Origin of the sequence: Thauera sp. JM12B12 (genome assembly GCF_039614725.1) — a bacterium.
Lineage (GTDB): Bacteria > Pseudomonadota > Gammaproteobacteria > Burkholderiales > Rhodocyclaceae > Thauera.
The window spans coordinates 3864999-3920483 of record NZ_CP154859.1 but is presented as its reverse complement, the minus strand read 5'-3'; the positions used below and the strand labels follow the sequence as shown (position 1 = coordinate 3920483).

Genomic DNA, 55485 nt, shown 5'->3' with positions numbered 1-55485 from the left:
AGTGCAGCCCGTGCCGCGCTGACTGTTTGTTCGAAACGTGCGCTGCCGTCGAGCAGTGCGGTGGGCAGGCCGTGACGCAGGGCGACGAAGGGTATGTCCGCCAGGCTCAGGCGGGCGTCGCGGGTGTCCACGAGTTTCTTCGCGCTCGTCTCGATGATGTTCTCGTAGGGCGTGGGGTAGAAGAAGTCCCAGCTGTTCTCGAAGGGTTCGGACACCAGCACGTGCGACAGGCGGTCCTGCGGGCGGCCGAAGAGCGACAGCGCGTAGCCCAGGAAGAAACCCATGGTCTTGCGTCCGCCTGCGATGGATACATGCAGGGCGCTGTCGGGATCGGCGCTGAGTTCGCGCACCTTCTCCGTGATGAAGTCTGCACACGCGAGGTTGTCCGCCGGGCTGCGGATATCGGCGAGGCTGTGCCCACCGACGTCGCGCAACACGTGGACGTGCTCGGCATCGAAGGTGATCTCCGGCAGGTCGAAGTCCTTGCGCAGGCGGTGGAACCAGCCGGGCTTGTCCGACAGCAGGGCGAGGCGGGCACGCTCCGCACCTTCGCCGGTGGTGATGAGGTGAATCTCGGTGGGCACGAAAGGATCGTCGTTGCCGACCGCGAGCGCATGCAGGGTCTCGGTCACGACCTGTGGCGACAGACCGGTAACGGCAAGAAGAATGCGACGTGGGTAGGAGGATGGACGGCAGTTATCCATGATGGCGGCGTTTCTTTCGGCGTATTCCGGCTTTATAGAGGACCGGATGCGATGCGTGGCTCATGGCAAGCTTGCCGGACGGAGTCAGTCCGTGACAACCGCTATTCTGGCGCCCTGTTGCCGATTCGAAGCACCGGGCAAACTTCGGTCAATCTTTGCAGGGATTCGATCCTGCGTCCCGTTCTGCCGACCGTCACGGTCGGCGGGGTTCGAAGAATGCATCCCGTCATGCCTTGCGGGAGTGAGCCTTCTCTTCGAGCATCTTGTACCTCAGTGGAGCAACGTTGCGGGTTCGAGCGATGGGGCGTGTTTTGGACTTTCCGTGAAGATCGTCAACCAATTGAATGGAAAGAGGAAATGAGGAGAAATGAGCTTGGCGTTGAATGCGTAAAGGATATTTTTCCGGATCGCTCGGAAACTGCCTCCTAAGTCATTGACAGGACGCAAGTTTATCGTGGTAGAGTCGGACTGCCCCGAGCTTCAGAAGGGGATTGAGACATTTTGCGGGTGACGGAAGAGCGGGTTCCCGTTGTCGGACTGCCCCGAGCTTCAGAAGGGGATTGAGACCCCCTCCATGTACTGCTCGCCCGTCATAGGGCAGTCGGACTGCCCCGAGCTTCAGAAGGGGATTGAGACGCTTCACCGCCGTCGATGCACATGTCACTATCGTCGGACTGCCCCGAGCTTCAGAAGGGGATTGAGACGAGATGGGGCGTCGCGGGGGTGTCGATGAAGACGTCGGACTGCCCCGAGCTTCAGAAGGGGATTGAGACGCCATCGATGCCAAGATCAACACTGCCGTCAACCGTCGGACTGCCCCGAGCTTCAGAAGGGGATTGAGACAGCTCACCCATGGTTTCCTCCTTGGGTGGTGAAGGTCGGACTGCCCCGAGCTTCAGAAGGGGATTGAGACGTTTCCGATTGTGCGGTACACCCTGTATGCGTGGTCGGACTGCCCCGAGCTTCAGAAGGGGATTGAGACCCGTTCGGGGAAATACTCGAGAACCTTGTCGGCTGTCGGACTGCCCCGAGCTTCAGAAGGGGATTGAGACTCCATGTGGCAAGTCCGGGGATAAGTCTAACAACGCCGGACTGCCCCGAGCTTCAGAAGGGGATTGAGACCTTGCCGTTGATGTTGACGGGAATGAACTTGCTGGTCGGACTGCCCCGAGCTTCAGAAGGGGATTGAGACTACCTTCCGAGATGTACCGCTTCCGGTAATTCGTCGGACTGCCCCGAGCTTCAGAAGGGGATTGAGACGACGAGCACCCCTGTCACCCTACCGGTTTGAAACGTCGGACTGCCCCGAGCTGCAGAAGGGGATTGAGACTCGCGGGTCATGGCTTGGCCTCCGGCGCTGCGGCAACTGCCCTCTCGCCGTCAGCGTCGGGAGGGATGATTTCTCACTCCAGGGGCCGGGGCTGCACGTTTCCAGACGCCAGATTTCCTCATGACGACCTTCGGCGCACCGCGCGCTACCGTGCAAGTCGGTGCCTGCCGGCGCAAGCTTGCCATCCGGGGCGATACTTTCGCGAGCAAGGCAGACTCGGCTCATCCACCCTGTGGGAGCCGATCTTGTCGCCTGCCAAACATCCTGCGGAAAAACAGACCTTGCTCTCGCAGGCGTGCGACGAGGGCGCACTGGCGGATGCGTGGGCGAGGGTGCACGCGAACGCAGGTTGCCCGGGAGTGGATGGCGTCTCGGTGGACCAATATCACCACGATGCGCTGTCTCGTCTGGCGGCACTGCGGGGCGAGGTTGCGGCCGGGCGGTACCGGCCGCAACCCTTGTTGAGCGTCGACATCCCGAAGCCCGACGGACGGCTGCGTTCACTGGCGATCCCGACCGTGAGCGACAGGGTGTTGCAGACTGCCGTGGCGCAGTTGCTGACGCGCCTGCTGGACCCGGATTTCGATGATGCGAGCTTTGCGTACCGCAGCGGTCGCTCGGTGCAGCAGGCGACTGCGCGCATCGTGGACTGTCGTGATCAGGGATTGCGGTGGGTGGTGGATGCGGACATCGAACGCTATTTCGACAGTGTTCATCACGCGACCTTGCTGTCGATGCTGCGACGGCGCCTGCCCGATGACAGCCTGACGGCGCTGCTCGCACAATGGCTCGCAGCGCCGGCGTCGAAGGACAAGATCCTGCACCCCCGCCGCGCGGGCGTGCCCCAGGGCTCGCCGATCTCGCCCTTGTTGTCGAATCTGTACCTGCACACGCTCGATAACGCGCTTGCCCGAGCCGATCACACCTTGGTGCGGTACGCAGATGATTTTCTGGTGCTGTGCCGAAGCCGGGCGGAAGCGGAGGCCGCGCTGGTCCTCATACGTGGGGTGCTGGACCAGTTGCATCTGAAGCTGAACGAAGAGAAATCCCGCATCACCCATTTTCAGGCGGGCTTTCGCTTCCTCGGTGTGCGCTTCGAGGGGGAGCGCGTGACTGCGGTTGACCCGGATGCCGCCAGCTGGGTGTTGCCGGTGAATTCGTTGCCAGTCGCCGCGCTGAGCGGTGAGCCACGCCCAGGTCAGGTGTCCGAGACCGGGCTGGTCGAGCCCGCGAAGGTGGGCGAGCAAACCGATGTGCCGCTCACCGAGGCCGCAGAACTCGGCGATCCTGATGCAGTTCGCCTTGATGACGAGAGCGACGGGCTGGCTCTGCCGCGAAGTGTGTACATCACTAGTCAGGGGGTGCGCCTGGCCCGACAAGATCAGCGACTGGTGGTCAGCCGTGGGCAGGATGTCATCGGTCGAATCCCGCTTCGTTTGCTCGACCAGGTTGTGGTGCATGGCAATGCGATGGTGAGCACGGCCATCATCCGACACTGTCGCGATCACGGGGTGATGATGGCTTTCGCCGATGCGAACGGGATCAACCCGGTAGTGCTCGACGGAGCGCCGGAGGCGAGCATGGCGCTGATCGCAAGGCAGGTCAAACGTCAGGACGACGCGGTGTTCGGGCTCGATGTGGCGCGGGCCTGCATCATGGGCAAGCTGCACAATTGCCGCGCAGTGCTGCGCAGCTTTTCGCGCCGCGATGGGTCGGAGCGGGTTGCGAAGGGTATCGGGGTGCTTGATCGGGTGCTGCACCGCCTCGATCGGGTCGGTGATCTGGATGAATTACGCGGGCACGAAGGGCGTGCTGCGCGCGCTTACTTCGCTGCCCTGTCTGCATTGCTGCCGGAGAGCTGGGCATTCAAGGGACGAAATCGCATGCCACCGCATGATCCGATGAATGCCATGCTGTCCTATGGCTATGCCGTGCTGTCGCACACGCTGGAGGCTATCGTTCGTGTTGCCCGACTGCATGCGGGCTTCGGTCACCTGCATGCGGTTACGAGTGGTCGCCCCGCGCTTGTCCTCGATCTGATGGAGGAGTTTCGGCCGCTCGCCGTCGATGCGGTGGTGCTGGCGATTGCACGCAAACACAGTTTGAGCCCCGTCGATGACTTTGTGGTGCCTGACGCGAATCAACCCAACTGCAAGATGCTCCCGGCTGCGAGGCAGTTGCTCATCGCCCGGCTCGAGGCCAAGCTGGCGGCGCCGCTGGCGTGTTCCGAAGGCATGGGCAAGGCCTGTCTGTTCCGTGTAATGCGTGCCCAAGTGGCGCGTTACGCGAGCTCGCTGGGCGCAGGCGCCTCCTACCGACCCTATCTCGCGAAGTGACCATGGAGCGGCGGCTCTGGATGGTGAGCTACGACGTCGCCGATGCGCGCAGGCGACGACGGATCGAGCACGCGCTGCACGCTCTTGGTGACCGGGTTCAATACTCGGTGTTCGAGTGCTTTCTGACCCTCCCCGAAGCCCGCTTCCACTTGGCGCGGTTGGCCGAGGCGCTGGATCTGCGCACGGATTCGCTGCGGGCCTATCCGCTGTGTGCCTGGTGCGCTGCGGCAGTCGAATGGCGCGGGCCGGGGCGACGAAGCGAGGACAAACGGGTGGTGGTGGTGTGAGACGTATCATCGTCGCCTACGATATTTCCGACCACCGACGCCGACGGCGCGTCGCGATGCTGCTCGAGGGATATGGAGAGCGCGTCCAGAAAAGTGTCTTCGAGTGCGAACTGGACTCCAGTCGCGAGAACGCTCTGTCGGCGGCGTTGCGCAGTGTGCTCGATCCCGTCGAGGACAAGCTTCGCTTATATCCCTTGTGCGAGAAGGATCATGCGCTGTCCCTCGCCTGGGATGCCAAGGGAAGACTCCGGCATCGGGATGGATGGGTGTTTTGATTCGTAATTGAATGGATCTTTTGTGCGGGGATCTCATTCCGGTCGCAGCGGGAAAGCGATCGAATTCGCATGTGCTACAGCGTCATTAAGATCCTTCTTTTCCTTGAAGTGGATCTCCACACTCAGTGCCGATTCTTGCTCTGAGAAAGGCCTTGCCACGGTCAGCATGGCATGAAGCGCCGCCTTGACGGGTAATCGCCAGCCGCCTGACAGCACCGCTGAGGCAATGCTGCGAAGTCTGAACCTCCGGGCAAGAGCAATGGCCTCTGAATAGGCACTGGTGGTGACCGCGACTTTCTGTCGTTCGTCGAGGACATCAAGGTGGTGAAGGGTGGACGCAAGCACAATCACACGAAATGGGCTGTCGTCCTCGATACGTACCGCGACCGCTCTGCCCAGCGGAAGAGGATAAGGGATCTCATAACCAAGTTCTTCAAAGGAGTCTGGCCAGCGTCGAGCATAAGCGCGTGCAAGATTCCCTTCGAGGCCTTTTCGTGTGCCATCAATCGTGAGGATCAAGCCCTCGGTGGTGGCGTCAAGTACATCGCCATGTATCAGTCTTACCGTCATGATCGAAAAGGTCTTTCGAAACTGATTTCAGTTATGGTTGCGGTGAGAGAGCGCGTCGATGAAGAGGACGTTGATCGACTCGCTTGCGGGACTTTGTGCGGCGCATGTCGCACTGTATCGGAGACGTGTGTGGTGGCATGCGGGATAGCGTAGTTGTCCTCAGCCATGGCGGCAACATGGCAGCTGCCATGGCTCGCGACTGGCTTTGCGACACGGCTGGCGTTCGAGTCTGCATTGGCTTTGTCAGGGTGGGATCCGGCGTCGTTTGTGAAGCGCCGGATTCGATGCCGATTGACTGCGTTCGAGGCAGATAGCGATGGATCGATGCTATGGAATCGGTTGCACAGTCCGGAGTGAGATCTTTGCAGTTCATGCGGAAAGAATCTTTGAGGGGGCGCACCTGGGGAGCGTTGGATGTCGGAAAATTCCAATCGAAAAACGACCACTCAGGAGCCCATTTGATGACCCAGAAGTTCGACAGCGCTTTGTCGCTCGCGCTTCGCGCTCACGAAGGCCAGGTTCGCAAGGGGACCGAGAACGCCCTCGGCTTATCTTTGCCGTACATCACGCATCCCGTCGCGGTTGCGACCCTGGTGCAACGCTACGGAGGCAACGAGGATCAAGTAATCGCCGCGCTGCTGCATGACGTCCTCGAAGACGGTGGTCCGCAGTGGGCGGATCAGATCCGCGAAGCGTTTGGTGGCAAGGTCCTGGACCTCGTGCAGTTCTGCACCGATGGCCTGCCCGATGCCCAGGGGCAGAAAAGCCCCTGGCGCGAGCGGAAGGAGCGGTACCTTGCCCACCTGTACGCCGCAGAAGGCGACGGCGTTCTCGTCTCCGCTTGCGACAAGCTGGCCAACCTGCAGGCGATCCTGCTGGACTTGACGGAGATCGGTGAGTCGGTGTGGGCGCGTTTCACGGGAGGCAAGGACGGATCTCTGTGGTACTACATTGAGTTGGTCGAGGCCTTTGGCGGACGGGTACCTGCGGCGCTGGAAGCTGCATTGCGGCGCGATCTGGCGGCGGTGCTGGAGCTTGCCGAAGCGCGAAACCGGGTGCCGTGACCTATTCGGAAGTGCTGCTTGCTCGTGAGATGCCCTTTGGAAAGTACAAGGGCCGGACCATCGCTGACCTGTCCGGGAATTATGTTGCGTGGTTTGCAAGGCAGCGCTTTCCATCAGGGCAGCTCGGGCAGTTGCTGGCCTTGATGCATGAGCTTGACCACAACAATCTGGCCGGACTGCTTGAGCCACTGCGCAGGCGTGGTAAGGGCGCGAGTGACTAGATGGCTTAGCGCCAAATGTGTGCTGTGTTGTCCCCAGCCATCGGGGATAGAGGTGTGAGCGGGCTTGTGGATAAGTGCCGCGATCCGATGCCAGCCAAGGGGGTGCGAACCTTGCCTATTGATGAGGCAATGGACTGTTCGCTGCTAGGGCGTTAGTTCGCACGGTGTGCAGCGGGCGAGGCGCGGGGTTCCGTATGAGACAATCGCGGCCGCATACATCCTTTCAGAAACGCTACTCCTGATGACCACCCGCCAAGCCCCCGAAATCTTCCAGATCCCGCTCGACGACCTTGACCCGGCGGGCCTGCCGCCGCGCGGCACGGCCGAGTTCGAGCAGGCTGTGATCGGGCGCTACGCGCTCGACTACGCGGCGCGCGGCTGGCAGGCCGTGGTGGCGGTCGATGACGCGTTCGTGCGCGTGGTCGCGGTCCCCGAGCGCGGGGTCGAGCCTAAGGCCTACGTGCTGGGGCTGCTGCAAAACGGCTTCCTGGAGGATGCGCTGCCGGTGCTCGAGGCGCTCGACGGCATGCTGGACGACGCCGAGCTCGCCTACAGCCACGGGCTGTGTTTGTCCGAACTGGGGCGACCGGCAGAGGCGGTCGCCCCGCTGCAGCGGGCGGTCAAGCTCGACCCCACGCACGCGAACGCGTTCATCGCGCTCGGGGTAGCGTTCGCGCGCACCGGGCGCGCCGACGAGGCGGCCAACGCGTTGCGCGACGCGGTCAAGGTCGAGCCCGAGAACGCCTTCGCCAAGCGCAACCTGGCGGCGGTGCTGATGCGCTCCGGCCGGGCGGCCGAGGCGCTGCCGTTCTTCCGCCAGGCGGCGAGTCTGGCGCCGGCCGACCCGGGCGCGCAGCTCGGGCTCGCGCAGTGCCTGGAAGAGCTCGGGCCGTCGCACGTGAAGGAGGCGGCCGAGCAGTACAAGGCGGTACTCAAGCGCTTCCCCGAGCACCAGGCCGGCGAGATGGCCGAGGAGGCGCTCACGCGCATCGGTCACGAGGAGATGCGCGCGGCGGTCGACGGCGGCCTGCGCATGGACGCGGTGATGTACATGCAGGCGGCGTTCGATCGCTTCGCCAAGCTCGACCAGGCGAAGGTCGGGCAGATCGTGATGGAGATCGCGCTGCTCGGCCGCAACGGGCTCGAGATCAACAAGCCGGCGGTGCGCTACACGCTGCAGAACCTCGAAGGCGAGTTCTCCGGCCTGGCGCTGCTGGCGTACATGCACGTGGGCTTTCGGATGTTCGATCCGAAGGGCGACGCCGGGACCGGGCTCGATCGCGAGTACGAGGCGGCGGTGAAGATGCGCCGCGAGCGCTGAGCCCGGCGAGGACCCCGACATGAGCCAGCTCCCCGAACGCTACCGGGCGGCGATCGCGCCGCTGATCGACAAGGCGCGCGAACTCCTCGAGCAGGGCGAGGAGCTCGTGCCCATGGCCTTCGTCGGCAACTTCACCACCGGCGCCACGATCCCCACGGCGCTCGTCATGCGCTCGCCGGCCGACAAGGACGCAGCGGCGCGCACGGTGAAGCTGCTCGCCGAGCAGCTCGACGCCGACTTCGTCTTCGTGCTGATGGAGGCATACAGCCTGCGTGCCGACAAGGTCGCCCGCTATGAGGAGATCCTCGAGGAGTACGGCTCGCTGGCCGACTGCCCGGCGAGCTGGCGGATCGACGTGGTGAGCCTGTCGCTCGAGACCCGCCACGGCGTGTGGGTCGCCCAGGTGCCGGTCAAGCCGAAGGGGATCAGCAAGAAGAAGCGCACGATCGGCGCGCCGGAATTCCGGCATTACACCGACGTGCGGGGGCGGTTCACGGATCTGCTGCCGGTGAAGGAAGGCGAGGGCGGGCCTTCCGGCACGCTGCACTGAGGTAGCCGGGGAGGGCGCGAATATGTGCGGTCGTTACGCCCTCTACGGTCCGGTCTCGCGCCTGCGCGAGGCATTCGACGCGGTGCCCGAAGGCTTCGAGTTCGAGCCGCGCTGGAATGCGGCGCCGATGCAGTGGTTGCCGGTGATCCGGCAGCGGGCTACCGGCGAGCGGGTGATTCACCGCCTGCGCTGGGGCCTCGTGCCGTCGTGGGCGAAGGACGAGGCGATCGCCACCAGGTTGATCAACGCGCGCGGCGAGTCGGTCGCCGAGAAACCTTCGTTCCGGGCGGCGTTCCGCCGCCGGCGCTGCATCGTGCCGGCGAACGGCTTCTACGAGTGGCAGCAAGTCGCCGGGGGCAAGCAGCCGTTCTACATCCATCCGGTCGGGGGCGAGTTCTTCGCGCTGGCGGGGCTGTGGGAACGCTGGACGAGGCCGGCCGACGGTGAGGAGCTCGACACGTTCACGATCGTCACCACCGAGGCCAACGCGGCAATGCGACCGCTGCACGATCGCATGCCGGTGATCCTGGCGCCGGGGGATTGGTGGGCGTGGCTGAACGGGGCGACTGCAGCCGACCAAGTGCAGGCGCTGGTGAGGCCGTGTCCAGAAGCGGCGCTGGCGGCGTATCCGGTGAGCAGGGCGGTGGGGAACGTGAGGAACGAGGGGGCGGGGCTGATCGAGCCTGTCTGAGTCGCCATCCTCTTACGGCTTGTCGATCGGCACGGCCCACCATTCCTGCGCGTACTGGGTGGCTGCTCGCCCGTTCTTCGTGCTCACCTGGAACCCCCGCAGCAGGAGCCTGCGCGGCGTGATCCGCAGTACCAGGACGTCGAACAGCGGCGGCAGCAGGCCGCGCTTGGCCGAGGTTCCCCATCGTTCCCAAAGTTGTGCGGCGTGCAGAGGCCGCTTCTCGGCGGTTCCGAGCGGAATGTCGCCTATGCTCAGCGTGCCGATCGTGCCGGGGTCGGCCAGGCACTCCTCGCGCGTGCGGCGAACTCCGGCCACCATCAGCTCGACGACTCTAACGTGCATGGTTGGACTGGGAAAAAATACAGTCTTATTTTCACCCAATGCGGCCAGCTTGGGGTGGCAATCGATGCCGAAGCTTTGCGTACGATTTTTCCCGTTTCGTGAGCTGGCGCGATCGGCCGCCGATCCGAGGTGGCGGCTGGTGACACGACTGCTCGTTCTGCCCCGATCTGGAGGAAAACGGCAATGTGCGGACGCTATGCGCTTTACGGTCCGGTCTCGCGCCTGCGCGAGGCCTTCGACGCGGTGCCCGAAGGCGTCGAGTTCGAGCCGCGCTGGAACGCGGCGCCGATGCAGTGGCTGCCGGTCGTGCGCCAGCGGCCGAATGGCGAGCGGGTGATCCACCGCCTGCCCTGGTGCCTCGTGCCGTCGTGGTCGAAGGACGCGACGATCGCCACCAGGTTGATCAACGCGCGCGGCGAGTCGGTCGCCGAGGAACCTTCGTTTCGGGCGGCGTTCCTCCGCCGGCGCTGCATCGTGCCGGCGAACGGCTTCTACGAGTGGCAGTAAGTCGCCGGCGGCAAGCAGCCGTTTTACATCCATCCGGTCGGGGGCCAGTTTTTCGCGCTGGCGGGGTTGTGGGAGCGGTGGACGAGGCCGGCCGACGGCGAGGAGATCGACACCTTCACACTCGTCACCACAGAGGCCAACGCGGCGATGCGGCCGTTGCACGATCGCATGCCGGTGATCCTGGCGCCGGGGGATTACTGGGCGTGGCTGAACGGCGCGACTGCGGCCGACCAGGTGCAGGCGCTGGTGAGGCCGTGTGCCGAGGCGGTGCTCGCGGTGTATCCGGTGGGGAAGGCGGTCGGCAACGTGAGGAACGAGGGGGGCTGATTCAACCACTCGCTTATTGGCTCAGTCCCCTCGTTGCCACATCAGTCAGGGCCTGGCCTTCGAGGTCCTCTCCGTTCGACCCGCTTCCTCTCGGGACTGCTACCAGATAAGGAAACCGTCTTCGTGCGCCATGAGCCGCCGTTTATCCCCGTCGCCAGGAAGCTAAGGTCCTTTAGGTTTTAATTTGTTAGTATGGTTGTTTATTAGTTAGTTTCTTTGTGATAGGGTACGTCTTATATCGAGGAGATTCCATCATGCGTCCTGCCGAGTACACCGCTGAAGCCATCATCGCTGCTGGCGAGGCTATCGAAGCCACGGGCAGCAAGGTCACCGTTTTTGCACTTCGGAAGAAGGTCGGTGGCGGCAACGTGCAGCGTCTGCGCCAGGTTTGGGAGGATCACGTTGCTAGCAAGCGGATTGCAGAGGCAGAGCCGGTTGCTGAGTTGCCGGTCGAGGTCGCTGAGACTGTCGCTCAGGTCACTGAGGCGCTCAGCCGACGCATTTCCGAGCTGGCGATCGATCTCAACGACAGGGCGGTGAAGGCTGCCGAGCGCCGAGTGACGGAAGTGGTCCGTGCTGCGGACGCGCAGCGTGCCCAAGCCGAGCTCGAGCTCGCCGATGCGGCGCAGACCGTCGATGACCTGGAGGCCAGCCTTGAGCAGATGAGCGGCGAGCGCGATACGCTTAAAGCGCAGTTGGCTGAGAAGCAGGCCGAGGCGCAGCGCCAGGCAGTAGAGCTTGCGCAGCTTCGCGAGCGCTTGGTTGCCGCTGAGGGCTCCTTTCAAGAGTATCGAAAGGAAGTTGAGAGGGAGGTGCGGCGTAGCGCTGAGCGCGTGAGTGCTGCGGAGAAAGTGCGCGATGAGTCCGAGAAGGAAGCGAGGACCGCGCGTGAGACGATGGCCCGTCTTACCGGGCAGATTGAAGTGCTTCAGACGCAGAACGCCCACCTGCTTGAGTCGCTTGGCTCGAAGACGGTGGCAAAGGCGTAATCGAACTCAGGGCGGGCAGAATCGGCGCGGTGGCCGGCGACAATTAGCCTGACGCCGCGTGTTGCCTCACAGAAGGATGTTACTCCGGCGTAATCGTCGCCTTGGGATTGTTCTGCGGTGGCGGCTGGCGCCGCGTAGCGGCGGCAGCCGCCACCGCGTCGGCGCCGAGTGTTCGGGTCACGAGTTCCCTGGCCCGATTCGTCCGCCATGCTTTCACACGTCGCTGCAGGGTGCGCAGTTGAGCGCCGGAATAGAGCTCGGGCATCATCTCGGTGAGCCGTTTCTGCAGCTGTTGGGCGCTGACATCCGGTTCCGTCTCGAGCCACTGCTGTATTTTGGGCCATGTGTCCGCGAATGGATCCGGGCGCGTGCGCCAGTCATGTACCGAGGCAGCCTTCCGACCATGGGTCGGGCGTACCTCGCCAGCCTGCCACGCCGTACTCAAGCTGGTCAGGAATTCCTCAATCGGTACCTCACTGTCCGCCGCCTTGGTGGCTGTCACCCCGCTGCCCGCAGCCGAGCATTCGGCCACATGCCGCTGAGCCTCGCGCATACGGTGCAGGAGCTCGACCGGATCGAGCGCACGAAACTCTTCCTGCAGGCGCTGCCGGGTCGCCTGCGGCACGGACGTTGAACGCAGCACGCGCTCCAGCGGCGTCAGCGGCGCCTCGTAGTGCTTCGTTACCCGCGCCCCATCGCGTGTCTTCGACTTCAGCTTGAATGACGGCTGGAAGTAGTTGATGTACAGCCGCGAGACCCGATACAAGGACGCCAGCGTTTCCGTCGCTTTCAGTCCCCGCAGCTTGCCGTAGCCCACCAGGCGCCGCACGATCGAACCGTTCTTCTGCTCGACCCACGCCTGATCGTTCTTCTTGTAGGCCCGCGAGCGGGTCAGCTCGATTCCCGTGTTCCGGCAGAACTCGAACACGCCTTCGTTCATGAAGACCGTGTCGTTGTCGCTATCGAGACCACGCAGCGGAAAGGGCAGTGCGGCGCGGATGCGCTCGACGTGCTCGATGACGAATGCGTGATTGCGAAACGGCATCGCCAGACACTCGGTCCAGCCCGTCGCGATGTCCGTCATCACCAGACTGTGGACAAAGTCGCCGTCGATCTTGACGCCGCCGCAATGCTCGACGAGGTCGATCTCGAGATAGCCGGGCAGCGGATCGCCCCAGTCGGCAAACGTGCGGATCGGGACTGCGCGGCGAATCGCGTTGCCCACGCCTCCGGCACGCTTGCGTTGCCCGCCAAAGGCCTGTTGGCGGACGTCTCTGAGCAACCGGTCGATCGTCGCCGCGCTGATGCCCAGGAGCCTCTTGCGTAGTTCGTCGGCCAGCGACAGATGACCGTACCGGTTCATCGACTCGAGCAGCGTCGGTATCACCGCCTTCAGCCGCTTGCCGCAGATCCGGTCGGCCGCTTCCCACAGCGTGATCAGCGTGACACGAATCTCATCGTTATAGCGCCGGCGTGGCCCCGGCCTTGCCTTCGGGGACTGCGCTTCACGGCCCAGCACACGGATTGCGTGTTTGCGGTGGTAGCCGGTCAGTTTGAGAAATTCGTCGAGGATCTGCTGCTTCCCGCTGCGGCTGGATCGCCGATACCGCTCCCCGACTGCTGTGATCAATTCCCGTCGTGTCGTCATGCTGAGTCGCCTCGCCATAGGTTGCCCCTGTCAGGCCTCTGACAGGTAGCAAGATAGATGAGGCAACCGCTGCGGCTTGGTAACAATTAATTTGAGTCAATGCGCGCCGCCAAGGTAATTGACGCCGGGCAGCGCGGAGGCCTTGTGGTCCCCGGTCGCGCTAGCGGGCAGCGGTCGAGAGCCCGGGGTAGCTGCAACCCGAGCGTCGCTAGGGGCAGGGCTCGTCCTGGCGGTGCTGCGATTGGAGGACGACGACTCGCTGATCATGGCGATAGGGGCGGTACAGACGCTTCTTCTTTTTCGATTGGGGTTCTCGGGTGACCATAGGAAACTCGGCTGGCCTAAGCGTTGACTGGGAGACTCGACTTCAATCGAAAAGATGGGCGGGAGACGGTGCTGGAAAACGTGCAGCGTGACCTTCGCCGGCTTTGATGGGTCCTTCTCCTTCTTTGCCACGAAACAGCCCGATCGAGCGCGCCAACATGCGCGGACGATCGGGCGCATGAGTGCTAGTTAGTCATTCGAAGGCTTGGATCTCCTCGATTGCCTGCGGCCGCTTCGCGCTCCCGCCACACGGATAATTGCCGACTTGGCAGTACGCGTTTCAAGGCCCTCGTTTGCCTGCCGCAGGCACTCCTCCTCGTCGAGCGGAGGAAGGGAAAGGCTTGAATTCCTGAGCGCTTCCCTCAGGACATCCGAGAGCACAGAAGTGAAACCCACGACTTGGCCTCGAAGAGTGTTGAGTCGGCTTTCGGGGTCGAGGTCAGGCTCGACGCCCACCATGTCGAAGACATGGTGCATCCAGCCCATTGCGATCCACCCGAGCCAAGCGCCGGGGGTGGCTGCAGCCGACTGTTGGCGAAGCGTTTCGAGAAAGATTCTGGCGAGTGCATCGCCCGTCAGATTTCCGCCCACATAACCACCCGTGTTGGGTACATCCCAAAACTTGATCTCACCGTGATGCCAGCCGACGAAGGGCAGGCGGTGAAGGGCTTGCTCAGCCTCGGGATGGAAGCGAAGGGTGCTGCGGGGGTGCTCCGATGAGGAAGAGGCGGGCCTATCGGCGACTGAAACCGAAACTGGATCTGAGGTCGTTTTGCGCATGATCACTGCTCCTGTAACGCGGTGAGTGATCCGCTCCCGCTTTCCACGGCGGGTGGCGGACCGACGCGGGGGTGGAAACCGGCCTACAGGAACCGGCCCAGCCGAAGCTGGCCCCACGCGGCCCGCCATTGAAGGCGCAGCAGCGCGGCACGAGAAAAGCCGCACGAATGCGGACTTTCTCGTCTGTAGGCAAACGGGTTTCCACGCCCGGCCGCTATTGTTTGTAGCGGCCCAAAGATCATGCATTCGGTGGAAAGGTAGGTCAACTTGTCCTCGATCAGGCTCGCTCGGCATGCACTTGAGTGGGCCGTTTTTTTGGGATGTTGCCAACATCCGGGGCGAGCGTGACAGGAGCGAGTGTGGGCGTCCGCATTTGCCAGTGGGTGTAGGGCAAGTTCCCAGGCCCTTCGAATCCAGTCGATGCTGGTTGCCCTGAACTGGATGGCCTTTCCTTTGTGGCGACCGGACTGTTCGCCTAGCGGCCGCCGAACGGCAACCAAACGGCAACCAAAACGCCAAAAACAAAAAGGCCAACCCCGGAGGATCGGCCTAAGTGCTTGAATTCGTTGGTGGGGGCACTAGGACTCGAACCTAGGACCAATTGATTAAGAGTCAACTGCTCTACCAACTGAGCTATACCCCCGTTGCCTTGCGGCGGACCGGATTGGCGCCCGATCGAAGAGCAGAGATGATACGCGGCTTTCTGCTGCGCTGCAATAGCTCGTGCCAAAAATCCCGCGCGGGCCAGCATGGCGCGCGGCGTGTCACCGCTCAGCCCAATATCCGCCCTGCGCGGCGGCGACCGCCCATACCGGCGAGACCGCCGAGGCCGTGGGTGCCGTGGGCGTGGCAGATCGCGCAGGCGAGCGCGTCGGCCGCATCCGGGCCGGGGCTGGCATCGAGCGCGAGCAGACGCTGCACCATGTGCTGCACCTGTTCCTTGTGCGCCTTGCCGTAGCCCACCACCGATTGCTTGACCTGCAGCGCGGTATATTCCGCCACCGGCAGGTCGCAGGACACCGCGCCGCAGATCACGGCGCCGCGGGCCTGGCCGAGGAGCAGCGTGGACTGCGGGTTGACGTTGACGAAGACCTTCTCGACCGCGACGACGTCGGGGCGGTAGGTGTCGACGATCTCGCGCACTCCGTCGAGCAGGGTCTTGAGGCGGCCGGGGAGCTCGCCGTCCCGCGTCTTGATGCAGCCGCTGGCGACATAGCGCAACTGGGTGCCGAGCTGGTCCACCAGGCCGAAGCCGGTGATGCGCAGCCCGGGGTCGAGGCCGAGGATGCGGGTGGCGACGTGGGTGCTTGCGGCAGCGCTCAAACCTTCACCGCGGTGCCGCTGACGCACACCATCAGCATGCCGTTGTCGGCGCCGAGCACCTCGTAGTCGACGTCGATGCCGATCACCGCGTTGGCGCCGAGCTTCTGCGCCGCCTCTTCCATCTCCTCCATGGCGATGCGGCGGGCGTCGGCGAGCGTGCGCTCGTAGCTGCCGGCGCGGCCGCCGACGACGTTGCGGATCGAGGCGAACATGTCCTTGAACAGGTTGGCGCCGATGATGGCCTCGCCGTTGACCACGCCGAGATACTGGCGGATCGGCTGGCCGTCGAGGTTCGAGGTGGTGGTCATCAGCATGGCATGCTCCTGCGGGCGTTGGCTGGAGGCCCGATTCTAGCCCTTGCGCGCCAGCCACACACCCGACACGGCAACCGCCATGCCGGCGAGGGCGAGCGGCGACAGGGTCTCGCCGAACATCGCCCAGGCGATCAAGGCAGTGGTCGGCGGAGTGAGGTAGAACAGGCTCGCCACATTGACCGCGCTGCCGCTGCGGATCAGCAGGTTGAGCAGGCTGATCGCGCCGATCGACAGCACCAGCACCAGCCACAGCAGGGCGAAGACGAAGTCGCCGGTCCACTGGATGGCCATGCTTTCGGTCTGGCTCGCGACGAGCGCGGTGAGTGCGAGGCTGGGGAGGAACTGCAGGACCGAGCCTGTGCGCAGGTCGAAGCGCGGGCAGAAGCGCTTCTGGTACAGCGTGCCGGCGGTGATCCCGAGCAGCGCCGCCACCGCCGGGATCAGCATGTGCGCGAGCGCATCGGCGGCGGCGCCGTCCACGCTGGCCTTGCTGCCCACGACCAGCGCCACGCCGCCGAAGCCGAGCGCCAGCCCCGACCACTGGCGCGCGGACACGCGCTCGCCCAGCAGCAGGCCGGCGAGCGCGCCGGTGAGCAGCGGCTGCATGCCCACGACCAGGGCCGAGATGCCCGCCGGCAGCCCGCGATGGATGGACATGAACACCCCGCCCAGATACACCGCATGCACCAGCAGGCCGGTGACGCCGATGTGGAGCGCCTCGCGCGGCTTCGCCGGCCAGGGGGCGCGCATGGCGAGCGCGAGCAGCGTCATCAACCCGATGACCAGCACGTAGCGGATGGCCAGGAAGCTGAGCGGCTCTGCATAGGGCAGGCCGTACTTTGCGCCGATGAAACCGGTGCTCCACAGCAGCACGAAGAGCAGCGGCGTCAGGCGGGTGAGCATGGAGGGCAAAGGCATGAGCGTCCAAGGCGGCCGGTGACAGTTTTCAATGGGGTCTGACCCCATTGATCCCGTTGCCCGGCCCAAAAGAAAAAAGCGGCGCCGGGCGCCGCTTCCGTGGGGCAGGCCGGAGGGCTTACTCGGCGATCTCGGCCGAGGTATAGACCTCCTGCACGTCGTCCAGGCCCTCGAGCGCGTCGAGCAGCTTCTGCATGCGCGCGGCCTCGTCGCCGGCGAGCTCGATCACGTTGTCGGGCTTCATGGTCACCTCGCCGAACTCGGCGGTGAAGCCAGCCTTCTCGAGCGCTTCCTTCACCGCGGTGAATTCCCACGGACCGGTGATGACCTCGATCGAGCCGTCCTCGTTGGTGAGCACGTCCTCGGCGCCGGCCTCGAGCGCGGCTTCCATCAGCGCGTCCTCGCTGGTACCGGGCGCGAACAACAGCTGGCCGCAGTGCTTGAACTGGAAGGCCACGCAGCCGTCGGTGCCCATGTTGCCGCCGTACTTGGAGAAGGCGTGGCGCACGTCGGCCACGGTGCGCGTGCGGTTGTCGGTGAGGCAGTCGACGATGATCGCCGAGCCGCCGATGCCGTAGCCCTCGTAGCGCACTTCCTCGTAGCTCACGCCCTCGAGTTCGCCGGTGCCCTTCTTGACCGCGTTCTCGATCTTGTCCTTGGGCATGTTCACCGCCTTGGCCTTGTCCACCGCCAGGCGCAGGCGCGGGTTGAAGCCGGGGTCACCTCCGCCCATCTTGGCGGCGACGGTGATCTCCTTCGCCAGCTTGGAGAATGCCGCACCGCGCTTTTCGTCCTGACGACCCTTGCGGTGCTGGATGTTGGCCCATTTCGAGTGACCCGCCATAGAAACCTCTGTACTGCGTGCGCGTTGAAAGAGGCGCGCATTATAGCGCCGGGCCGGGCGGCGCTGTGGGCGCGGGTCTGGCTGTGGGAGCGGGTCTGGCTGCGGGAGCGGGCTTGCCCGCGAACGTTGCAGCCGTGAGCGCTGCATTCGCGGGCAAGCCCGCTCCCACGGTAATGGCGCGCGCGCTGTTAAACTCGCCGACATCATTTATCTGCCTGCAAGGAGCTGTTCATGGCCGACCCGATGCTGATCGCGCGCGCGCACGACAAGGACCAGTTCAAGGACATCTGCCTGCTGCCGCGGCTGGCAAACCGGCACGGTCTCATCACCGGCGCCACCGGCACCGGCAAGACGGTGACCCTGCAGAAGCTCGCCGAGTCCTTCGCCAACATCGGCGTGCCGGTTTTCGTGGCCGACATCAAGGGTGACCTCTCCGGCATCGGCGCTGCGGGCCGCCAATCCGACAAGCTGATGCAGCGCCTGGCCGCGATCGGCATCGGCGAATACACCCCGCGCGCCAACACCACCGTGTTCTGGGACGTGTACGGCGAGCAGGGCCACCCGGTGCGCGCCACCATCTCCGACATGGGGCCGCTGCTGATCGCGCGCCTGCTCAACCTCAACGACACCCAGACCGGCGTGCTGACGCTGGTGTTCAAGATCGCCGACGACAACGGCATGCTGCTGCTCGACCTCAAGGACCTGCGCGCGATGGTCCAGTACGCGGGCGAGAACGCGAAGAGCTTCACCACCGAGTACGGCAACATCTCCACCGCCTCGATCGGCGCCATCCAGCGCAACCTGCTGGCGCTCGAAGAGCAGGGTGGCGACGTCTTCTTCGGCGAGCCGATGCTCGACATCGCCGACCTGATGCAGACCGGCGCCGACGGCCGCGGCGTGATCAACGTGCTGGCGGCGGACAAGCTCTACCACTCGCCCAAGCTCTACTCCACCTTCCTGCTGTGGATGCTGTCCGAACTGTTCGAGCAGCTGCCCGAGGTGGGCGACCCCGACAAGCCGAAGATGGTGTTCTTCTTCGACGAGGCCCACCTGCTGTTCAACGACGCGCCCAAGGCGCTGATCGAGAAGATCGAGCAGGTGGTGCGCCTGATCCGTTCCAAGGGCGTGGGCGTGTATTTCGTCACCCAGAACCCGCTCGACGTGCCCGACACCGTGCTCGGCCAGCTCGGCAACCGTGTCCAGCACGCGCTGCGCGCCTTTACCCCGCGCGACCAGAAGGCGGTGAGGACCGCCGCCGACACCATGCGCCCCAACCCCGCCTTCGACGCCGCTGCCGCGATCACCGAGCTGGGCGTGGGCGAGGCGCTGATCTCCTTCCTCGACGACAAGGGGCGGCCGCAGATCACCGAGCGCTGCAACGTCATCGCGCCGGATTCCCGCCTCGGGCCGCTCGAGCCGGCCGAACGCAAGGCGGCGATCACCGGCTCGGTGATCTATGGCCACTACGAGCAGGCGGTGGACCGCGAGTCGGCCTACGAGATGCTGCGCGCGCAGGCGGCGGCCTCGGCCGCGGCCGCCGAGCAGCAGGCTGCGGCGCGCCAGCCGGCGCAGGGCGGCGGCGGAATCAACGACATCCTGTTCGGCTCCACCGGTCCGCGTGGCGGGCAGCGCGACGGCCTGGTGCAGATCGCCGCGAAGACGGTCACCCGCACGATCGGCAGCTCGCTCGGCCGTCAGATCGTGCGCGGCATCCTCGGCTCGCTGCTCGGCGGGCGGCGCTGAACCTGGCAAGGCGTTGTGGGAGCGGGCTTGTCCGCGAATGGCATGGTCTTCATTCGCGGGCAAGCCCGCTCCCACGGAAAGTCCTTCACGCGCGGGATCGCCGCGGCAGGTGGTTCAGGGCAGGCAGCGCAGCTTGTCCTGGACGATGATGCAGCTGCGGTTGCGGCCGGACTGCTTGGCGCGGTAAAGGGCCCGGTCGGCCGCATTGACGAGGGCGTCGGTCTCGCCCATGCGCGGCTCGCGGCTGGCGACGCCGATGCTCACGGTGGTGCGGATCGTCGCGCCCTCCGCCTCGATCGTCATCGCCTCGATCGTGCGCCGCAGGCGATCGGCCGCCAGCAGCGCCGACTTGAGGTCGGCGTTCTGGCAGATCATCAGGAATTCCTCGCCACCCAGCCGGCACACGCTGTCGTCGCGGCGCGCTGCGCGCTGTATCTGGTGGGCGACTTCGATCAGCACCTTGTCGCCGACCGCATGGCCGTGGGTGTCATTGACGTGCTTGAAGTGGTCGATGTCGAGCACCAGCACCGACAGCTGCTGCTGGAAGCGGTCGGCGGCGGCCCAGGCCTTGGTCAGCGCGCTCATCCCCGCTCGGCGGTTTGGCAGCCCGGTGAGCAGGTCGGTCATGGCCGCGTGCTCGAGCCTGCGGTTACTGATCGCCAACTCGGCGGCGAACTGCTTGAGCTGGGCGCGATCGCGCTCCCAGGCCTCGAGCAGCTGCACGTAATGCCAGGCCGCGCGCAGGCGGGCGCGCAGCGTGCGGATGTTCACCGGTTTGGTCAGGAAGTCATCCACCCCGGCCTCGAAGGCCTCGATGACCTCGTCCTCGTCCTCGACGCTGGTGAGCATGATCAGGTAGATGGTCTGCCCCCATTCGGTGGCGCGCAGCGCGCGGCAGAGCTCGAGGCCGTCCATGCCCGGCATCATCCAGTCGGTGATGACGATCTGCGGCATCGCCTCCAGTGCCAGCGCCATCGCCTCGCGGCCATTGCTGGCGCACATCACCGAATGTCCGAGCGTGCCGCCGAGCACGCCCTCCATCATGCAGCGCGTGGTGGCGTCGTCATCCACCAGCAGTACGCGCAGCGCCGCCGGGCTCGTGCTGTCGTCCGGGCGGGGGGCGTGCGGGCTGGACATCTGCGCGAAGGAGGGCAGCGCCGAGGCTGGAACGCGCAGCAGCTCGCCCCATTCCCGCCAGCGCATCACGAGGCTGTCGATGGCGGCGCCGAGCTCGTCGGCATTGAGGCCGATCTTGCCGCCGAGCAGCAGCAGCTCGGCGGTTCGGCCATTGCGCTCGCCATCGGGGGCGATGCCGAGGTCGGCCACGCATTTGGCGAGGTAGAACAGGTGCACGAGCTGGTAGGGCCGCGAACCCGGCGAGAAGGCGGACTTGTCCGGGGCTTCGTGGTGGTAGATCGGCTCGATCAGCGCGCTCGGGATGCCCCACTCGGCGAGCAGGGCAGCGGTGAGTTCGTTGTGGTCGGTCTCCAGGTGTTCCTGCTCGCGCTCGGCCAGCGTGCGCTCCCGATCCGGGTTCTGCAGCAGTCGCGCGTACTCGGTCGGATAGACGGTGGCGAGCGCGAGGCAGCCGATGCGCGCGAGCAGGCCGCAGGCGAACAGTTCCTCGGCCGACCCCGCTCCGGTCATGGTGCAGAACTGCTGCATCGCCAGCGCCATCAGCAGCGATTGCGACCAGAAGCGCTGGTAGTCGAACCCCTCGCACGGGCCGTTCTGGTACTGGTCCACCAGCGAGAAGCCCATCGCCAGGTTGCGCACCGTGCCCATGCCCAGGCGCAGGATGGCCTCGGTGACCGAGGCCACCGGCCGCGAGCCTGCGATCGCGGCCGAGTTGGCCTGGCGGATCAGGCGGCCGGCGAGCGCGGGGTCGGTCTGCGCGATGCGCGCGATGTCCGCAGCCGTCGTGTCGTCGCGCCGGCACATCTCAAGGATGGCCAGGGCAACGCCCTTCGGGCTCGGCAGTTCGCCGGTGAGCGGGATGTGTTCGAGCTTCTTCATGCGGGTAGTCGGCGGGAGCTGGGCGGGGTGTGCGGTCCGGTTGGGGACGTCTCCAGATGGCAGTCGTCCGAAGCTTAAACTAGAGCGTGACTCCGCAGCGTGCCGAATCTGGCGAAGCCGTGCGGATTTCCCAGCTGCGCTGCGCGAGCTCGGCGAGCGCGGCAACCTCGACCGGGGTGCTGAAGCAGTAGCCCTGCAGGCTGTCGCTGCCGAGTTCGGTCAGCAGGCGCGCCTGTTCCATGGTCTCGACCCCTTCTGCGGTGATGCTGAAGCCGAGGTGCCGGGCAAGCGAGACGATGGCCTGCACGATGGCGAGATTGTCGCGGTCGTCAGGCAGGCCGATCACGAAGCTCTTATCCACCTTTATCCGGCTCAGCGGCAGACGCTTGAGGTAGCTGAGCGAGGAGTAGCCGGTGCCGAAGTCGTCGAGCGCGATGTGGATGCCCTCGGCGCGCAAGGCCAGCAGGGTGTTCAGCGTGGTCTCGTTGTCGTCCATCAGCGCGCTCTCGGTCACCTCCAGTTCGAGCCAGCGCGGCGGCAGGCCGGTGTCCGCGAGCACGCCGCGGATGATCTCGAGGAGCTGCGGCTCGCGAAACTGCAGGGGCGACAGGTTAACCGCGACCTGCATCGGCTGTCCGGCGTGCAGCCAGGCGGCGGCATCGCGACAGGCCTGGTGCAGCACCCAGCGGCCGATCGCCACGATCATGCCGTTCTGCTCCGCGAAAGGGATGAAATCGAGCGGCGGCACGAGCCCACGCTCCGGATGGCGCCAACGCACCAGCGCCTCGACGCTCGTCACCCGGCCACTGTGTGCGTCGAGTTGCGGCTGGTACATGAGGAAGAACTCGTCGCGCTCGAGGGCCTGGCGCAGGCTGATCTCGAGGCGCATGCGTTCCACCGCTGCCTGGGTGAGCTCGGTGTTGTAGAAGCGCGCGCCGTTCCGGCCGCAGTCCTTGGCGTGGTACATCGCGGTGTCGGCATGCTTGAGCAGGCTGGCGGAGTCGTGCCCGTCCTCGGGGAACAGCGCGATGCCGATGCTCGTGCTCAGGCGAGGACTGCCGCCTTCGAGCGCGAACGGCTGCTGCATGGCATCACGGATGCGTTCGGCAATGTGGAGGGCGTCGTCGGGGTGCGCGATGTCGGGCAGCAGCACGGTGAACTCGTCGCCGCCGAGGCGCGCCAGCTCGACCGTGGCGCGCGCGACGAGGTCCGAAGGCCGCAGCGTGTTGCGCAGGCGCCGCGCGGCCTCCTGGAGCAGGGCGTCGCCGGCGCCGTGGCCCAGGGTGTCATTGACGCTCTTGAAGTGGTCCAGATCCATGAACAGCACCGCCAGCCTGCGCTCGTCCCGCTGCGCGCGCTGGATCTCGCGCTCGAGTCGCTCATGGAAGGCCTGGCGGTTGGCCAGCCCGGTCAGCGTGTCGAAATAGGCGAGGCGGAAGATGCGGTTCTCGTTGTCCTTGCGGTCGGTGATGTCGCGCACCAGGCACAGCGCCTCGTCGCCGTCGATTGGGACCAGCCGGGCCTCGAAGTGGCGCTGGCGCTCATCGGTGTCGACCAGGCTGAAATCGGCGCTCTGGGGCGTCCCGGTCGCGTGTGCGGCGTCCAGCGCCTTCGCGAGCTGCTGCGCGGCGGCCGGCGGGTAGGCGTCGGTCAGGCCGAGGCCGCTGCGCGGTAGCCGCTCCGCCGTGCCGGGTGCCGCGCCGCTGCGGACCTCGACGATGCGCGCCTTGCGGTCGAGGCGCAGCAAGGTGTCGGGGATTGCGCCGAGCATCGCCGCGTTGCGCGCGTTGGCGGTGCGCAGGGCATGGGCCGCGCGCGCAGCGCGCAGCAGGTAGCGCACGCGGTGGCCGATCAGCGCCCAGTTGAGCGGCTTGGACATGAAGTCGGTGGCGCCGGACTGGTAGGCGGTCTCGATCGAGCCGGTGTCGTCCATGCCGGTGACCATCACGATCGGGAAGGCGTCGCCGGCCTCGCGACGCAGCACGGCGCAGACCTCGAAGCCGTTGAGGCCCGGCATGTCGACGTCGAGCATCGCCATGTCGAATGCGCTGCGCGCGAATTCGCGCAGGGCCTGCGCACCGTCGCTCGCGGTGCATACCTCGAAGCCCGCCTTCTCGAGCGCAGCGCGCAGCAGCAGGCAGGCGGTCAGGTCGTCGTCGGCGACGAGGATCCGGCTCCCCTGCGTAGTCACGCCATCTCCCCCAGCAAGGCCTGCAGGCCCGCCACGGCGTCGCCGTAGCCCCTGCGAAAGCGCTCGCGCAGCGCAACCGCGTCTGCCAGCCGGCCGTCCTTGCCGAGCCCTTCCAGCTCCTTGAGCAGGCCGGCGAGCGACATGGCGCCGACGTTGGCCGAACTCGACTTCAGGCTGTGCGCGGCGCGGCGCAGCCCCTCGGCATCGCCGCTGTCCAGCGCGGCCTCGATCTGGCGGGCGACTTCGTTGCTGCTTTCCAGATACACCTTCATCACGCGCGACGCGAGCGCGAGGCCGCCGTCCGGGTCGAGCTCGCGGAATTGATCGAGGAACCTGAGGTCGATGGCCGTCGTCTGGGCGGGCGCCGCCGGGGCGGATGCAGCGACAGCCGCACGCTCTGCTGGCTGCGGCAGGGTGAGCCAGCGCTCGAGCGTGGCGCGCAACTGCGCGAGGCTGTAGGGCTTGGCCAGGAAGTCGTCCATGCCGGCGGCGAGGCAGAGGTGGTGGTTGCCCTCCATGACATTGGCGGTGAGCGCCACGATCGGGATGCGCTGCCCCTCGCGCTCGCTGCTGCGGATCGCCGCGCTCGCCTCGTAACCGTCCATGATCGGCATGTGGCAGTCCATCAGCACGAGGTCGAAGTGCGATGTCGCAGCCATGCGTACGGCTTGCTCGCCGTTGTCGGCGATGCTCACGCCGATGCCGAGCTTGGCGAGCATGGCCTGGGCCATCTGCTGGTTCACCGGATTGTCCTCGGCGAGCAGCACCTGCCGCCCGGCGCCGAAGGCCGGCCCCGTGCTGCGCGCCACATCCCGCGTGGCGGCCACCGGTGTGCCGCGCAGGGCGCTGCACACGACCTCGTGCAGCTCGGCACGGCGGATCGGCTTGTGGACGCAGCGCAGGATGCCGGCGCGCTCGCGCTCGTGGGCGCTGGCGCTGGAGTAGCTCGAAGTGAGCACGACGATGCGCGTGGCGGCCAGGATGGGGGCCTGCGTGATCGCATTGGCGACCTGCACGCCGTCCATCTGCGGCATGTGCATGTCGAGCACCGCGAGCGCGAAGGGCTCGCCGGCGAGGCTGGCCTGGCGCATGCGCGCGAGTCCCTCCATGCCGTTGGCGGCGGTGGTCACCTGCATCTGCCAGGCTTCGAGCTGGCGCTGCAGGATCTCGCAGTTGGTGGGGTTGTCATCGACCACGATCACCTTCACGCCGGCGAGCGCGATGTCGCCGGTGAGCAGGGCCGGCGAGCTGCTGCCACGGGGCAGCGCGAGCTCGATCCAGAAGCGTGCGCCTTCTCCGGGCTGGCTGATCACGCCCACCCGGCCGCCCATCAGCTCCACCAGCCGGCGACAGATCGCCAGGCCGAGGCCGGTGCCGCCGTACTGGCGCGTGGTCGAGCCGTCGAGCTGGGCGAACTGTTCGAAGATCTTTTCCTGCGCCTCGAGCGGGATGCCGATCCCGGTGTCCTCGACCTCGATGCGCAGCCGGCAGGTGTTGGCATTCTGCTCGAGCGTGCGCAAGCGCACCACGATCTCGCCGTGCGGAGTGAACTTGACCGCGTTGCTGATCAGGTTGGTGACCACCTGGCGGATGCGGAAGGGGTCGCCGCGCAGGCTCAGGCGGGCGTCCCCCGCGATGTCGGCGACCAACTCCACGCCCTTGCGCTCGGCGGGTTGGGCGAACATCGCCAGCGCACCCTCGAGCAGTTCGCCGGGCTCGAACTCGACCCGCTCGAGCTCGAGGTGGCCGGATTCGATCTTCGAGAAGTCGAGGATGTCGTTGATGATGCCGAGCAGGTGGCGGCCCGAGTTCTGTACCGCCTCGGCGAAGTGGCGCTGCTCGGTGTCGAGCTGGCTGTCGAGCAGCAGTTCGGTCATGCCGAGCACGCCATTCATTGGCGTGCGGATCTCGTGGCTCATGGTGGCGAGGAAGTCACTCTTGGCCTGGCTGGCGGCTTCTGCCGCCTCCTTGGCGCGCAGCAGCTCCTGGGTGCGTGCGGCAACCTCGTCCTCGAGGTGCTCGCGGTGGGCGGCCAGGCGTGCGTCGCGCTCGGCGATCTGCCCAAGCATGCGGTTGAAGCCGCTCGCCAGCGAGTCGAGTTCGGTGATGCTGCTCGGTTCTGCACGTGCAGCGTAGTCCTCGGTGTGGGCGACGCGCGCCATCAGCGCCGACAGCGAAGTCAGCGGGCGCAGCACCACGCCGTTGAGCCGTCTGAGCGTCCGGGATGCGAGCCAGACCGCGAGCAGCGCGGCGACGACGATGATCGAGGTGTGGGCGAAGACCTGGATGTAGAGCGGCTTCAAGTCGAGGTCGAGATCGAGCACTCCGACCACGTTCTCGTTCTCGATGATCGGTTGCGTCAGGTGCAGCGTGTCCAGGCTGAAGTGCGCGCGCTCGGCGGCCGGGCGTGGGAGTTCGCGCCCCGCGGCACGGAACTGCCCGTAGCGTGCGAACTCGGTCTGCTCGGTATCGAGGATTGCCGCTCCGCGCACGTCCGGCAGGCGCTCGAGGGGGGCGAGCACGCGTGCCGCCGCCTCCCTGTCAAGGAACATCAGGCTGGCAGCGGCGTTGTCGGCGAGCACCCGTGCCATCACGCGGGTGTTGCTCTCGAGGGCGAGCGCGCTGATCACCAGGCTGCCGAGGGTGATCACCAGTGCGAGCAGGCCCACCGCAAGGCCGAGGGCACGCTGATTGACCCGGCGCAGCTTCTCGCCGAGCGGCACGCGGAGGTCGGGGGAGGGGGGATGCAGATTCATTGCCTGACCTCGGTGGCGAGCTTGAGTAGCCGTGAGCTGAGCCCCAGCCCCTGGCGGCGTGCAGCGGCAAGGTTGGCAGCGAAGCTGATGCGGCCGCTGGCGCTGTCCATGTTGAGCATGACGCCGGTGTCGAGGGCGCCCGGGCTGTCGGCCACGGTCAGGACGGCGCGGCCTTGGATGCGGTCGAGCACACGGGCGAGGTTGCCGATCATCGGGCGGGTGACGAAGACCACCTGGCAGCTGTCGAGCGCGTCCACGCTGTGCATGCGCTCGACGCGCAGGCTGTGCTTGCCCGCCTTGCGCCCGACCAGCGCGTCGAGATGTGCGCCGAAGGGGTCGTCGCCGTACACGCAGACCGTCAGCGCGTCGGTCGTGCCCTCGTCCGGCCAGGTGGCGAAGTTGGCGAAGTTGAACAGGAATGCGGCCTTGAGGCGGTACTCCTCGGCGGGATCGAGCAGCTCCTGACCGAACACCGTCGGGATCGCCAGCATCGCCAGGGCGAGCGCCGCGCACAGCCGCCGCAGCCCGGCGGCGGCGCGCAGCCGGCGCGGGACCGGATGCCTCGGGTGCGTGAGCGATCGAGCCAAGGTCATGGCCAGCTCAGAAGCGGTAGTCGAACTTCACGCGCACGCTGCGCCCATCCTGGGCGATGCGGTCCGACCAGTGCGTGTAGTCGCCCGCGCTCGGGTGGGCGTAGTCGGCATCGAAGAGGTTCAGCACGCTCAGCGACAGCTCCGCACCCGGGATCCAGCGTTCCGCCACCAGGTGGAGGTTGGCGCGCCAGTGGTCGTCCACCATGCTGCCCGTGGCGCTGCGTCGCTCTCCGTCGTAGGCCACTTCGATGCCCGTGCGCAGCGAAGTGGTGGGCAGGGGCGTGGAGAAGAGGACCCTGCCGAGTACCCGCGGAGAGTTCTCGACCCGCTGGTCGGCGGCGTCGGTGGCGTGCTGGAAGGACAGGTTGCCGCGCAGGCGGGCGCCATTGCGCCAGCTGCGGTCGGCGGAGAGTTCGAGACCGCGGCTGCGCACCGTGCCGACGGCCCTGAACTGGGCGGCCGCCTCCGCATCGTCGCTGACGAAGCTGATCAGGTCGTCGATCTCCCACTGATAGACGGAGGCTCGCAGGTGCAACTCGGGCGAGACGCGGTGATCGGCGACCAGCTCGAAGGTATCGACGGTTTCGCCCCCCAGGTCGGGGTTGGGCCGCAGGAAGTCCTCCTCCTCATAGAAGGACTGGTAGGCATTGGGGGCGCGATGGGCACGACCGTAGAGCAGCTTGAATGCGGTCTGCGCCGAGGCCTGCCAGATCAGACCGGCGCGCGGGCTCAGCTTGGTGCCGGTGACGTCGTTGTCGTCGATGCGCAGGCCGAGGGTGCTGGCGAGGCCGTCGCTGATCCGCCATTCATCCTGCACGTAGATGCCGGCGCGAGACCCGGCACGGCGGTCACGCCAGTTGAAGTCCGAGCCCGGGTCGGCGTAGTCGATGACGTTCTGGTCAATGCGCTGGTTGCGCTGGTACTCCACGCCCAGCATGAGGGTGTGCGCGGCGAACGTTGTGGACACCAGCTGCAGTTCGGCGCCATGCCAGCCGGCCGCAGCGGGATAGCCGTAGGGCAGGCCGTCATAGATCAGCGTGCTTTCGTAGCGGTAATCGCCGGCGAAGAGGCGTGCCGACAGCGCCAGGCTGTCGCTGAGCGCGCTGCGCCAGCCGAGGTGGGCGACGGTGTAGCGGTCGCTCTGGTAACTGCCACGGGCGAGTGGATCGCTGAGATACACGCCGGTGGGGTCGTCCTTGCGGCGGTCGCCGTGGGCGAGTGCGAAGGACCAGGCGCCGCGATTCGCGGTGAGGTTGAAATCCTGGTCGCGCTCGCCGTCCAGACCACGCGCATGGCCGTTGCCGGCGTCACCGAAATCCATCCAGAGATCGTCGCCATCGGAGCGCAGCACGGACGCGGAGAGCATCAGTTCGAGGTCGTTGTCGAGGCGCTTGCCCCAGCTCACCCGCGCCTCGCGGGCGGACTGCGGCGCGCGCCAGCCGAGCGCGAGCTCGCCTCCGTCCAGCGTCGCGCCCTTGCGGGTGATCACATTCACCACGCCGAACATCGCGTTCTGGCCATACACCGCGCCGCCGGGGCCAGGGATGAACTCGATGCGTTCGACCAGATCCATGTCGAGCGGCAGCATGCGGCCGATGGGCGCGCCGTCGAACAAGGGTTCATTGACCCGCACGCCGTCGATGGTGACCAGCACGCGTGTCATGAAATCGCCCGGCAGGCCGAAGCCGCGCACGCCGATGTAGGCGTACTGGCGATCGTAGGTGGTGTACACGCCCGGAAGGCTGGCCAGCGCCTGATCGAGCGTACGCCAGCCGAAGGCGCGGATCTCGTCCCGGCTGATCACGGTCGCCGCAGCCGCGACGTCGCTCTGCTTCTGCTCGTAGCGTGAGGCGCCGACCACCGGCACCGCCATCAGCTCCTCGATGCTGAGTTCGGTGAGGGCGTCGTCCGCTCCCGCGGCGGGTAGCGCGGAGAGCGCCAGGGCACAGGGGAAGAGCAGGCGGTTGAGGTGCCTGAGCGCTGGCGTCGGAAGAGCGCCCCAGCCGCTGCGGTGCGCAGGGCGGGGGAGGTGCTGGCGTGCAGTCATCATGGGCGGATCCGGGCGTTGCGGCTGCACACGGCAGCGCTGTGGGGGCGTTTCGTCCTCACTTTACGGCCCGCCGGGCGGCGCCTTGAGACGCAAAAGTCACAGCGCGCGCACGAATGTGCGCCCGGACTGCCCGAGTCAGGTCGTAATGCCCAGCCGCCTGCAGATCTCGGTGGTCGGCCCCGCCATGTTCATGCTGTAGAAATGCAGGCCGGGTGCGCCCTCGGCGAGCAGCTTCTCGCACAGGCGGGTGACGACGTCCAGGCCGAAGGCGCGGATCGCGTCGCTGTCGTCACCGTAGCTCTCGAAGGTCTTGCGCATCCAGCGCGGGATCTCGGCGCCGCAGGCATCCGAGAAGCGCGCCAGCTTGCTGAAGCTGCCGATCGGCATGATGCCGGGCACGATCGGCACGTCGATGCCGATCTTGCGCACCGCATCGACGAAATAGAGGTAGGCGTCGAGGTTGTAGAAATACTGGGTGATCGCCGAGTTTGCCCCGGCATCGACCTTGCGCTTGAAGGCGGCGAGGTCGTCTCTGGGGCTTTTCGCCTGCGGGTGCCACTCGGGGTAGGCGGCGACCTCGATGCGGAAGCGCTCGCCGGTCTCGGCGCGGATGAACTCGACGAGCTCGTTGGCGTAGCGGAACTCGCCCGCCGCGCCCGCGCCCGAGGGCAGGTCGCCGCGCAGGGCGACGATGCGACGGATGCCGGCGTCGGCGTACTCCTGCAGGATTTCGCGGATGCTGTCGCGGGTCGAGCCGATGCACGACAGGTGGGGCGCGGCCTCGAAGCCCGCGGCGGCGATCTCCTTGACGGTGGCGAAGGTGCGCTCGCGGGTGGAGCCGCCGGCGCCATAGGTCACCGAGAAGAAGGACGGCTTGAGCGCGGCGAGGCGGTCGCGCGTGGCGCGCAGCTTGTCGGCGCCCTCGGCGGTGGTGGGCGGGAAGAACTCGATCGAGATTTCGGGTTTCATGAGCTTACGGGGCGGGGGGTGACAGCTCGGGACGAGGCTGGAAAAGCGGGCGCAGCGGCCACGCCATGGAAAAGGAATTCACGGTTGCCGTCGCCGCCGGTGATCGGCGAGTCGAACCAGTCGACGATGTCGATGCCGGCTGCGCGTGCGGCCGTTCGGATGCGGGCCTCGACTTCGGCATGGAGCGCGCTATTGCGCACGATGCCGCCCTTGGCCAGGCCCTGCGGGCCGACCTCGAACTGCGGCTTGACCAGCGCGAGGACATGGCCGCCCGGCGCGAGCAGTGCCGGCCACTGCGGCAGCAGCAGGGTGAGCGAGATGAAGCTGGCGTCGCAGACGATGAGATCGAAGCCGCGTGCCGGCATGTGTTCGCCCAGCTCGGCGGCGCACAGGTGGCGGGCGTTCACGCCTTCCAGCGTGACGCTGCGCGCGTCCTGCCGCAGCCGGGGGTGGAGCTGGCCGTGGCCAACCTCGATGCCGACGACCCTGGCCGCGCCCGCCTGCAGCAGGCAGTCGGTGAAGCCGCCGGTGGATTGGCCGACGTCCAGGCAGGTGAAGCCGCGCACGTCCAGTCCGGTGTGCGCGAGCGCACCGGCGAGCTTGAGCCCGCCGCGCGACACGAAGCGGTCGTCGGGGTCGGGCGTGACCGCCAGCCGCGCCGATGGCGGCAGGAGCTGGGCGGGCTTGGTCACCGGCTTGCCCTCGCAGCTCACCCGGCCGGCCTCGATCAGGGCGCGCGCCGTGGTGCGCGAGGGCGCCAGGCCCTGCTCGACGAGCAGGTGGTCGGCCCGCGGCAATCCGTGCCCGGCCGGGGCGGCGGTGTGCGGGTGCGGCGCGGGGGCAGGGCGGCTGCTGCGGCGGTGGAAGGACTTCAAGCGCGCCTCAGCCGATCTTCACGACTTCGACGGGATGCTCGTAGACGTCCTTGCGCTTGTCGTAGAGCGGGATGGTCGTGCCGTTCAGGCGGTTGCTCTCGAGGTCCTTGAGGTCGACGTCGGCGACCACGATCTGCTCGATGTTGGGCGTCCCCTCGGCGGCGATGCCGTCGCGCGCGAAGGGGAAGTCCGAGGGCGTGATGATGCTCGCCTGGCCGTAGTGCAGGCCCAGGCCCTCGACCGGCAGGTTGCCCACGGTGCTGGTCATCGCCACGAAGACCTGGTTCTCGATCGCGCGCGCGTGGCAGCAGTAGCGCACGCGCAGGAAGCCCTGGCGGTCGTCGGTGCACGAGGGCACGAACAGGATGTCGGCGCCCGCCTCGCACACCATGCGCGCCAGTTCGGGGAACTCGATGTCGTAGCAGATCAGGATGGCGATGCGCCCGAAGGGCGTCTCGAACAGGCGCAGCTGGTCGCCGGCGTCGGTGCTCCACTTCTCGCGCTCCCAGCGCGTGCGGTGGATCTTGTCCTGCTCGAAGATCTCGCCGCCCGGGGTGAAGTAGTAGGCGGTGTTGAGCAGGCGGCCGTCCTCGTGCAGCGTGGGGTGGCTGCCGCCGATGAGGTGCACGTCCCAGTCGTGCGCCAGCTCGAGCATCAGGTCCTTGTAGCGCCGGGTGTAGTCGTTCATGTTGCGCACGGCGGCGCTGACGTCGGTGGTGTCCATGAAGGACAGCAGCTGGGTGGTGAAGATCTCGGGCAGGAGCACGAACTGCGGCTTGTAGTCGCCGGCGGCCTTCATGATGAAGCGCACCTGGTTCTCGAAGCCCGCCCAGTCGTGGATGGAGCGCAGCAGATACTGAACGGCGGCGATTCGTACGATCATGGCTGGATGTCCTCCTTGATTTCGGTGGGCCGGGTGGGGTCGTAGTCGGGGTTGAGCCACACGATCAGCGAGGCGTTGCCGTGCGATTCGACGTCTTCGGGCAGGTAGTCGGGGATCACGCCGCAATACGAGAAGCCTTCGCGCAGCTGGAAGCTCAGCACCGGGTCGGTGAGGTCGCCCCAGACCACCTTCTGCGCGTAGAACTCGGCGCTCATCGCGTCGGCATGCGCGGCGTAGCCCGGCAGCCGGCCGCAGGCGATGATGCGCTTGAGGTTCATCGCCCGGCACAGGTTGCGCCGGCCCTCGTACAGCAGATGGCCGAGCCCCAGGCCGCGCATCTCGGGGTCGACGAAGACCTCGGCGCCGTACAGCGTGCGGCCGTCCGGGTTGTGCTGGTCGAAGGTGCCGGCACCGGTGATCTCGCGCCAGGTGTGGGACTCGGCCCAGTCGTCCCACAGCACGATCAGCGCGCTCGCGCAGCCGACCACGCCGTCCTCGGTCTCGACCACGATCTGGCCCTGCGGGAACACGTCGAGCTGCTCGCGCAGCTTGCGTCGGTTCCAGGGCGGGATGCTCGGGTAAACGCGCGCCTGCAGCGCGATCAGGGCAGGGATGTCCTCCACCCGGGTATGGCGAACCCTCGGGTACGGCATGCTGATCCTCCTCGTTGCGCGCCGCGGGCGGGTGGCCTGGAAAGCGCCTGCCCGCGGCGCCGGCGCGGCATCAGTAGCGGTACTGGTTGGTCTTGTAAGGGCCTTCCTTCGGCACCCCGATGTAGGCCGCCTGCGCGTCGGTGAGCTCGGTGAGCTGCACGTTGAGCTTCTTCAGCTGCAGGCGCGCGACCTTCTCGTCCAGATGCTTGGGCAGCGTGTAGACACCTACAGGATAGTCCGCCGTGCGCGTGAAGAGTTCGATCTGCGCGATCGTCTGGTTGGCGAAGGAACTCGACATCACGTAGCTCGGGTGGCCGGTGGCGCAGCCGAGGTTAACCAGGCGGCCCTTGGCGAGCAGGATGATGCGCTTGCCGTCGGGGAAGATCACGTGGTCGACCTGCGGCTTGATCTCCTCCCACTGGTAGCCCTCGATGCTGGCGACGTCGATCTCGTTGTCGAAGTGGCCGATGTTGCACACGATGGCCTGGTCACGCATCTTCGCCATGTGGTCGTGGGTGATCACGTGGTAGTTGCCGGTGGCGGTGACGAAGATGTCGGCCTTGTCGGCGGCGTACTCCATGGTCACCACGCGATAGCCTTCCATCGCCGCCTGCAGCGCGCAGATCGGGTCCACCTCGGTCACCCACACCTGCGCAGACAGCGCACGCAGGGCCTGGGCCGAGCCCTTGCCGACGTCGCCGTAGCCGCACACCACCGCGATCTTGCCGGCGATCATCACGTCGGTCGCGCGCTTGATGCCGTCGACCAGCGACTCGCGGCAGCCGTACAGGTTGTCGAACTTGGACTTGGTCACCGAATCGTTGACGTTGATCGCCGGGAACTTGAGTTCGCCGCGTGCGTGCATCTGGTACAGGCGATGCACGCCGGTGGTGGTCTCCTCGGTCACGCCCTTGACCTGCGCGAGGCGGGTCGAGTACCAGGTGGGGTCCTGTGCGAGCTTGGCGCGGATGGCGGCGAAGAGGATGGTCTCCTCTTCCGAGCCCGGCTTGGCCAGCACCGCAATGTCCTTCTCCGCGCGCGCACCCAGGTGCAGCAGCAGCGTGGCGTCGCCGCCGTCGTCGAGGATCATGTTGCTGTAGCCGCCGTCCGCCCATTCGAAGATGCGGTGGGTGTAGTCCCAGTAGTCCTTGAGCGACTCGCCCTTGACCGCGAACACCGGGATGCCGTCGGCGGCGATCGCGGCGGCGGCGTGGTCCTGGGTCGAGAAGATGTTGCACGAGGCCCAGCGCACCTGGGCGCCGAGCGCGGTCAGCGTCTCGATCAGCACCGCGGTCTGGATGGTCATGTGCAGCGAGCCGGTGATGCGCGCGCCCTTGAGCGGCTGGCTGGCGGCGTATTCCTCGCGGATGGCCATCAGGCCGGGCATTTCGGTTTCGGCGATGCGGATTTCCTTGCGGCCCCAGTCGGCCAGCGACAGGTCGGCGACGACGAAATCGGTGAAGTTGGTGTCAGCCACGGCGTTCATGTGAAGCTCCATGCTATGGCCGGGCGAGAGGTGGGGGAGGGCAGCATGGCACTGCAGGGAGCTCACCCGACATCCCGAACCCGGCAGGGTTTAAGACGATTAGCAGGGTGAGCGCCGTTGTACTGCAACCCGCCGGGCGGCGGGGTCCGAGCCTGGGGGCCTGGCAGCAGGGGATGCGGCCGGCGCCTCGCAGCGCTCCTCGGAAAACACGCGGATTATAGCAAAGCAAACTGCAGTGGGAGCGGGCTTGCCCGCGAATGTGGCGTTCAGCCGCCGATGTTCGCCGGCAAGCCCGCTCCCACGGTTCAGCCCGGTCAGGTGTCGCTGCGCCTGCCGTTGCTGCGCACGATGCTGACCACGATGGTGATCACCGTGAGCGGCATCACATAGCCGAGCATGATCCCGGAGAAGGCCGGCAGGCTGGCATGCTGCTGGGCCTGCAGGATCAGCCAGGACGTATACACCGCGTAGTAGGCGAGGAACACGCCGCCTTCCCAGCGCGCGATCTCGCGTCCGGTGATCATGATCGGCAGGCAGGCGAAGGCCACCGCCAGCATCACCCACAGGTCGAAGTTGCGCGCCGCCTCCGATACCGGCAGGCCCGCGCCCGAGACGATGCCGGTGAGACCGAGCACCGCGAGGATGTTGAACACGTTGCTGCCCACCACGTTGCCCACCGCGATGTCGCGCTGGCCGCGGATGGCGGCGACGATCGAGGTGGCGATCTCGGGCATCGAGGTGCCGACCGCAACCACCGTGAGGCCGATCACCAGGTCGCTGACACCGAAGGCGCGCGCGAAGGCGACGGCCGAATCCACCAGCCAGTCCGCGCCCACCACCAGCATCGCCAGGCCGACCCCGATCAGCGCCAGCTGCACGCTCCAGTGGCGATCCCAGTTCGAGGTCGGGATCTCGGTCTCGAACTCGTCCTGAACGTTCTTCGACGCCCGCCGCGACTGCACGACCAGGAACACCGTGTAGGCGATCACCAGCACGAACAGCGCGATCGACTCCAGCAGCCCGATGTTGCCGTCGAGCGCCATCACCACCAGCAGCGCCGAGGCGCCGATCATGATCGGGATCTCCTGGCGGATGATCTGTTCATCGACCAGCAGTGGCGTGATCAGCGCCGAGATGCCGAGGATGAGCAGGATGTTGGCGATGTTGCTGCCGACCACGTTGCCGATCGCCAGGTCGGGGCTGCCCGACAGCGCCGAGCCCACCGACACCGCCATCTCCGGCGCGCTGGTGCCGAAGGCGACCACGGTGAGGCCGACCACCAGGGGCGAGACGCCGAAGGAGACGGCCAGTCGCGAGGCACCGCGCACGAGCACGTCGGCGCCGATGACGAGGACGACCAGGCCGAGGGCGAACATCAGGACTTGTTCAAGCATGGAGAAACTCTGTGGCCGCAAGAATGTGGTGACACACGGGTCGGAGCGCGTGGGATGGTGTGGGGTTCCGGGGATAGATTCTGTGGGAAGCCATGCTCCGCGGACGTCGCTGATCCATGGGAGCGGGCTTGCCCGCGAACATCGCGCTCAGACGCTGCTTTCGCGGGCAAGCCCGCTCCCACGGACGAGGCAGGCGCCGCCCGCCCGGCCGCTCAGAGCCCCGCGTCGGCGCGCAGCGCGGCGGCCTTGTCGGTCTGCTCCCACGAGAACTCCGGCTCGTCGCGACCGAAGTGACCGTAGGCCGCGGTGCGCGAGTAGATCGGGCGCAGCAGGTCGAGCGTCTGGATGATGGCCTTCGGACGCAGGTCGAAGTGCTTGCCGATCAGGTCGACGATCTTCTCGTCGGCGATCCTGCCGGTGCCGAAGGTGTTGACCATCAGCGACACCGGGCGCGCCACGCCGATCGCGTAGGCCACCTGCACCTCGCACTTGTCGGCGAGGCCGGCGGCGACGATGTTCTTGGCCACGTAGCGGCCGGCGTAGGCGGCCGAGCGGTCGACCTTGGACGGGTCCTTGCCCGAGAACGCGCCGCCGCCGTGGTGGGCCGCGCCGCCATAGGTGTCGACGATGATCTTGCGCCCGGTGAGGCCGCAGTCGCCGTGCGGACCGCCGACCACGAAGCGGCCGGTGGGGTTCACCAGGTAGCGAACGTTGCCCTGCATCAGCTCGGGCGGCAGCACCGGCTTGATGATCAGCTCGATCACCGCCTCGCGGATCTGCTCCTGGGTGACGTCGGGGTCGTGCTGGGTGGACACCACCACGGTGTCGATCGCCACCGGCTTGCCGTCGACGTACTTCACGGTGATCTGGCTCTTGGCGTCCGGGCGCAGCCACGGCAGGCGGCCGTCCTTGCGCACCTCGGCCTGGCGCTGCATGACGCGGTGGGCGTAGTAGATCGGCAGCGGCATCAGGCTGTCGGTCTCGTTGGTGGCGTAGCCGAACATCAGGCCCTGGTCGCCCGCGCCCTGGTCGAGCGGGTCGTCGTTGGCGGCATTGACGCCCTGGGCGATGTCGGGCGACTGGCGGTTGATCGCCGCCAGTACCGCGCAGCTCTTGTAGTCGAAGCCGATGTCGGAGTTGTCGTAGCCGATGCGGCGGATGACGTCCTGCGCGATCTCGCGGTAGTTGGGGTGGGCGGTGGTGGTGATCTCGCCCGAGATCACGACGAGGCCGGTGGACACCAGCGTCTCGCAGGCGACGCGCGCCTTCGGGTCTTCGGCCAGGATGGCGTCGAGCACGCCGTCGGAGACCTGGTCGGCGACCTTGTCGGGATGGCCTTCGGAGACCGATTCGGAGGTGAAGAGAAACGCTGCCATGGTGCTGCTCCTTGAAAACAAAAATCCCCGTAAGCCGTGGCCTTGCGTCTGCGGCCAGCTCCGGGGATTTCGTCGAGCAGCCGACGCTTTAGCAGTATTTTTGCGAGGCCCTCCAGGCACCGCGCCGCCCTGCAAGTTGTCGAGTTAACTCGGCGGAGAAGCGCGGATTATAGACCGAAGCGGCTGGCTGTGTAAGCATTCGGGCCGGATCGTGATTTTCGTCTCGCCATGGGAGCGGGCTTGCCCGCGATTGCCGCGACCGAGCGACCGATCTGCGCGGGCAAGTCCGCTCTCGCGGGTCATCGCCGCTCACGCAAGCCATCATTGTCGTTTCCGCGACGCTCAGGCCACTTTTACGGAACCCCGTTCGTGTTGTTCCAGAGCTTATTCCGCCTCCTGTCCCGTCTGCCGCTGCCGTGGCTGCACCGCATCGGTGGCTGGGCGGGCTGGCTGACCTACAAGGCCTCGCCCTCGTATGCGCGCCGCCTGCGCGAGAACCTCTTCAACGCGCTCGGCCGCGAGGACGAGGCGGTGCTGCGTGCGGCCGTGGTCGAGGCCGGCCGTCAGGCGCTCGAGCTGCCCTTCATCTGGGGCCGGCCGGCGGCCGAGGTGGTGGCGAGCGCGGTGCGCACCGAGGGCTGGGAGCTGGTCGAGGCGGCGCGCGCGGATGGCGCCGGCATCCTCTTCATCACCCCGCACCTGGGCTGCTTCGAGATCACCGCGCAGTGCATCGCGGCGCAGATTCCGATCACCGTGCTCTATCGCCCGCCGCGCAAGGAAGTGCTGCAGCCGCTGATGGAAGGTGGGCGCGCACGCGGCCAGATGCGCACCGCGCCGGCCGATCTGTCCGGCGTGCGCAAGCTCGTCAAGACCCTGCGCAGCCACGAGGCGGTGGGCATGCTGCCCGACCAGGTGCCCGGTGCCGGCGAGGGCGTGTGGTCCACGTTCTTCGGCAGGCCGGCGTGGACGATGACGCTGGCCGCGCGCCTGGCGGCGGTGAAGGGCGTGCGCGTGATCTATACCTGGGCCGAGCGCCTGCCGCGCGGCGAGGGCTACGTGTTCCGCCTGCAGGCGCCGACCGAGGCGCTGACCGGCGAGCTCGACACCGACGTCGCCATCATCAACCGCGAGGTCGAGCGCATGATCCTGCAGTGCCCGCAGCAGTACCTGTGGGGCTACAACCGCTACAAGGGGCCGCGCCGCGAGCGCGAGGACGAGGCGCCGCAGGCCGAGGCGGACGCGGACGCGGAGCGCACATCATGAGCCGTCTCATCATCGGACTGATCTGGCTGCTGCACTGGCTGCCGCTGGCGGTGCTGGCGCGCATCGGCACGGGCTTCGGCTGGCTGCTCTACTGGGTGGTGGTGCCGCGGCGAAAGGTGGCGCTGATCAACCTGCGGCTGTGCTTCCCCGAATTGTCCGAGGCGGAGCGGCGCGCGCTGGCCCGGCGTCATTTCGCCTTCACCGGACGCAGCATGCTCGAGCGCGGCCTGGCGTGGTGGGCCAGCCCCGAGCGCCTGCGCGCCACGGTGCGCATCGACGGGCTCGAGCACCTCCAGCGCCTGCGCGCCGAGGGCCGCCCGGTGCTGCTGCTGGCGCCGCACTTCCTCGGTCTGGACATGGCCGGCACCCGGCTCACGCTCGAGGGCGATTTCGTCAGCGTCTATTCGCCGCAGCGCGACAAGGTCTTCGATCATTGGCTGCACCACGGTCGCAGCCGCTTCAACGACCAACTGCTGCTCTCCCGCCACGACGGCGTGCGCGCCACGGTCAAGGCGATGAAGTCCGGCCGCCCGTTCTACTACCTGCCCGACCTCGACTACGGCCGCAAGGAGTCGATCTTCGTGCCCTTCTTCGGCGTGCAGGCAGCCACCATCACCGGCTTGCCGCGTCTCGCCCGGCTGGCCGGCGCCGCGGTCGTGCCCTGCGTGGTGCGCATGCTGCCGGGCGGTGGCGGCTACGTGCTCGTGCTCGGTGCGCCCTGGGCCGACTATCCCACCGACGACGTCGAGGCCGACACCCGACGCATGAACGCCTGGCTCGAGGGCGTGGTGCGCACCATGCCCGAGCAGTACTACTGGGTGCACCGCCGCTTCAAGACCCGACCCGAGGGCGAGCCGCGGATCTACTGAAGGATCACTGGAAGGACACGATGAAACTGCGCTTCACCAAGATGCACGGCCTCGGCAACGATTTCGTCGTCATCGACGCCACCCGCACACCGGTCGAGCTGACCCCGGAGCGGGTCAGGACGATCGCCGACCGCCACTTCGGCGTCGGCTGCGACCAGCTGCTGGTGGTCGAGCCGGCCTCCCGCCCGGACGTCGATTTCCGCTACCGCATCTTCAATGCCGACGGCGGCGAGGTCGAGCAGTGCGGCAATGGCGCGCGCTGCTTCGTGCGCTTCGTGCATGACAAGGGCCTGAGCGCGAAGGACGAGATCCGCGTCGAGACGAAGTCCGGCCTCATCGCGCCGCGCCTGCGCGCCGACGGCCTGGTCACCGTGGACATGGGCGTGCCGGAGCTGGAGCCGGCGAAGATCCCCTTCGTGTCCGACTCCGATGCCGTGGTGCAGCCGCTGCAGGTCGGCGCGCGCACGGTGGCGATCACCGCGGTGTCGATGGGCAACCCGCACGCGGTGCAGGTCGTGGCCGACGTCGATGCCGCGCCGGTGGCCGAGGAGGGCGCGCTGATCGAGCGCCACGCGCGCTTCCCGGCGCGCGTCAATGCCGGCTTCCTGCAGGTGGTGGATGTGCACGAGGCGCGCCTGCGCGTGTTCGAGCGTGGCGCCGGCGAGACGCTCGCCTGCGGCACCGGTGCCTGCGCGGCGGTGGTTGCGGGCATCCTGCGCGGTCTGCTGGAGACGCCGGTGCGGGTGCACACCCGCGGCGGTGAGCTGGAGATCGCCTGGGAGGGACCGGGCGCGCCGGTGCGCATGACGGGGCCGGCGGTCACCGTTTTCGAGGGCGAGATCGAGCTCGCCTGACGCCGCCGGTCCGCGGGTGTGCCCGGCCGCGTGCCGAGTCCCCTTGCCGGCGCAACGAGGCCGCCCGCCGGGCGCGGCGGCCATCCACGAACGATCAGCGCGGGGCGCCGGGTGCCCCGCCGGGAGCCGTACCGATGAATGCAGAAGATGTCGCGCGCTACCTGCGCGAGCACCCCGATTTCCTCAACGACCACCATGAGCTGTTCTCCGAGCTCACGGTGCCGCATCCGCAGCATGGCGGCCAGGCGATCTCGCTTGCCGAACGCCAGCTCCACGCCCTGCGCGACAAGATCCGCCAGCTCGAGGTCAAGCTCTCCGAGCTGATCCGCTTCGGCGAGGAGAATGACGACATCAGCGCCAAGGTGCACCGTCTGTCGGTGGCACTGTTGCAGGCGGACCGTGTCGAGGCCGTGCGCCAGGCCTTGTTCGACAGCCTGCGCGAGGACTTCGCCGTTCCGCACGTCAGTCTCAAGCTGTGGGGGGCGACGGCCACCGCCGATGCGGGCGGTGTTGCCCATCCCGACGCCTTCGGCGTCAGCGAGGCCGCGCGCCGGCACGTCGAGAATCTGCGCCATCCCTACTGCGGTGCGCCGGAGAACATCGAGGTGGCGGGCTGGTTCGGCGAGGCGGCACCTCACGTCCGCTCCCTCGCGCTGATGCCGCTGCGTGCGCCGGAGGGGTGCTTCGGGCTGCTCGCGCTCGGCAGTGCCGAGGCCGAGCGCTTCTATCCCGAGATGGGCACGCTGTATCTCGGTCGCATCGCCGAGCTGGCCGCGGCGGCCTTGTCCGCGCGCGCGCGCTGAGCGCGTACCGGCACGGGCACGATCCGGCGATGGCGGCGACGCTCGACCCGTCCGCGCCGCTCCCGGACGCCTTCGAGGCCTGGCTGCTGTGGCTCGCCACCCAGCGTCGCGCCTCGCCGCTCACGCTCATCGCCTATCGTGCCGGGCTCCATGCGCTGCTTCGCCTCGCCGAGGGCCGGGCGGTGGAGACGCTCGAGCCGCAGGACATCCGCCGCTTCGTCGCCCGCCTGCACGGCGAGGGCCTGCAGGGGCGCTCGATCGCGCGCCACCTGTCGTCCTGGCGCGGGCTCTATCGCTGGTTGATCAGGCAGCATGGGCTGCGCGCCAATCCGGCGCTCGGCGTGCGTCCGCCGAAATCGCCTGCCACCTTGCCGCGCGTGCTGTCGCCGGAACAGGCCAATGCGCTCCTCGACCCGGAAGCGCAGGATCTGCTGGAAGTGCGTGATATCGCGATATTCGAGCTTTTCTACTCGTCGGGTCTGCGGGCCTCGGAGGTCGCCAGTCTCGATGTCGAAGGCGGCCTGGACCTCGACGAGGGCATGGTCACGGTCGCCGGCAAGCGCAATCGCACGCGCAGCGTGCCGGTGGGAAGCCGCGCGATCGCCGCGCTGCGGCAGTGGCTGGCGGCGCGCGCCCGCATCGCGCGTGCGGGCGAGCCTGCGCTCTTCGTGACGCGCACCGGCGGCCGCCTGACGGCAGCCGGAATCGCCAGCCGCCTGGGGCATCGGGCGCGCCTGCTCGGCCTCGGCGTGCATGTGCATCCGCACATGCTGCGCCACAGTTTCGCCAGTCATCTGCTGCAATCGAGCGGCGATCTGCGTGCCGTCCAGGAGCTCCTCGGCCATGCCAGCATCCGCAGCACCCAGGTCTACACGCACCTCGATTTCCAGCATCTCGCGAAGGTGTACGACGTCGCCCACCCGCGCGCGCGCAAGCGCTAGTGCCAGTCCGCGCGCCAGCGGGACGGACCGAGCGGCGTGGTGAAATATGGCCGCAATAGGGTCACGGCGTGACGTTCCCCAGGTTGGGCATTTTTCACGGCAAGTCGCGGGCGGCTCGGCTATGCTCCCGGTCTCTTAGCAGCTAATAAATATCTGATTATCGCCGCCAGTTCTCAAATTCGTCTGAATCGGACGCGGCGCGACCGGAACCGTATGACCCCCACAGTGAACCCCACTCAGCCGCGGAGTCCCGAGACGCCGCCGCAGGCGGCGCCGCATGCCCAGGCCTCGGCGCGCCGTGTCCTCAAGTCGGTCGCCCTCGTCCTCGCCCGCCACGAGATCCGAAGCCTGCGGCGCTGGTTCGAGGATTTCGATCGCGACATCCTGCTGCCCATCCTGCTCGGCGAGATCGCCCTCCACAACATCGGCGCGCTGCAGAACGGCGTGGCGCGTCGCGCCTCGACGCGGGCACCGCAACCGCCGGTACCACCTCCCGTGGCGAGCGAAACCGGTTGCTGCGGCCTCAAGCCGTGCAACGCCTACTCGATTGCCGCCGCCACCGGGCTGCCGCGCGAGACCGTGCGGCGCAAGATCGTACGTCTGATCGAGCTGGGATGGATTCATCGCGAGGAGAACGGTCACCTGTTCATCACCGAAGAGGCGCTCGAGCAGTTCGGCTCGATGCTGAGCTCGCGCACGCTGACCGAACTGCTCGAGACCGCGGATCAGGTGCGCCGACTGCTGGGCGAGAACAACGGCTGAGCCTGGGTGCGCGACGCGCCGGTGTTCAGCGTGCGTCGAGGGGTGGGCGGTATTCCGGATTGGCGCCGGGTTCGGCGACGCCGAGTGCGGCTGCGAACAGGGCGAGGGCGACCACGAGCAGGGCGAAATAGCCGCGCTGCTCGCGCGGTCCGGGCAATTGCCGGCGCGCGCGGTAGTACATCGCGCGCATGTAGAGCACGCCGGCCGCCGCCATGGCGAGCAGCGCGCCGCCGAGCAGGCGCGAGGCGCCGGGGCTGAAGTAATGGGCGAGCGCGGGGTTGCCGCGCGCGGGCATGAAGAAGGCGGGCGCCTGGGTGAGCAGGTAGAGCCCGCCGAGCAGGCACAGGGTCAGCATCACCACCTGCATCGAACGCATCGCAGCCTCCGCGCGCCTGCGGTCTTACTCGAAGAGGTCGCCGCCGGTGCGCGGCGGCATCAACCCGAAGTGCTGCCAGATCGCGTGCGTGGCCATGCGCCCGCGCGGGGTGCGCTGCAGGTAGCCCTGCTGGATCAGGTAGGGCTCGATGACGTCCTCGATGGTGTCGGTGGATTCGCCGATCGCCGCGGCGATGTTGTCCAGCCCCACCGGGCCGCCGCCGAACTTCTCCAGCATCGCCGACAGCAGCTTGCGGTCCATCAGGTCGAGGCCGAGCGTATCCACGTCCAGCATCTTCAGCGCCGCGTCCGCCACCACGGCGGTGATGTGGCCACCGGCCTTCACCTCTGCGTAGTCGCGCACCCGGCGCAGCAGCCGGTTGGCGATGCGCGGCGTGCCACGGGCGCGGCGCGCGATCTCGAGTGCGCCGGCGTCGTCGATCTCGACGTTGAGCAGGCGCGCCGAGCGGCTGACGATGAAGCCGAGCTCCTCAGGCGTGTAGAACTCCAGCCGCGACACGATCCCGAAGCGGTCGCGCAGCGGGTTGGTCAGCATGCCGGCGCGGGTGGTGGCGCCGACCAGGGTGAAGGGGGGCAGATCGAGCTTCACCGAGCGCGCCGCCGGTCCTTCGCCGATCATGATGTCGATCTGGAAGTCTTCCAGCGCCGGGTAGAGGATCTCCTCGACCACCGGCGACAGGCGGTGGATCTCGTCGATGAAGAGCACGTCGTGCGGCTCGAGGTTGGTGAGCAGCGCGGCGAGGTCGCCGGCGCGCTCCAGCACCGGGCCGGAGGTCTGGCGCAGGTTGACGCCCATCTCGGCGGCGACGATGTGGGCGAGTGTGGTCTTGCCCAGTCCGGGCGGGCCGAACAGCAGCACGTGGTCGAGCGCCTCGCTGCGCCTGCGCGCGGCCTGGATGAAGATCTCGAGCTGCTCGCGGATCTTGGCCTGGCCGACGTATTCGGCCAGACGCTTGGGCCGCAGCGCGCGCTCGATCGCGTCTTCCTGGCGGTCGGCGGGGGCGGCGGAGATCAGGCGCTCGGCGGGCGCGGCGGCCTTGAGCTTGTCGGTTTCGATCATCGGAGTGTCCTCTGCCGGATCGCCGGCCCGCGTGGCGCAGGCGTGGTGCTGGCCGGGGATGCTTCGTTGGCGCGCCATGGCTGCGCACGCGTACTGCGCTCGTGGTCGCTGCCTGGCACGTCGAAGGCGCCGGCACGGACTGCGTCGATCATGACTTCGACAGCGCCTTGAGCGCCTGGCGGATGCCGTCCGACACGCCGACATCTTCCGCCAGCCCCTTCATGGCGGACAGCGCCTCGCGCTCGTTGTAGCCGAGCGCAAGCAGGGCGTTGAGGATGTCGCTCTTCGTATCGGGCGCCACGCCCGGCGCCGCGGCCAGGCGGGCACCGGCCATGCTGGGCAGGGCCTTGCCCAGCTTGTCGCGCAGCTCCAGCAGCAGGCGCTCGGCGGTCTTCTTGCCGATCCCGGGGATCTTGACCAGCCGGCCCGCCTCCTGCAGCGCCACCGCCTGGGCGAGGTCATTGACCGACAAGCCCGACAGCACGGCCAGCGCCATGCGCGCGCCCACGCCCGAGACCTTGAGCAGCTGGCGGAAGGCGGCGCGCTCCTCGTCGGTGGCGAAGCCGAACAGGAAGTGGCCGTCCTCGCGCACCACGTGGTGCGTGTGCAGGCTCACCGCGCCGCCGGTGGCGGGCAGGTTGTAGAAGGTGCTCATCGGCACGTCGATCTCGTAGCCGACGCCGTGCACGTCAACGAGGATCTGCGGCGGGTTCTTTTCCAGCAGGGTGCCGGTGATGCGTCCGATCATGGGGCGTGGTGCTGCTTCAAGGATGCCAGCGCTGGCACAAGCCGCAAGTCTAGCAGGGCTGGCGCCCGCCGCTGTGAAGAAGGTGGAATTTCATACAGTCTCGACAGCGACCCCGGTCCGGGATCAATGGGGTCTGACCCCATTGATCGTTCGCGGGCAAGCCCGCTTCCACAGACACCTGCTCCCACGAGCGTTCGATCCTTCAGGGATTGTGGCGCGCGGTGCGGTCGCGGGGCGCCACTCACGCTAGAATCCGACGGTTGTGCGGGCCGGGGCATGAGCGACTGGTCGCACGGCCGCGGCGTTCGCGGCAAACCATCACCACAACGAGGAGACCCCGAATGCAGTCGATGAAGAAGTTCGCCGTCGCCCTGGCGCTTTTCGGCGCCGCCGCCGTCCACGCTGCCGACATCAAGGTCGGCATCGCGCTCGACATCTCCGGACCCTTCGCGGCGCTCGGCGCCGAGGCGCGCGACGGTTTCGAGCTGGCGATCGAGAAGCTTGGCGGCCAACTCGGAGGTCAGCCGGCGGAGTTCCTGCGCAGCGACTTCGGCGGCAACCCGGAGCAGGCCAACCAGCTCGTCGCCCGTTACCTGCAGCGCGACAGGATCGACTTCTTCACCGGCCCGATCGGCTCCAACGCCGCGCTCGCGGTCGGCCCGGCGCTGTTCGCCGCCAAGGTCCCCTACCTGTCGGCCAACCCCGGCCCGAGCGCCTATGCCGGCGACAAGTGCAACCCGTACTTCTTCGCCCAGTACCAGAACGACACCTACGACGAGGCCGCCGGCAAGGTCGCCAACGAGAAGGGCTACCAGAACGTCGTGCTGATCGCCCCCAACTACCCGGCGGGCAAGGACCACCTCAACGGCTTCAAGCGCCTGTACAAGGGTGCGGTGAAGGACGAGATCTACACCAAGCTCGGCCAGATCGACTACGCCGCCGAGATCGCGCAGATCCGCGCCGCCAAGCCGGACGCGGTGTTCTTCTTCCTGCCCGGCGCGATGGGCATCAACTTCGTCAAGCAGTTCGTCGGCGGCGGCCTCAAGGACGTGCCGCTGATCGCACCCGGCTTCTCGGCCGACGAGGACGTGATCCAGGCGGTGGGCGAGCCGATGCTCGGCGTGCTCAACACCGCGCACTGGACGCACGACCTGCAGAACCCCGCCAACGCCGAGTTCGTCGCAGCCTTCCGCCAGAAGTACGACGGCCGCTACCCGTCCGTATATGCGGCGATGGCGTACGACACGCTGATGGCGATGGACGCTGCGGTGCGCGACGTCGGCGGAAAGGTGGAAGACCGTGAGGCCGTGCTGAAGGCGCTGAAGAATCCGAGCTTCAAGTCGGTGCGTGGCGAGTTCAAGTACGGCGCCAACAACTTCCCGGTGCAGAACTACTACCTGCGCGAAGTGGGCAAGGACGCCGAGGGCCGCATCACCAACAAGCTCGTGGGTGTGACGCTGGAGCAGCACCAGGACGCCTACGTCGGCCAGTGCAAGATGTAAGGCTCAACTCGGTACGGGCGGACGCCCGTGGGAGCGGGCATGCCCGCGAATGGCTCTGACCCGGGGGCGCATTCGCGGGCAAGCCCGCTCCCACAACGCGCTCGCGACTCTTCGGAGTCTGCTGCGATCTCGTGTTCGCGCGCAGCACGCCGCAACCACACCATCACCCGATCTCCCCGATGGATGCCATCTTCGTCTTCGAGCAGCTGCTCAACGGCCTGGGCTACGGGCTCATGCTGTTCCTGATCGCCGCCGGCTTGACGCTGGTGTTCGGCATCATGGACACCATGAACCTCGCCCACGGCTCGCTCTACATGGCCGGCGCCTACGTGGCGGCGCGCGTGCATGAGGCGAGCGGTGCGTTCGCGCTCGCCGTTGCCGCTGCGGTCGGGGTGACGGTGGCGGTCGCTGCCGTGCTCGAATTCGTCGTCATCCGCCGCCTGTACCGGCGTGACCACCTCGTTCAGGTGCTCGCCACCTTCGGCATCATCCTGATCGCCGACGACGCGGTGAAGGCGATCTGGGGCGTGGCGCCGATCATGGCCTCGACGCCTACGGCGCTGGCCGGACCGGTGCAGCTGGTCGAGGGCCTGCCCTATCCGGCCTACCGCCTGCTGCTGATCGGTGCCGGGCTGGCGGTGGCGCTCGGGCTCTACCTGCTGGTCAACAACACCCGCGTCGGCATGCTGGTGCGCGCCGGCGCCTCCAACCGGCAGATGGCCGAGTACATGGGCGTGCGCGTGGGCGGGGTGTTCGCCTTCGTGTTCGCGCTCGGCGCGGCGCTCGCCGCGCTCGCCGGGGCGCTGATGGCGCCGATCACGTCGGTGCAGATCGGCATGGGCGAGGCAATCCTGATCCCCGCGCTGGTGGTGATCGTGATCGGCGGCATCGGCTCGGTGCGCGGCGCGTTCGTCGCCGCGCTGCTGGTCGGCCTGGTGGATACCGCCGGCCGCGCCTTCCTGCCGCCGGCGCTGCGCGCGGTGCTGCCGCCTTCGGTGGCGGCCGACCTCGGCCCGGCGCTGGCCGGCATCGCGATGTACGTGCTGATGGCGGCGGTGCTCACGCTCAAGCCGGCGGGGCTGTTCCCGGCGCGCGGATGAGGGCCGTGATCGTGCAGCACGCTCGCGTCTTGGCTGGTCGTCTCGTGGCGTGGGCTTCGGCCGTGGGAGCGCTGCTGACGATGGCTTTCGACCGCCCTGCGCATTTCCCCGGCCTCGCGCGCCGCCTGCCCTGGCTGGTGCTGGCGCTGCTCGCGGCCTTCCCGCTGGTCGCGCCCGCCTTCGGGCTGGAGTACTACGTCGGCTTCGTGCGCCGGGTGCTGATCGTGGCGATCGCCGCCACCAGCCTCAACTTCATCCTCGGCTACGGCGGCATGGCGGCGCTCGGCCATGCGGGCTTCATCGGCGTCGGCGCGTACACCGTGGTGGCGCTGGTCGAGGCCGGGGTCTCGTCGGCCTGGCTGGCCTGGGGGAGCGCGGCGGCGGTCGCGGGACTCGCCGCGGCGGCGATCGGTGCGGTGTCGCTGCGCACGCGCGGGGTGTACTTCATCATGATCACGCTCGCCTTCGCGCAGATGCTGTACTACCTCGCGGTGTCGCTGCGTACCTGGGGCGGTGACGACGGCTACGGGATCTACACGCCGCTCGAGATGGGCGCCTGGCTCGACGGCGCGCATGCGCAGGTCTTCTACTGGGTGGTGCTGGCGATCGCGGCGCTGATCTTCGCGCTCTTCAGCCGGGTCGCGCATTCGCGCTACGGCCACGCGCTGCGCGGCATCCGCGACAACGAGACGCGCATGGTGGCGCTCGGCTACCCGGTGTATCGGCTCAAGCTCGCCGGCTTCGTCGCCGCCGGCGCGGTGGCGGGCCTGGCGGGCGGTCTGCTCGCCAGCCACAACGCCTTCGTCAGCCCGTCGCTGATGCACTGGACGCAGTCGGCGCTGCTGCTGGTGATGGTGATGCTCGGTGGCGCCGGCCGGCGCTGGGGCGCGCCGCTCGGGGTGGCGCTGTGGCTGACGCTGGAGGAGGTGCTGAAGCTGCACACCGACTACTGGCACTGGCCGCTCGGGCTCCTGTTGCTGCTCGTCGTGTTCCATGCGCCTCATGGCGTCGCCGCGCTGTTCGAGCGCCGCGGCGCCGGGGAGGCGGCGCGATGAGCCTGTTCAGGGCCGAGGGCCTGGTCAAGCGCTTCGGCGGCCTGCTCGCCACCGACCATGTGGACCTCGCCGTCGAGGCCGGCGAGGTCCACGCGCTGATCGGCCCCAACGGCGCGGGCAAGTCGACGCTGGTCAATCTCATCTCCGGCCTGCTGCCGGCCGATGCCGGGCGCATCGTGCTCGACGGCACCGAGCTGACCCGGCTGGCGCCGCACCAGCGCAGCCGGCACGGTCTCGCGCGCTGCTTCCAGATCACCAGCGTGTTCCGCAACGACAGCGTGCGCGACAACCTGCTGCTGGCGGTGCAGGCGCACGCCGGGTCGAGCTTTCGCAGCCTGGCGCGGCGCGATGCCGAGCACGCCCTGCAGCGACGCGCCGAGGCGCTGGCGCAGCGCGTGGGCCTGGCCGAGGTGCTCGAGCGCAACGCCGGCACGCTGCCGCACGGCGTGCAGAAGCGGCTCGACGTGGCGCTGGCGCTGGCCTCGGCACCGAAGCTGCTGTTGCTCGACGAGCCGATGGCCGGCATGGGGCCGGAGGACTCGCAGCAGATGGTGGCGCTGATCCGCAGCCTGCGCAGCGAGACCGCGATCCTGCTGATCGAGCACGACATGGACGCGGTCTTCCAGCTCGCGGACCGCATCTCGGTGCTGGTGTATGGGAAGGTGCTGACCTCGGGGGACGCCGCGCATGTAAAGGGGCATCCCGAGGTGCAGTCGGTGTATCTGGGCACGGAGGCACCGTCATGCAGATGACGCTTCCCCCGTGGGCGCGGGCTTGCCCGCGCATGTCGCAGCCGGATGCGCGGCTTTCGCGGGCCAGCCCGCGCCCACGGGGGCGGTGCGTGCCTATCTGCGGAGGCGGGCGATGAGCGCGCCGCTGTTGCGCTGCCGCGGCCTCGAGGCCGGTTATGGCGCCAGCCAGGTCCTGTTCGGGCTGGACTTCGACATCCAGCCCGGCGAGGTCGTGGCCCTGCTCGGGCGCAACGGCATGGGCAAGAGCACCACGATCAAGGCCCTCGTCGGTGGCCTGCGTCCGGAGCGCGGGGAGATCCTGTTCGACGGCCAGCCCATCCATGGCGCGCGCGCCGATCACATCGCCCGCCTCGGGGTGGCCATCGTCCCCGAGGGCCGCCAGTGCTTTCCAAACCTGACCGTGCGCGAGCACCTCGTCGCCTTCGCCGATCGCCGCAATGGGGTGGCGCAGCCGTGGACCCTGGACGGCCTGTATGCGCTCTTCCCGCGCCTGGCCGAGCGTGCCGGGCACATGGGCAACCAGCTCTCGGGTGGCGAGCAGCAGATGCTGGCGATTGCGCGCGCGCTGTCGACCAACCCGCGCCTGCTCATCCTGGACGAGGCGACCGAAGGCCTGGCGCCGGTGATCCGCGAGGAGATCTGGCGCTGCCTGGCCTTGCTCAAGGCCCAGGGGCAGACCACGCTGGTGGTCGACAAGTACGTCGAGAAGCTGCTGCCGCTCGCGGACCGCAACCTGATCCTCGAGCGCGGGCGCATCGCCTGGCAGGGCAGCGCGGCCGAGCTCGACGCCCGCCGCGAGCTCTGGCAGCGCTATCTCGGCGTCTGAGCGGCCGCGCGCCGCCTGCACCGCGCCGGCATGGGCGCCCTGCGCCGTGCGTCGCGGGCGCGGGGCTCAGGCAAAGGCGAGCACGCCGGCGAGGACGGTGCCGTGGGCGAGCGCGGCGACGATGGTGCGCTTGATCGCGGGCGCGAGCGCGGCGGGCTGCGTCGCATAGGCGAGCAGGTCGCGGCCGGCAGGCAGGGACAGCGCCACCGTCATCGCCGCTGCGGCAGCCTTCTGCGGCAGCAGGTTGGCCGCGACCATCGCGATCAGCCAGCCATGGGCGACGATCGCGATCAGCGTGTAGCCCCATTTCGCGACCTCCGGGCCGAGGCGCACCACCAGGGTGCGCTTGCCGCTCGCGGCGTCGCCGTCGTGGTCGGGGAACTGGTTGATGAACAGCAGGTTGGCCACCAGCAGGGCGTAGGACAGCCCGGCCGCGAGGGGCAGGATGTCGAGGGCGCCGCGCTGGACGTAGTCCGCGCCCACCACCACCAGCAGCCAGCACGTGGCGATGACGAACTCCCCCCAGCCGCGGCTCACCAGCTTGAGCGGCGGGGCGGAGTAGGCCCAGCCCAACGCCAGGCCGGCGGCGCCGATCAGCAGCAGGCCCGGCCCGGCCTGCCAGGTCAGCCACAGGCCGCCCGGCACCACCGCGGCGAGCAGGCCGTAGCCGAGCACGGCCGTCTGGCGGGCGGTATGCACGCCGTTCTGTATGAAGCGGCTGCCACCCGTGAAGGGGAACAGGCGGGCGATGTTGGCGTCGTCGGCGCCGCTCAGTGCGTCGTGGTAGTCATTGACGACGTTGCCACCCGCGTGCGCGGCCAGCGCCAGCAGCACGGTCAGCACGGCACCCGTCGCGTCGATCGCCACGCCGCCCGCGTGCGCGCTCGCGATGCCGAGCAGGCAGCCGACCAGCGTGACCGACAGGAAGGCCGGCCGGGTGGCGGCCAGGCAGCGCACGACGGGATTGGCAAAGCGTGCGGGCCGCGGTTCGGCCGGATCGATCGGTGCCTGGCTCACAGCAGCACGATGTCGTATTGCTCCTGCGTGTAGCTGCCTTCGGCATGCAGCGACACCTTCTTGCCGATGAAGTCCGACAGCATCGCCAGCGACTGGCTTTCCTCGTCGAGGAAGAGGTCGATCACGTTGGGCGCGGCGAGCACGCGGAATTCCTTGGCGTTGAACTGGCGCGCCTCGCGCAGCAGCTCGCGCAGGATCTCGTAGGCCACCGTGCGCGCGGTCTTGACCTCGCCGCGGCCGCTGCAGGTGGGGCAGGGCTCGCACAGCAGGTGGGCGAGCGACTCGCGGGTGCGCTTTCTCGTCATCTCCACCAGGCCGAGCGCGGTGAAGCCGTTGATGCTCATCTTGGTGTGGTCGCGCGACAGCGCCTTGCGGAACTCCTCGAGCACCATCTCGCGGTGCTCGACGTTCTCCATGTCGATGAAGTCGATGATGATGATGCCGCCGAGGTTGCGCAGCCGCAGCTGGCGGGCGATCGCCTGGCTGGCCTCGAGGTTGGTCTTGAAGATGGTGTCGTCGAAGTTGCGTGCGCCCACGAAGCCGCCGGTGTTGACGTCGACCGTGGTCATCGCCTCGGTCTGGTCGATGATCAGGTAGCCGCCGGACTTGAGATCGACGCGGCGGGCGAGCGCCTTCTGGATTTCCTCCTCGACGTTGTAGAGCTCGAACAGCGGCCGCTCGCCGCTGTAGTGCTCGAGCAGCGGCAGCACCTTGGGCGTGTATTCGGCGGCGAAGGCGGTCAGCTTCTGGAAGTTTTCCCGCGAGTCGACGCGGATGCGGCTGGTCTCGTCGGTGACCAGGTCGCGCAGGGTGCGCTGGCCGAGGCCGAGGTCTTCGTGCAGGACCTTGGGCGGGAACAGGCCGACCGTGGAGGTGGAGATCTCGCGCCACAGCTTGCGCAGGTAGGCGATGTCGGCGGCGAGCTCGGCGTCGGAGGCGGATTCGGCCATCGTGCGCACGATGAAGCCGCCGGGCTCTTCTTCGGGGACCAGCGCGGTGAGCCGGCTGCGCAGGGCCTCCCGTTCGGCTTCGTCCTCGATGCGCTGCGAGATGCCGATGTGCTTTTCCTGCGGCAGGTACACCAGCAGCCGCCCGGCGAGGCTGATCTGGGTGGACAGGCGCGCGCCCTTGGTGCCGATCGGGTCCTTGAGCACCTGCACCATCAGGCTCTGGCCTTCGGCGAGGATGCGCTCGATCGGACGCGCGACCTCGCCCGCCTGGCGGTCGCTCCAGATGTCGGCGACGTGCAGGAAGGCGGTGCGCTCGAGGCCGATGTCGATGAAGGCCGACTGCATGCCGGGCAGCACGCGCACCACCTTGCCGAGGTAGATGTTGCCGACGATGCCGCGGCTGGCGGTGCGTTCGACGTGCAGTTCCTGCACCACGCCCTGCTCGACGAGCGCGACGCGGGTTTCCTGGGGGGTGAAGTTGATGAGGAATTCGATGCTCATGACTGGGGCGCGCTCACAGCGGATAGCCGAAGACGTCGAGCAGGGCCGCGGTGTCGAACAGCGGCAGGCCCATGATCCCGGAATAGCTGCCGCGGATCTCCTCGATGAAGATCGCCGCGTGACCCTGGATGCCGTAGGCGCCGGCCTTGTCCATCGGCTCGCCGGTGGCGATGTAGCGGCGGATGTCGTGCTCGGACAGGGTGCGGAAGCGCACCTCGCTCGTCGATAGCCGGCTGCGCGTGCGCTCGCCGTCGCTGACCGCGAGCGCGGTGAGCACGCGGTGGCTGCGCCCGGACAGGCGGGCGAGGATGGCGTGGGCATCAGCGCTGTCGCGCGGCTTGCCGATGATCTCGCCGTCGAGCTCGAGCGTGGTGTCGGCGGACAGCACCGGCTGCGGCAGCAGCTTGCGCCACCGCACGCGGCGCACCCCGGCCTGGGCCTTGGCGAGGGCGAGACGCTCGACGTAGCGCTCGACGGCCTCGCCGGGCAGCGGCGTCTCGTCGACGTCGGGGTCTTCCCCGCGTTCGCCGGAGCGGAAGGTGAGGACGTCGAAATTGACCCCGATCTGACGCAGCAGGTCGCGGCGGCGGGGGCTCTTGGAGGCGAGGTAGATGCGCGGGGCGATGGTCATGGCGGGAAGTCGGTGGTGCGCGGCACGGATGCACGCAGGCGCGCGGACGTGCGGCGAGGCGGTGTGCCCCGAATTCTAATGGGTTTCGCGCGCGGTCGCCGCCCGCGCCCGCGGGTCACTCGCGGTGATAGGGGTGGTTCTTCAGCACCGTCCACGCGCGATACAGCGCCTCGGCCAGCAGCGGGCGCACCAGGGCGTGGGGAAGGGTCAGGCTGGAGAGGCGGATCGCCTCGTGGGCGGAGGCCTTGAGCGCGGGAGCGAGCCCGTCAGGCCCGCCGACGATGAAGGCGACGTCGTCACCATCGGCCTGCCAGGCCTCGAGACGGCGCGCGAGCGCCAAGGTGCCGAGATCGGCACCGCGTTCGTCGAGGATGACGCGCCGGCAGCGCGCCGGCAGCGCGGCTTCGATGCGGACGGCCTCGGCGGCCATCATCGCCTCCACGGTCTTGCCGCTGGTGCGCGGTTCGGCCTTCACCTCCACCAGCTGCAGCGTGAGCTCGCGCGGCATGCGGCGGGCGAACTCGTCGAAGCCGGCCTGCACCCATCCCGGCATGCGATGGCCGACGGCGACGACGACCAGCTTCATGTCAGTGCGCGGCGCTGCGGCGGCTGGCGGGCGGCGTGCGCCAGAGTTCCTCGAGCTTGTAGTGCGCGCGCACCGCGGGCTGCATGACGTGGACGACGATGTTGCCGAGGTCGACCAGCACCCACTCGCCGGTGTCCTGGCCCTCGGTGCCGATCACCTCGCCGCCGGCTTCCTTGACCTTGTCATGGACGTTCTGCGCCAGCGCGCGCGTCTGGCGGCCGGATTCGGCGCTGGCGATGATGATGCGGTCGAACAGCGGGGTGTGGCTGGAAGTGTCGATGACTTCGATGTCGCGGGCCTTGATGTCTTCAAGCGCGGCGATGACGATCTTCTCGAGGGAGGGGGTGTCCATTCGGGTCCTTGGGGTGAGGCGGAAATTTCCGTCGTGTGAGCGGCTGTCGTTTGAGCGGGCTGTTGTGGGAGCGGGCTTGCCCGCGAACAGGGTGCCCCTTCGCGGGCAAGCCCGCTCCCACGGGGCGTGCGGAGACCTTCCCGGTCTCCGCGCTATCTCTGGTACAGATGGTGCGCGGCAATATATTCGAGAACGGAATCGGGCAGCAAATAACGCGCGCTGTGTCCGTTGCGAACGAGATCGCGGATCAGCGAGGCGGAGATCGCCAGCGGCGTCATGTCGAAGGGGATCACGCGGCCGGCAGGCGTGGCGCGCAGATCCTCCGGGCTGGCGGTGTGGCGGTCGCGGCAGGCGGCGTCGAGCGCGGGCGACAGCGTGGCCGGCCAGCGCCGGCCGTGCGGCGCATAGCCGGGACGATTGGCGACCGCGACGTGGGCGAGCGCGAAGAGCTCGGTCCATCGGTGCCAGGTCGGCAGGCCCTCGAAGGCGTCGGCGCCCAGGATCAGCACCAGCGGCTGGCGCGGGCCGAGCTCGGCGCGCAGGCGCTCGAGGGTGAGCACGGTGTAGCTCTTCTGCTGCGCACGCACTTCGCCGTCGTCCACCTGCAGCGCAGGGTTGCCTGCGGTGGCGAGGCGGGCCATCGCCAGGCGGTCCTCGGGCGTGCTGCCGGGTTCGCCGCGGTGGGGCGGGCGGCCGGCCGGGATCAGGCGCAGGCCGCCGAGCCCGAGCGCCTCGCGCGCCTCTTCCGCGAGCCGCAGGTGGCCGAGGTGGATGGGGTCGAAGGTGCCGCCGAGCACGCCCAGCGGCAGGCTGCCGTCGTCTTCCATGCCGGGTGGCGGGGCCTCGCCTTCAGTCCTCACTGCGTTCGTCCGCCAGCGTGCCGGCCGGCCGCGGCGCGCTGCCGTCGGGCAGGCCGAAGACGTCGCGGGTGGCGGTGTAGAAGCTGCTGAAGATCACCGGCAGGATGATCAGCGGGATCGGCAGCGAGGCGAGGCTGCCGAGCGTGGGCGAGAGCAGGCCCAGCACCGCGATCAGGATGCCGGGGAGGATGCCGCCGAAGATCGCCAGCCCGATCGCATAGGCGAGGAAGGGCCGCCAGTTGCGCAGGCAGGCATAGAAGCTGAAGAACATCGCCTTGGCGGCCGGCACCTTCCACCACCCGGCGAGCGCGGGCGCGAACCAGTAGGCCATCATCACCGGCGTGGACAGCAGCGCGCCGACGAAGAGGGTGAAGCCGATCGACGAGTCTTCGCCGAGGTGGGCCTCGAGGTCTTCCCCGCGCATGACGGCGGACAGGCTGCCGTCATCGACCATCGCCACCAGCAGCAGCACGATGAGGGTGCCGGCGAGGTAGAGGCCGCCGATCGCCACCAGGGACTGAAGGTTGGTCTTGAAGCCGGAGAACAGCACGTCCGGCCCGACCTTGCGGCCGGCGTCGGTGGCGCGGCAGGCGTTGAGCACGCCGACCGACAGCGCCGGCATCAGCAGCGAGGCGACGAGCTGGCCGATGAGCGGGACGATGCTGATGACGACGATCGAGAGCAGATAGCCGAAGGTGGCGAAGGTGATCAGCGCCGGGTTGCGGCGCCACAGCTGCAGGCCTTCGCGCAGCCAGGCCCAGCCGCGCGGCATCGGGAGTTGTTGTGCTTGCATGGACGGAGGGCGGTCCTTGGGGGCGTCGAGTTCGGGGAAGGGGGCGTGGGCTTCAGCTGCGAGGCTCGTCCCCGGACACCGTCGGGGTGTCCGCGGCGGGCGGTGCGGGCAGGGCGAGCAGGGGCGAGAAGGTCTCCTTCCACGCCGCGTAGAGCGCGCCGGCGGTCACCGGGATCAGCACCAGCATGCCGAGCCCGGCGGGCAGCATCGCCAC

53 protein-coding genes, 1 tRNA gene, 1 pseudogene, 1 CRISPR repeat array and 1 riboswitch (2 of these 57 running past the window's edge) are annotated in these 55485 nt (G+C 67.8%); of the genes and pseudogenes, 22 read left to right on the top strand and 33 right to left on the bottom strand.

Annotated features, from left to right (window positions below; genetic code table 11):
- A protein-coding gene (gene csm6 / locus AAG895_RS17810) for a CRISPR-associated ring nuclease Csm6 (RefSeq protein ID WP_345793307.1) crosses the window boundary here: on the bottom strand, positions 1 to 704 show its 5' portion. It extends 442 nt beyond the left edge of the window; only the first 704 of its 1146 coding nucleotides appear in the window; its start codon is at positions 702 to 704; its stop codon lies beyond the left edge, outside the window.
- Between the two features lie 462 nt (positions 705 to 1166).
- A CRISPR array of direct repeats spans positions 1167 to 2034; the repeat unit is 36 nt; unit sequence GTCGGACTGCCCCGAGCTTCAGAAGGGGATTGAGAC.
- A gap of 245 nt (positions 2035 to 2279) precedes the next feature.
- On the opposite strand from csm6, the gene cas1 reads away from it, so the two are divergent.
- Genes cas1 through cas2 (AAG895_RS17795) form a run of 3 tightly spaced genes read left to right on the top strand, consistent with a single transcriptional unit; the run spans position 2280 to position 4932 of the window.
- Entirely contained in the window at positions 2280 to 4370 is a 2091-nt protein-coding gene (gene cas1, locus AAG895_RS17805) for a CRISPR-associated endonuclease Cas1 (RefSeq protein ID WP_345793306.1), read from the top strand.
- A gap of 20 nt (positions 4371 to 4390) precedes the next feature.
- The gene (gene cas2 / locus AAG895_RS17800) at positions 4391 to 4657 is read left to right on the top strand and encodes a CRISPR-associated endonuclease Cas2 (RefSeq protein WP_345793305.1); all 267 of its coding nucleotides are present in this window, start codon (positions 4391 to 4393) and stop codon (positions 4655 to 4657) included.
- On the top strand, positions 4654 to 4932 hold the full coding sequence (gene cas2, locus AAG895_RS17795) for a CRISPR-associated endonuclease Cas2 (RefSeq protein WP_345793304.1): 279 nt from the start codon (positions 4654 to 4656) through the stop codon (positions 4930 to 4932). The genes cas2 (AAG895_RS17800) and cas2 (AAG895_RS17795) overlap by 4 nt, the downstream gene beginning before the upstream one ends.
- A 33-nt stretch (positions 4933 to 4965) precedes the next feature.
- Here cas2 (AAG895_RS17795) and AAG895_RS17790 read toward each other — a convergent pair whose 3' ends face one another.
- Positions 4966 to 5502 carry a hypothetical protein gene (locus tag AAG895_RS17790; protein ID WP_345793303.1) on the bottom strand — a complete coding sequence of 179 codons (537 nt, stop codon included), beginning with the start codon at positions 5500 to 5502 and terminating at the stop codon, positions 4966 to 4968.
- 461 nt (positions 5503 to 5963) lie between these two features.
- On the opposite strand from AAG895_RS17790, the gene AAG895_RS17785 reads away from it, so the two are divergent.
- The 5 genes from AAG895_RS17785 to AAG895_RS17765 all read left to right on the top strand — a co-directional run bounded on the left by AAG895_RS17785 (position 5964) and on the right by AAG895_RS17765 (position 9349).
- Positions 5964 to 6566 carry an HD domain-containing protein gene (locus AAG895_RS17785; protein ID WP_345793302.1) on the top strand — a complete coding sequence of 201 codons (603 nt, stop codon included), beginning with the start codon at positions 5964 to 5966 and terminating at the stop codon, positions 6564 to 6566.
- Positions 6567 to 6595: 29 nt separating this feature from the next.
- On the top strand, positions 6596 to 6787 hold the full coding sequence (locus AAG895_RS17780) for a DUF3820 family protein (RefSeq protein ID WP_345795331.1): 192 nt from the start codon (positions 6596 to 6598) through the stop codon (positions 6785 to 6787).
- A gap of 241 nt (positions 6788 to 7028) precedes the next feature.
- Positions 7029 to 8108, top strand: coding sequence for a tetratricopeptide repeat protein (locus AAG895_RS17775; protein ID WP_345793301.1), 1080 nt, complete (start codon positions 7029 to 7031; stop codon positions 8106 to 8108).
- A gap of 19 nt (positions 8109 to 8127) precedes the next feature.
- Positions 8128 to 8658, top strand: coding sequence for a hypothetical protein (locus tag AAG895_RS17770; protein ID WP_345793300.1), 531 nt, complete (start codon positions 8128 to 8130; stop codon positions 8656 to 8658).
- Positions 8659 to 8680: 22 nt separating this feature from the next.
- Complete coding sequence (locus tag AAG895_RS17765) at positions 8681 to 9349, top strand: SOS response-associated peptidase (RefSeq protein WP_345793299.1); 669 nt, start codon at positions 8681 to 8683, stop codon at positions 9347 to 9349.
- 12 nt (positions 9350 to 9361) lie between these two features.
- On the opposite strand, the gene AAG895_RS17760 is transcribed toward AAG895_RS17765, so the two are convergent.
- Positions 9362 to 9691, bottom strand: coding sequence for a hypothetical protein (locus AAG895_RS17760; protein ID WP_345793298.1), 330 nt, complete (start codon positions 9689 to 9691; stop codon positions 9362 to 9364).
- Between the two features lie 183 nt (positions 9692 to 9874).
- Here AAG895_RS17760 and AAG895_RS17755 point away from each other — a divergent pair.
- Positions 9875 to 10525 (top strand): annotated as a pseudogene (locus AAG895_RS17755) (SOS response-associated peptidase).
- Between the two features lie 254 nt (positions 10526 to 10779).
- On the top strand, positions 10780 to 11514 hold the full coding sequence (locus AAG895_RS17750) for a DNA-binding protein (protein ID WP_345793297.1): 735 nt from the start codon (positions 10780 to 10782) through the stop codon (positions 11512 to 11514).
- Positions 11515 to 11593: 79 nt separating this feature from the next.
- Here the strand turns inward: AAG895_RS17750 and AAG895_RS17745 are convergent, their stop codons facing one another.
- The 7 genes from AAG895_RS17745 to AAG895_RS17715 form a co-directional block, all read right to left on the bottom strand.
- Positions 11594 to 13180 carry a transposase family protein gene (locus AAG895_RS17745; RefSeq protein WP_345793296.1) on the bottom strand — a complete coding sequence of 529 codons (1587 nt, stop codon included), beginning with the start codon at positions 13178 to 13180 and terminating at the stop codon, positions 11594 to 11596.
- 495 nt (positions 13181 to 13675) lie between these two features.
- Entirely contained in the window at positions 13676 to 14266 is a 591-nt protein-coding gene (locus AAG895_RS17740; protein ID WP_345793295.1) for a hypothetical protein, read from the bottom strand.
- 567 nt (positions 14267 to 14833) lie between these two features.
- Positions 14834 to 14909, bottom strand: a tRNA-Lys gene (locus AAG895_RS17735).
- Between the two features lie 128 nt (positions 14910 to 15037).
- The gene (gene ruvC / locus AAG895_RS17730) at positions 15038 to 15589 is read right to left on the bottom strand and encodes a crossover junction endodeoxyribonuclease RuvC (RefSeq protein WP_345793294.1); all 552 of its coding nucleotides are present in this window, start codon (positions 15587 to 15589) and stop codon (positions 15038 to 15040) included.
- Positions 15586 to 15903, bottom strand: coding sequence for a heavy metal-binding domain-containing protein (locus tag AAG895_RS17725; protein WP_345793293.1), 318 nt, complete (start codon positions 15901 to 15903; stop codon positions 15586 to 15588). The genes ruvC and AAG895_RS17725 overlap by 4 nt, the downstream gene beginning before the upstream one ends.
- Before the next feature lie 36 nt (positions 15904 to 15939).
- Positions 15940 to 16821 (bottom strand): DMT family transporter, encoded by an 882-nt coding sequence (locus AAG895_RS17720; protein WP_345793292.1) that lies wholly within the window; start codon positions 16819 to 16821, stop codon positions 15940 to 15942.
- A gap of 118 nt (positions 16822 to 16939) precedes the next feature.
- On the bottom strand, positions 16940 to 17665 hold the full coding sequence (locus tag AAG895_RS17715) for a YebC/PmpR family DNA-binding transcriptional regulator (RefSeq protein WP_345793291.1): 726 nt from the start codon (positions 17663 to 17665) through the stop codon (positions 16940 to 16942).
- 231 nt (positions 17666 to 17896) lie between these two features.
- On the opposite strand from AAG895_RS17715, the gene AAG895_RS17710 reads away from it, so the two are divergent.
- Positions 17897 to 19408, top strand: a complete 1512-nt coding sequence (locus AAG895_RS17710) for a helicase HerA-like C-terminal domain-containing protein (protein ID WP_345793290.1) — start codon at positions 17897 to 17899, stop codon at positions 19406 to 19408.
- Positions 19409 to 19522: 114 nt separating this feature from the next.
- On the opposite strand, the gene AAG895_RS17705 is transcribed toward AAG895_RS17710, so the two are convergent.
- The 12 genes from AAG895_RS17705 to metK all read right to left on the bottom strand — a co-directional run bounded on the left by AAG895_RS17705 (position 19523) and on the right by metK (position 36650).
- Positions 19523 to 21424, bottom strand: a complete 1902-nt coding sequence (locus AAG895_RS17705; protein ID WP_345793289.1) for a diguanylate cyclase — start codon at positions 21422 to 21424, stop codon at positions 19523 to 19525.
- A gap of 79 nt (positions 21425 to 21503) precedes the next feature.
- Positions 21504 to 23615 carry an EAL domain-containing protein gene (locus tag AAG895_RS17700; protein ID WP_345793288.1) on the bottom strand — a complete coding sequence of 704 codons (2112 nt, stop codon included), beginning with the start codon at positions 23613 to 23615 and terminating at the stop codon, positions 21504 to 21506.
- The gene (locus AAG895_RS17695) at positions 23612 to 26371 is read right to left on the bottom strand and encodes a response regulator (protein ID WP_345793287.1); all 2760 of its coding nucleotides are present in this window, start codon (positions 26369 to 26371) and stop codon (positions 23612 to 23614) included. Before AAG895_RS17695 ends, AAG895_RS17700 begins: the two co-directional genes overlap by 4 nt.
- Positions 26368 to 26964: a YfiR family protein gene (locus AAG895_RS17690; protein WP_345793286.1), complete on the bottom strand. Its 597-nt coding sequence runs from the start codon at positions 26962 to 26964 to the stop codon at positions 26368 to 26370. Before AAG895_RS17690 ends, AAG895_RS17695 begins: the two co-directional genes overlap by 4 nt.
- Positions 26965 to 26971: 7 nt before the next feature.
- On the bottom strand, positions 26972 to 29014 hold the full coding sequence (locus AAG895_RS17685; protein ID WP_345793285.1) for a TonB-dependent receptor: 2043 nt from the start codon (positions 29012 to 29014) through the stop codon (positions 26972 to 26974).
- 135 nt (positions 29015 to 29149) lie between these two features.
- Positions 29150 to 29983, bottom strand: a complete 834-nt coding sequence (gene metF, locus AAG895_RS17680; RefSeq protein WP_345793284.1) for a methylenetetrahydrofolate reductase [NAD(P)H] — start codon at positions 29981 to 29983, stop codon at positions 29150 to 29152.
- Positions 29980 to 30858: a TlyA family RNA methyltransferase gene (locus AAG895_RS17675; RefSeq protein ID WP_345793283.1), complete on the bottom strand. Its 879-nt coding sequence runs from the start codon at positions 30856 to 30858 to the stop codon at positions 29980 to 29982. The genes metF and AAG895_RS17675 overlap by 4 nt, the downstream gene beginning before the upstream one ends.
- Before the next feature lie 7 nt (positions 30859 to 30865).
- Positions 30866 to 31741 carry a carbon-nitrogen hydrolase family protein gene (locus tag AAG895_RS17670; RefSeq protein ID WP_345793282.1) on the bottom strand — a complete coding sequence of 292 codons (876 nt, stop codon included), beginning with the start codon at positions 31739 to 31741 and terminating at the stop codon, positions 30866 to 30868.
- On the bottom strand, positions 31738 to 32394 hold the full coding sequence (locus AAG895_RS17665) for a GNAT family N-acetyltransferase (RefSeq protein WP_345793281.1): 657 nt from the start codon (positions 32392 to 32394) through the stop codon (positions 31738 to 31740). The genes AAG895_RS17670 and AAG895_RS17665 overlap by 4 nt, the downstream gene beginning before the upstream one ends.
- Positions 32395 to 32464: 70 nt before the next feature.
- A complete protein-coding gene (ahcY, locus tag AAG895_RS17660; protein WP_345793280.1) occupies positions 32465 to 33880 on the bottom strand; it encodes an adenosylhomocysteinase in 1416 nt (471 codons plus the stop codon).
- A 102-nt stretch (positions 33881 to 33982) separates the two neighbouring features.
- Positions 33983 to 34087, bottom strand: a riboswitch (S-adenosyl-L-homocysteine riboswitch).
- A 107-nt stretch (positions 34088 to 34194) separates the two neighbouring features.
- Positions 34195 to 35274, bottom strand: coding sequence for a calcium/sodium antiporter (locus tag AAG895_RS17655; RefSeq protein ID WP_345793279.1), 1080 nt, complete (start codon positions 35272 to 35274; stop codon positions 34195 to 34197).
- A gap of 212 nt (positions 35275 to 35486) precedes the next feature.
- On the bottom strand, positions 35487 to 36650 hold the full coding sequence (metK, locus tag AAG895_RS17650; protein WP_345793278.1) for a methionine adenosyltransferase: 1164 nt from the start codon (positions 36648 to 36650) through the stop codon (positions 35487 to 35489).
- Between the two features lie 369 nt (positions 36651 to 37019).
- On the opposite strand from metK, the gene AAG895_RS17645 reads away from it, so the two are divergent.
- The 6 genes from AAG895_RS17645 to AAG895_RS17620 all read left to right on the top strand — a co-directional run bounded on the left by AAG895_RS17645 (position 37020) and on the right by AAG895_RS17620 (position 42142).
- Positions 37020 to 37913, top strand: coding sequence for a lysophospholipid acyltransferase family protein (locus tag AAG895_RS17645; protein WP_345793277.1), 894 nt, complete (start codon positions 37020 to 37022; stop codon positions 37911 to 37913).
- Positions 37910 to 38782 (top strand): lipid A biosynthesis acyltransferase, encoded by an 873-nt coding sequence (locus tag AAG895_RS17640; protein ID WP_345793276.1) that lies wholly within the window; start codon positions 37910 to 37912, stop codon positions 38780 to 38782. The genes AAG895_RS17645 and AAG895_RS17640 overlap by 4 nt, the downstream gene beginning before the upstream one ends.
- A gap of 20 nt (positions 38783 to 38802) precedes the next feature.
- Entirely contained in the window at positions 38803 to 39636 is an 834-nt protein-coding gene (dapF, locus tag AAG895_RS17635) for a diaminopimelate epimerase (protein ID WP_345793275.1), read from the top strand.
- 134 nt (positions 39637 to 39770) lie between these two features.
- Positions 39771 to 40439 (top strand): DUF484 family protein, encoded by a 669-nt coding sequence (locus tag AAG895_RS17630; RefSeq protein ID WP_345793274.1) that lies wholly within the window; start codon positions 39771 to 39773, stop codon positions 40437 to 40439.
- A 29-nt stretch (positions 40440 to 40468) separates the two neighbouring features.
- Entirely contained in the window at positions 40469 to 41380 is a 912-nt protein-coding gene (locus AAG895_RS17625; RefSeq protein WP_345793273.1) for a tyrosine-type recombinase/integrase, read from the top strand.
- Positions 41381 to 41593: 213 nt separating this feature from the next.
- Positions 41594 to 42142 carry a hypothetical protein gene (locus tag AAG895_RS17620; RefSeq protein WP_345793272.1) on the top strand — a complete coding sequence of 183 codons (549 nt, stop codon included), beginning with the start codon at positions 41594 to 41596 and terminating at the stop codon, positions 42140 to 42142.
- A gap of 25 nt (positions 42143 to 42167) precedes the next feature.
- Here the strand turns inward: AAG895_RS17620 and AAG895_RS17615 are convergent, their stop codons facing one another.
- From AAG895_RS17615 to ruvA, 3 genes are all read right to left on the bottom strand, one after another.
- Positions 42168 to 42518, bottom strand: a complete 351-nt coding sequence (locus tag AAG895_RS17615; RefSeq protein WP_345793271.1) for a hypothetical protein — start codon at positions 42516 to 42518, stop codon at positions 42168 to 42170.
- A gap of 24 nt (positions 42519 to 42542) precedes the next feature.
- Positions 42543 to 43598, bottom strand: a complete 1056-nt coding sequence (gene ruvB / locus AAG895_RS17610; protein ID WP_345793270.1) for a Holliday junction branch migration DNA helicase RuvB — start codon at positions 43596 to 43598, stop codon at positions 42543 to 42545.
- Positions 43599 to 43746: 148 nt separating this feature from the next.
- A complete protein-coding gene (gene ruvA, locus AAG895_RS17605; protein ID WP_345793269.1) occupies positions 43747 to 44346 on the bottom strand; it encodes a Holliday junction branch migration protein RuvA in 600 nt (199 codons plus the stop codon).
- 341 nt (positions 44347 to 44687) lie between these two features.
- Between ruvA and AAG895_RS17600 the strand changes: the two genes are divergently transcribed.
- From AAG895_RS17600 to AAG895_RS17580, 5 genes are all read left to right on the top strand, one after another.
- On the top strand, positions 44688 to 45848 hold the full coding sequence (locus AAG895_RS17600) for an ABC transporter substrate-binding protein (RefSeq protein WP_345793268.1): 1161 nt from the start codon (positions 44688 to 44690) through the stop codon (positions 45846 to 45848).
- 179 nt (positions 45849 to 46027) lie between these two features.
- Positions 46028 to 46948, top strand: a complete 921-nt coding sequence (locus AAG895_RS17595; RefSeq protein WP_345793267.1) for a branched-chain amino acid ABC transporter permease — start codon at positions 46028 to 46030, stop codon at positions 46946 to 46948.
- Positions 46949 to 47028: 80 nt separating this feature from the next.
- Entirely contained in the window at positions 47029 to 48003 is a 975-nt protein-coding gene (locus tag AAG895_RS17590; protein WP_345793266.1) for a branched-chain amino acid ABC transporter permease, read from the top strand.
- Positions 48000 to 48755 carry an ABC transporter ATP-binding protein gene (locus AAG895_RS17585; protein ID WP_345793265.1) on the top strand — a complete coding sequence of 252 codons (756 nt, stop codon included), beginning with the start codon at positions 48000 to 48002 and terminating at the stop codon, positions 48753 to 48755. The genes AAG895_RS17590 and AAG895_RS17585 overlap by 4 nt, the downstream gene beginning before the upstream one ends.
- 112 nt (positions 48756 to 48867) lie before the next feature.
- Complete coding sequence (locus AAG895_RS17580) at positions 48868 to 49581, top strand: ABC transporter ATP-binding protein (RefSeq protein ID WP_345793264.1); 714 nt, start codon at positions 48868 to 48870, stop codon at positions 49579 to 49581.
- A 66-nt stretch (positions 49582 to 49647) separates the two neighbouring features.
- On the opposite strand, the gene AAG895_RS17575 is transcribed toward AAG895_RS17580, so the two are convergent.
- The 8 genes from AAG895_RS17575 to AAG895_RS17540 all read right to left on the bottom strand — a co-directional run.
- Positions 49648 to 50598 (bottom strand): prenyltransferase, encoded by a 951-nt coding sequence (locus tag AAG895_RS17575; RefSeq protein WP_345793263.1) that lies wholly within the window; start codon positions 50596 to 50598, stop codon positions 49648 to 49650.
- On the bottom strand, positions 50595 to 52049 hold the full coding sequence (rng, locus tag AAG895_RS17570; RefSeq protein ID WP_345793262.1) for a ribonuclease G: 1455 nt from the start codon (positions 52047 to 52049) through the stop codon (positions 50595 to 50597). Before rng ends, AAG895_RS17575 begins: the two co-directional genes overlap by 4 nt.
- A gap of 13 nt (positions 52050 to 52062) precedes the next feature.
- Positions 52063 to 52680, bottom strand: a complete 618-nt coding sequence (locus tag AAG895_RS17565) for a Maf family protein (protein ID WP_345793261.1) — start codon at positions 52678 to 52680, stop codon at positions 52063 to 52065.
- Positions 52681 to 52795: 115 nt separating this feature from the next.
- Positions 52796 to 53266, bottom strand: a complete 471-nt coding sequence (gene rlmH / locus AAG895_RS17560) for a 23S rRNA (pseudouridine(1915)-N(3))-methyltransferase RlmH (RefSeq protein ID WP_345793260.1) — start codon at positions 53264 to 53266, stop codon at positions 52796 to 52798.
- Between the two features lies 1 nt (position 53267).
- Positions 53268 to 53618, bottom strand: a complete 351-nt coding sequence (gene rsfS, locus AAG895_RS17555; protein ID WP_345793259.1) for a ribosome silencing factor — start codon at positions 53616 to 53618, stop codon at positions 53268 to 53270.
- 152 nt (positions 53619 to 53770) lie between these two features.
- Positions 53771 to 54445: a nicotinate-nucleotide adenylyltransferase gene (nadD, locus tag AAG895_RS17550; protein WP_345795330.1), complete on the bottom strand. Its 675-nt coding sequence runs from the start codon at positions 54443 to 54445 to the stop codon at positions 53771 to 53773.
- A gap of 22 nt (positions 54446 to 54467) precedes the next feature.
- Positions 54468 to 55271 (bottom strand): BPSS1780 family membrane protein, encoded by an 804-nt coding sequence (locus AAG895_RS17545; RefSeq protein WP_345793258.1) that lies wholly within the window; start codon positions 55269 to 55271, stop codon positions 54468 to 54470.
- Between the two features lie 52 nt (positions 55272 to 55323).
- Positions 55324 to 55485: the final stretch of a BPSS1780 family membrane protein gene (locus AAG895_RS17540; protein ID WP_345793257.1), read on the bottom strand. It continues 648 nt past the right edge of the window; 162 of the gene's 810 nt are visible here — the last part of the coding sequence; its start codon lies off the right edge, out of view — the gene reads right to left on this strand; the stop codon is at positions 55324 to 55326.

Bases quoted from the DNA above. Each gene is read 5' to 3' on its own strand.
- cas2 (WP_345793305.1), top strand. From the start codon at position 4,391: ATGGTGAGCTACGACGTCGCCGATGCGCGCAGGCGACGACGGATCGAG.
- AAG895_RS17790 (WP_345793303.1), bottom strand. From the start codon at position 5,502: ATGACGGTAAGACTGATACATGGCGATGTACTTGACGCCACCACCGAG.
- AAG895_RS17785 (WP_345793302.1), top strand. From the start codon at position 5,964: ATGACCCAGAAGTTCGACAGCGCTTTGTCGCTCGCGCTTCGCGCTCAC.
- AAG895_RS17780 (WP_345795331.1), top strand. From the start codon at position 6,596: ATGCCCTTTGGAAAGTACAAGGGCCGGACCATCGCTGACCTGTCCGGG.
- AAG895_RS17775 (WP_345793301.1), top strand. From the start codon at position 7,029: ATGACCACCCGCCAAGCCCCCGAAATCTTCCAGATCCCGCTCGACGAC.
- AAG895_RS17770 (WP_345793300.1), top strand. From the start codon at position 8,128: ATGAGCCAGCTCCCCGAACGCTACCGGGCGGCGATCGCGCCGCTGATC.
- AAG895_RS17765 (WP_345793299.1), top strand. From the start codon at position 8,681: ATGTGCGGTCGTTACGCCCTCTACGGTCCGGTCTCGCGCCTGCGCGAG.
- AAG895_RS17760 (WP_345793298.1), bottom strand. From the start codon at position 9,691: ATGCACGTTAGAGTCGTCGAGCTGATGGTGGCCGGAGTTCGCCGCACG.
- AAG895_RS17750 (WP_345793297.1), top strand. From the start codon at position 10,780: ATGCGTCCTGCCGAGTACACCGCTGAAGCCATCATCGCTGCTGGCGAG.
- AAG895_RS17745 (WP_345793296.1), bottom strand. From the start codon at position 13,180: ATGGCGAGGCGACTCAGCATGACGACACGACGGGAATTGATCACAGCA.
- AAG895_RS17740 (WP_345793295.1), bottom strand. From the start codon at position 14,266: ATGCGCAAAACGACCTCAGATCCAGTTTCGGTTTCAGTCGCCGATAGG.
- AAG895_RS17725 (WP_345793293.1), bottom strand. From the start codon at position 15,903: ATGCTGATGACCACCACCTCGAACCTCGACGGCCAGCCGATCCGCCAG.
- AAG895_RS17720 (WP_345793292.1), bottom strand. From the start codon at position 16,821: ATGCCTTTGCCCTCCATGCTCACCCGCCTGACGCCGCTGCTCTTCGTG.
- AAG895_RS17715 (WP_345793291.1), bottom strand. From the start codon at position 17,665: ATGGCGGGTCACTCGAAATGGGCCAACATCCAGCACCGCAAGGGTCGT.
- AAG895_RS17710 (WP_345793290.1), top strand. From the start codon at position 17,897: ATGGCCGACCCGATGCTGATCGCGCGCGCGCACGACAAGGACCAGTTC.
- AAG895_RS17705 (WP_345793289.1), bottom strand. From the start codon at position 21,424: ATGAAGAAGCTCGAACACATCCCGCTCACCGGCGAACTGCCGAGCCCG.
- AAG895_RS17695 (WP_345793287.1), bottom strand. From the start codon at position 26,371: ATGAATCTGCATCCCCCCTCCCCCGACCTCCGCGTGCCGCTCGGCGAG.
- AAG895_RS17690 (WP_345793286.1), bottom strand. From the start codon at position 26,964: ATGACCTTGGCTCGATCGCTCACGCACCCGAGGCATCCGGTCCCGCGC.
- AAG895_RS17685 (WP_345793285.1), bottom strand. From the start codon at position 29,014: ATGATGACTGCACGCCAGCACCTCCCCCGCCCTGCGCACCGCAGCGGC.
- metF (WP_345793284.1), bottom strand. From the start codon at position 29,983: ATGAAACCCGAAATCTCGATCGAGTTCTTCCCGCCCACCACCGCCGAG.
- AAG895_RS17670 (WP_345793282.1), bottom strand. From the start codon at position 31,741: ATGATCGTACGAATCGCCGCCGTTCAGTATCTGCTGCGCTCCATCCAC.
- AAG895_RS17665 (WP_345793281.1), bottom strand. From the start codon at position 32,394: ATGCCGTACCCGAGGGTTCGCCATACCCGGGTGGAGGACATCCCTGCC.
- ahcY (WP_345793280.1), bottom strand. From the start codon at position 33,880: ATGAACGCCGTGGCTGACACCAACTTCACCGATTTCGTCGTCGCCGAC.
- AAG895_RS17655 (WP_345793279.1), bottom strand. From the start codon at position 35,274: ATGCTTGAACAAGTCCTGATGTTCGCCCTCGGCCTGGTCGTCCTCGTC.
- metK (WP_345793278.1), bottom strand. From the start codon at position 36,650: ATGGCAGCGTTTCTCTTCACCTCCGAATCGGTCTCCGAAGGCCATCCC.
- AAG895_RS17640 (WP_345793276.1), top strand. From the start codon at position 37,910: ATGAGCCGTCTCATCATCGGACTGATCTGGCTGCTGCACTGGCTGCCG.
- dapF (WP_345793275.1), top strand. From the start codon at position 38,803: ATGAAACTGCGCTTCACCAAGATGCACGGCCTCGGCAACGATTTCGTC.
- AAG895_RS17630 (WP_345793274.1), top strand. From the start codon at position 39,771: ATGAATGCAGAAGATGTCGCGCGCTACCTGCGCGAGCACCCCGATTTC.
- AAG895_RS17625 (WP_345793273.1), top strand. From the start codon at position 40,469: ATGGCGGCGACGCTCGACCCGTCCGCGCCGCTCCCGGACGCCTTCGAG.
- AAG895_RS17620 (WP_345793272.1), top strand. From the start codon at position 41,594: ATGACCCCCACAGTGAACCCCACTCAGCCGCGGAGTCCCGAGACGCCG.
- AAG895_RS17615 (WP_345793271.1), bottom strand. From the start codon at position 42,518: ATGCGTTCGATGCAGGTGGTGATGCTGACCCTGTGCCTGCTCGGCGGG.
- ruvB (WP_345793270.1), bottom strand. From the start codon at position 43,598: ATGATCGAAACCGACAAGCTCAAGGCCGCCGCGCCCGCCGAGCGCCTG.
- ruvA (WP_345793269.1), bottom strand. From the start codon at position 44,346: ATGATCGGACGCATCACCGGCACCCTGCTGGAAAAGAACCCGCCGCAG.
- AAG895_RS17600 (WP_345793268.1), top strand. From the start codon at position 44,688: ATGCAGTCGATGAAGAAGTTCGCCGTCGCCCTGGCGCTTTTCGGCGCC.
- AAG895_RS17595 (WP_345793267.1), top strand. From the start codon at position 46,028: ATGGATGCCATCTTCGTCTTCGAGCAGCTGCTCAACGGCCTGGGCTAC.
- AAG895_RS17590 (WP_345793266.1), top strand. From the start codon at position 47,029: ATGGCTTTCGACCGCCCTGCGCATTTCCCCGGCCTCGCGCGCCGCCTG.
- AAG895_RS17585 (WP_345793265.1), top strand. From the start codon at position 48,000: ATGAGCCTGTTCAGGGCCGAGGGCCTGGTCAAGCGCTTCGGCGGCCTG.
- AAG895_RS17580 (WP_345793264.1), top strand. From the start codon at position 48,868: ATGAGCGCGCCGCTGTTGCGCTGCCGCGGCCTCGAGGCCGGTTATGGC.
- rng (WP_345793262.1), bottom strand. From the start codon at position 52,049: ATGAGCATCGAATTCCTCATCAACTTCACCCCCCAGGAAACCCGCGTC.
- AAG895_RS17565 (WP_345793261.1), bottom strand. From the start codon at position 52,680: ATGACCATCGCCCCGCGCATCTACCTCGCCTCCAAGAGCCCCCGCCGC.
- rlmH (WP_345793260.1), bottom strand. From the start codon at position 53,266: ATGAAGCTGGTCGTCGTCGCCGTCGGCCATCGCATGCCGGGATGGGTG.
- rsfS (WP_345793259.1), bottom strand. From the start codon at position 53,618: ATGGACACCCCCTCCCTCGAGAAGATCGTCATCGCCGCGCTTGAAGAC.
- nadD (WP_345795330.1), bottom strand. From the start codon at position 54,445: ATGGAAGACGACGGCAGCCTGCCGCTGGGCGTGCTCGGCGGCACCTTC.
- AAG895_RS17545 (WP_345793258.1), bottom strand. From the start codon at position 55,271: ATGCAAGCACAACAACTCCCGATGCCGCGCGGCTGGGCCTGGCTGCGC.